46 protein-coding genes, 2 tRNA genes and 2 rRNA genes (2 of these 50 running past the window's edge) are annotated in these 57,671 nt (G+C 35.6%); 20 read left to right on the top strand and 30 right to left on the bottom strand.

The genetic code is table 11. The annotated features are described in order from the left end of the window. Positions 1-873 carry the 5' portion of a quinolinate synthase NadA gene (gene nadA / locus V6624_RS17350; protein ID WP_338839527.1) on the bottom strand. Its footprint begins 60 nt before the window's first position, so 873 of the gene's 933 nt are visible here — the first part of the coding sequence; the start codon lies at positions 871-873; the stop codon falls past the left edge of the window. Between the two features lie 348 nt (positions 874-1,221). On the opposite strand from nadA, the gene V6624_RS17345 reads away from it, so the two are divergent. Continuing rightward, positions 1,222-1,593 (top strand): group III truncated hemoglobin, encoded by a 372-nt coding sequence (locus tag V6624_RS17345; RefSeq protein ID WP_338839526.1) that lies wholly within the window; start codon positions 1,222-1,224, stop codon positions 1,591-1,593. A 139-nt stretch (positions 1,594-1,732) separates the two neighbouring features. Here V6624_RS17345 and V6624_RS17340 read toward each other — a convergent pair whose 3' ends face one another. From V6624_RS17340 to V6624_RS17330, 3 genes are all read right to left on the bottom strand, one after another. After that, positions 1,733-2,329, bottom strand: coding sequence for a Crp/Fnr family transcriptional regulator (locus V6624_RS17340; RefSeq protein WP_338839525.1), 597 nt, complete (start codon positions 2,327-2,329; stop codon positions 1,733-1,735). Between the two features lie 185 nt (positions 2,330-2,514). Further along, a complete protein-coding gene (locus V6624_RS17335) occupies positions 2,515-3,834 on the bottom strand; it encodes an OmpA family protein (RefSeq protein WP_338839524.1) in 1,320 nt (439 codons plus the stop codon). Positions 3,835-3,863: 29 nt separating this feature from the next. Beyond that, positions 3,864-11,309 carry a T9SS type A sorting domain-containing protein gene (locus V6624_RS17330; RefSeq protein WP_338839523.1) on the bottom strand — a complete coding sequence of 2,482 codons (7,446 nt, stop codon included), beginning with the start codon at positions 11,307-11,309 and terminating at the stop codon, positions 3,864-3,866. A 94-nt stretch (positions 11,310-11,403) separates the two neighbouring features. Here V6624_RS17330 and V6624_RS17325 point away from each other — a divergent pair, with 94 nt between their 5' ends. Further along, entirely contained in the window at positions 11,404-12,411 is a 1,008-nt protein-coding gene (locus V6624_RS17325) for a hypothetical protein (RefSeq protein WP_111283053.1), read from the top strand. Positions 12,412-12,429: 18 nt separating this feature from the next. On the opposite strand, the gene V6624_RS17320 is transcribed toward V6624_RS17325, so the two are convergent. Next, a complete protein-coding gene (locus V6624_RS17320; protein WP_111283051.1) occupies positions 12,430-12,990 on the bottom strand; it encodes a phage tail protein in 561 nt (186 codons plus the stop codon). A 310-nt stretch (positions 12,991-13,300) separates the two neighbouring features. Continuing rightward, positions 13,301-15,655: a mechanosensitive ion channel family protein gene (locus V6624_RS17315; RefSeq protein WP_111283049.1), complete on the bottom strand. Its 2,355-nt coding sequence runs from the start codon at positions 15,653-15,655 to the stop codon at positions 13,301-13,303. Positions 15,656-16,097: 442 nt separating this feature from the next. Here V6624_RS17315 and V6624_RS17310 point away from each other — a divergent pair, with 442 nt between their 5' ends. Next, entirely contained in the window at positions 16,098-16,391 is a 294-nt protein-coding gene (locus V6624_RS17310) for a winged helix-turn-helix transcriptional regulator (RefSeq protein WP_338839522.1), read from the top strand. 125 nt (positions 16,392-16,516) lie between these two features. Here V6624_RS17310 and V6624_RS17305 read toward each other — a convergent pair whose 3' ends face one another. The 3 genes from V6624_RS17305 to V6624_RS17295 form a co-directional block, all read right to left on the bottom strand. Continuing rightward, the gene (locus tag V6624_RS17305) at positions 16,517-16,846 is read right to left on the bottom strand and encodes a DUF4870 domain-containing protein (protein ID WP_095930035.1); all 330 of its coding nucleotides are present in this window, start codon (positions 16,844-16,846) and stop codon (positions 16,517-16,519) included. Between the two features lie 133 nt (positions 16,847-16,979). After that, positions 16,980-17,720, bottom strand: coding sequence for a LytR/AlgR family response regulator transcription factor (locus V6624_RS17300; RefSeq protein ID WP_095930034.1), 741 nt, complete (start codon positions 17,718-17,720; stop codon positions 16,980-16,982). A gap of 4 nt (positions 17,721-17,724) precedes the next feature. Continuing rightward, a complete protein-coding gene (locus tag V6624_RS17295; protein WP_338839520.1) occupies positions 17,725-19,743 on the bottom strand; it encodes a sensor histidine kinase in 2,019 nt (672 codons plus the stop codon). A 247-nt stretch (positions 19,744-19,990) separates the two neighbouring features. Here V6624_RS17295 and V6624_RS17290 point away from each other — a divergent pair, with 247 nt between their 5' ends. The 3 genes from V6624_RS17290 to V6624_RS17280 are packed head-to-tail and all read left to right on the top strand — an operon-like array spanning position 19,991 to position 21,402. Then, positions 19,991-20,437: a hypothetical protein gene (locus V6624_RS17290; RefSeq protein ID WP_338839519.1), complete on the top strand. Its 447-nt coding sequence runs from the start codon at positions 19,991-19,993 to the stop codon at positions 20,435-20,437. Positions 20,438-20,441: 4 nt separating this feature from the next. Continuing rightward, positions 20,442-20,903: a hypothetical protein gene (locus tag V6624_RS17285; protein ID WP_338839518.1), complete on the top strand. Its 462-nt coding sequence runs from the start codon at positions 20,442-20,444 to the stop codon at positions 20,901-20,903. After that, on the top strand, positions 20,881-21,402 hold the full coding sequence (locus tag V6624_RS17280) for a hypothetical protein (RefSeq protein ID WP_338839517.1): 522 nt from the start codon (positions 20,881-20,883) through the stop codon (positions 21,400-21,402). The genes V6624_RS17285 and V6624_RS17280 overlap by 23 nt, the downstream gene beginning before the upstream one ends. 170 nt (positions 21,403-21,572) lie before the next feature. Here the strand turns inward: V6624_RS17280 and pdeM are convergent, their stop codons facing one another. From pdeM to V6624_RS17250, 6 genes are all read right to left on the bottom strand, one after another. Continuing rightward, positions 21,573-22,211, bottom strand: a complete 639-nt coding sequence (gene pdeM, locus V6624_RS17275; RefSeq protein ID WP_338839516.1) for a ligase-associated DNA damage response endonuclease PdeM — start codon at positions 22,209-22,211, stop codon at positions 21,573-21,575. A gap of 6 nt (positions 22,212-22,217) precedes the next feature. After that, positions 22,218-24,677 (bottom strand): ligase-associated DNA damage response DEXH box helicase, encoded by a 2,460-nt coding sequence (locus tag V6624_RS17270; RefSeq protein ID WP_338839515.1) that lies wholly within the window; start codon positions 24,675-24,677, stop codon positions 22,218-22,220. After that, a complete protein-coding gene (locus V6624_RS17265; RefSeq protein ID WP_338839514.1) occupies positions 24,678-26,279 on the bottom strand; it encodes an ATP-dependent DNA ligase in 1,602 nt (533 codons plus the stop codon). Between the two features lie 84 nt (positions 26,280-26,363). Further along, positions 26,364-27,368 carry a ligase-associated DNA damage response exonuclease gene (locus V6624_RS17260; RefSeq protein WP_338839513.1) on the bottom strand — a complete coding sequence of 335 codons (1,005 nt, stop codon included), beginning with the start codon at positions 27,366-27,368 and terminating at the stop codon, positions 26,364-26,366. Positions 27,369-27,383: 15 nt separating this feature from the next. After that, entirely contained in the window at positions 27,384-27,770 is a 387-nt protein-coding gene (locus V6624_RS17255; RefSeq protein ID WP_338839512.1) for a YidH family protein, read from the bottom strand. A 17-nt stretch (positions 27,771-27,787) separates the two neighbouring features. After that, positions 27,788-28,105: a hypothetical protein gene (locus V6624_RS17250; RefSeq protein ID WP_338839511.1), complete on the bottom strand. Its 318-nt coding sequence runs from the start codon at positions 28,103-28,105 to the stop codon at positions 27,788-27,790. 224 nt (positions 28,106-28,329) lie between these two features. Between V6624_RS17250 and V6624_RS17245 the strand changes: the two genes are divergently transcribed. Next, positions 28,330-28,461: a hypothetical protein gene (locus V6624_RS17245; protein ID WP_262510489.1), complete on the top strand. Its 132-nt coding sequence runs from the start codon at positions 28,330-28,332 to the stop codon at positions 28,459-28,461. Positions 28,462-28,549: 88 nt separating this feature from the next. Here V6624_RS17245 and V6624_RS17240 read toward each other — a convergent pair whose 3' ends face one another. The 8 genes from V6624_RS17240 to V6624_RS17205 all read right to left on the bottom strand — a co-directional run bounded on the left by V6624_RS17240 (position 28,550) and on the right by V6624_RS17205 (position 35,564). Next, positions 28,550-29,179: a DsbA family oxidoreductase gene (locus tag V6624_RS17240; protein WP_338839510.1), complete on the bottom strand. Its 630-nt coding sequence runs from the start codon at positions 29,177-29,179 to the stop codon at positions 28,550-28,552. A 487-nt stretch (positions 29,180-29,666) separates the two neighbouring features. Beyond that, entirely contained in the window at positions 29,667-30,785 is a 1,119-nt protein-coding gene (gene dnaN / locus V6624_RS17235) for a DNA polymerase III subunit beta (RefSeq protein WP_111283020.1), read from the bottom strand. Positions 30,786-30,892: 107 nt separating this feature from the next. Further along, positions 30,893-32,578, bottom strand: coding sequence for a gliding motility-associated ABC transporter substrate-binding protein GldG (gene gldG, locus V6624_RS17230; RefSeq protein ID WP_338839509.1), 1,686 nt, complete (start codon positions 32,576-32,578; stop codon positions 30,893-30,895). Next, on the bottom strand, positions 32,578-33,303 hold the full coding sequence (gene gldF, locus V6624_RS17225) for a gliding motility-associated ABC transporter permease subunit GldF (RefSeq protein WP_338839508.1): 726 nt from the start codon (positions 33,301-33,303) through the stop codon (positions 32,578-32,580). The genes gldG and gldF overlap by 1 nt, the downstream gene beginning before the upstream one ends. Positions 33,304-33,373: 70 nt before the next feature. After that, positions 33,374-33,748 carry a YbbC/YhhH family protein gene (locus V6624_RS17220; protein WP_338839507.1) on the bottom strand — a complete coding sequence of 125 codons (375 nt, stop codon included), beginning with the start codon at positions 33,746-33,748 and terminating at the stop codon, positions 33,374-33,376. Between the two features lie 60 nt (positions 33,749-33,808). Next, a complete protein-coding gene (locus tag V6624_RS17215; RefSeq protein WP_095930016.1) occupies positions 33,809-34,105 on the bottom strand; it encodes a putative quinol monooxygenase in 297 nt (98 codons plus the stop codon). A gap of 134 nt (positions 34,106-34,239) precedes the next feature. Continuing rightward, positions 34,240-34,725, bottom strand: coding sequence for a hypothetical protein (locus V6624_RS17210; RefSeq protein ID WP_338839506.1), 486 nt, complete (start codon positions 34,723-34,725; stop codon positions 34,240-34,242). Between the two features lie 11 nt (positions 34,726-34,736). Continuing rightward, complete coding sequence (locus tag V6624_RS17205) at positions 34,737-35,564, bottom strand: SAM-dependent chlorinase/fluorinase (protein WP_338839505.1); 828 nt, start codon at positions 35,562-35,564, stop codon at positions 34,737-34,739. Positions 35,565-35,827: 263 nt separating this feature from the next. On the opposite strand from V6624_RS17205, the gene V6624_RS17200 reads away from it, so the two are divergent. From V6624_RS17200 to V6624_RS17175, 6 genes are all read left to right on the top strand, one after another. Further along, on the top strand, positions 35,828-36,778 hold the full coding sequence (locus V6624_RS17200; protein ID WP_111283008.1) for a PhoH family protein: 951 nt from the start codon (positions 35,828-35,830) through the stop codon (positions 36,776-36,778). Positions 36,779-36,896: 118 nt separating this feature from the next. Continuing rightward, positions 36,897-37,259, top strand: a complete 363-nt coding sequence (locus V6624_RS17195; RefSeq protein WP_338839504.1) for a DUF1801 domain-containing protein — start codon at positions 36,897-36,899, stop codon at positions 37,257-37,259. Positions 37,260-37,396: 137 nt separating this feature from the next. After that, a complete protein-coding gene (locus V6624_RS17190; RefSeq protein ID WP_338839503.1) occupies positions 37,397-38,227 on the top strand; it encodes a Cof-type HAD-IIB family hydrolase in 831 nt (276 codons plus the stop codon). Between the two features lie 132 nt (positions 38,228-38,359). Next, the gene (locus V6624_RS17185; RefSeq protein ID WP_338839502.1) at positions 38,360-39,313 is read left to right on the top strand and encodes a phosphoribosylaminoimidazolesuccinocarboxamide synthase; all 954 of its coding nucleotides are present in this window, start codon (positions 38,360-38,362) and stop codon (positions 39,311-39,313) included. 31 nt (positions 39,314-39,344) lie between these two features. Continuing rightward, on the top strand, positions 39,345-40,478 hold the full coding sequence (locus V6624_RS17180; protein ID WP_338839501.1) for a glycoside hydrolase family 26 protein: 1,134 nt from the start codon (positions 39,345-39,347) through the stop codon (positions 40,476-40,478). Positions 40,479-40,622: 144 nt separating this feature from the next. Then, on the top strand, positions 40,623-41,024 hold the full coding sequence (locus tag V6624_RS17175) for an ankyrin repeat domain-containing protein (RefSeq protein WP_111282998.1): 402 nt from the start codon (positions 40,623-40,625) through the stop codon (positions 41,022-41,024). A 60-nt stretch (positions 41,025-41,084) separates the two neighbouring features. Here the strand turns inward: V6624_RS17175 and V6624_RS17170 are convergent, their stop codons facing one another. Next, positions 41,085-41,621, bottom strand: a complete 537-nt coding sequence (locus tag V6624_RS17170) for an SRPBCC family protein (RefSeq protein ID WP_111282996.1) — start codon at positions 41,619-41,621, stop codon at positions 41,085-41,087. A gap of 391 nt (positions 41,622-42,012) precedes the next feature. Here V6624_RS17170 and V6624_RS17165 point away from each other — a divergent pair, with 391 nt between their 5' ends. Continuing rightward, a complete protein-coding gene (locus tag V6624_RS17165; protein ID WP_111282994.1) occupies positions 42,013-42,393 on the top strand; it encodes an ankyrin repeat domain-containing protein in 381 nt (126 codons plus the stop codon). A gap of 162 nt (positions 42,394-42,555) precedes the next feature. Here V6624_RS17165 and V6624_RS17160 read toward each other — a convergent pair whose 3' ends face one another. From V6624_RS17160 to V6624_RS17135, 6 genes are all read right to left on the bottom strand, one after another. Continuing rightward, a complete protein-coding gene (locus tag V6624_RS17160) occupies positions 42,556-45,654 on the bottom strand; it encodes an efflux RND transporter permease subunit (RefSeq protein ID WP_111282992.1) in 3,099 nt (1,032 codons plus the stop codon). 3 nt (positions 45,655-45,657) lie between these two features. Beyond that, on the bottom strand, positions 45,658-46,743 hold the full coding sequence (locus V6624_RS17155; protein WP_111282990.1) for an efflux RND transporter periplasmic adaptor subunit: 1,086 nt from the start codon (positions 46,741-46,743) through the stop codon (positions 45,658-45,660). 12 nt (positions 46,744-46,755) lie between these two features. Next, on the bottom strand, positions 46,756-48,003 hold the full coding sequence (locus V6624_RS17150) for a TolC family protein (RefSeq protein WP_111282988.1): 1,248 nt from the start codon (positions 48,001-48,003) through the stop codon (positions 46,756-46,758). Positions 48,004-48,087: 84 nt separating this feature from the next. After that, complete coding sequence (locus V6624_RS17145; RefSeq protein ID WP_338839499.1) at positions 48,088-49,449, bottom strand: sensor histidine kinase; 1,362 nt, start codon at positions 49,447-49,449, stop codon at positions 48,088-48,090. Further along, the gene (locus V6624_RS17140; protein ID WP_111282985.1) at positions 49,446-50,126 is read right to left on the bottom strand and encodes a response regulator transcription factor; all 681 of its coding nucleotides are present in this window, start codon (positions 50,124-50,126) and stop codon (positions 49,446-49,448) included. Before V6624_RS17140 ends, V6624_RS17145 begins: the two co-directional genes overlap by 4 nt. 58 nt (positions 50,127-50,184) lie before the next feature. After that, positions 50,185-51,273 carry a M42 family metallopeptidase gene (locus V6624_RS17135; protein ID WP_111282983.1) on the bottom strand — a complete coding sequence of 363 codons (1,089 nt, stop codon included), beginning with the start codon at positions 51,271-51,273 and terminating at the stop codon, positions 50,185-50,187. A gap of 81 nt (positions 51,274-51,354) precedes the next feature. Between V6624_RS17135 and V6624_RS17130 the strand changes: the two genes are divergently transcribed. The 6 genes from V6624_RS17130 to V6624_RS17105 all read left to right on the top strand — a co-directional run. Continuing rightward, positions 51,355-52,038 carry a DUF4294 domain-containing protein gene (locus tag V6624_RS17130; protein ID WP_111282981.1) on the top strand — a complete coding sequence of 228 codons (684 nt, stop codon included), beginning with the start codon at positions 51,355-51,357 and terminating at the stop codon, positions 52,036-52,038. A 390-nt stretch (positions 52,039-52,428) separates the two neighbouring features. Then, complete coding sequence (locus V6624_RS17125; RefSeq protein WP_338839497.1) at positions 52,429-52,596, top strand: hypothetical protein; 168 nt, start codon at positions 52,429-52,431, stop codon at positions 52,594-52,596. 309 nt (positions 52,597-52,905) lie between these two features. After that, a 16S ribosomal RNA gene (locus tag V6624_RS17120) occupies positions 52,906-54,419 on the top strand. Positions 54,420-54,542: 123 nt separating this feature from the next. Then, positions 54,543-54,616 (top strand) — tRNA-Ile (locus V6624_RS17115). 151 nt (positions 54,617-54,767) lie between these two features. Next, positions 54,768-54,841, top strand: a tRNA-Ala gene (locus tag V6624_RS17110). A gap of 201 nt (positions 54,842-55,042) precedes the next feature. Beyond that, positions 55,043-57,671, top strand: a 23S ribosomal RNA gene (locus tag V6624_RS17105) (it continues 253 nt past the right edge of the window). Together the 16S and 23S rRNA genes with 2 tRNA genes alongside form the textbook arrangement of a ribosomal RNA operon.

The raw sequence follows: 57,671 nt of genomic DNA, 5'->3' as shown, positions 1-57,671 counted from the left end.
AATTAGCATTTCTGGCCTTTCATTTTTGAGGCACAAATGCAATTTTTCGAGTGTATTCATTTTCATGAAAGCACATTCACTGCAGGCACAGCTGTTGTCTTCTGTGGTAGGAGCCGGAATCAGCGTTTTATCGGGTACAGCTTTTGAAAGCTCATGCAGGATACCGGCTTCTGTGGCCACAATGAAAACGGCAGCAGGATCCGTTTTAATGAAATTAATAATTCCCGAAGTCGAGCCAATGTAATGTGCTGCTTTTAAAATATGGTCTTCAGATTCAGGATGTGCTACAATTTTTGCAGTCGGATTTTTGTTGTATATTTCAATTAGTTTGTCTAATGAAAAGGCTTCATGCACAACACAAGAGCCTTTCCATAAGACCAGTTCGCGTTTGGTTTCTTTTTGAAGATATTTGCCTAAATTTTCATCTGGAGCAAATATGATTTTTTGTTCCGTTGGAATAGATTCGATTATCTTTTTGGCATTCGCCGATGTGCAGACTAAATCGCTCATAGCTTTTATTTGGGCAGAACAATTGATGTAAGTGACCACAATATGATCGGGATGCTGTTCTTTGAATAATTTAAAATCTTCAGGTGGACAGCCGTCAGCAAGCGAACAGCCAGCGTTCCAATCGGGTAATACTACTTTTTTGTTTGGGTTTAAAATTTTTGCTGTTTCTGCCATAAAGTGAACTCCTGCAAAAACAATAATATCTGCATTTGTATTTTGAGCTTTTTTTGCCAGTTCAAGACTATCTCCAATAAAATCTGCTATTTCCTGAATGTCCTCATCTTGATAATAATGAGCCAGGATAACGGCATTTTTTTCCTTTTTCAATCGGATTATTTCCTGTACTAAAAAATTCTTGTTCATTTTATAGTTCTTATTTTTTCGACTTAACTATAAAGGAAAAGCCGTTGATATTTTTTTAAAGCCAGTTTTTAAAATGCATTTAAGCACATAATTTTAATAGGGTAAATGTATTATCAACATTTCTTTCAAAATATGATTCTAATCATACTGTTTTATTTTTATTTGTTTATGTTAAGCGATACAAATTGATTTTTAATGAAAAAGGAATTAGAACAAAATAGAAAAACCTAAAATGCTTATTTTGGAAGTATGATCGTAATCATACTTTATATGTGGTAGGTTTCGGAAATTTGATATTAGTTTTGAAGATGAAAGCGCCGTGAGAAAAGTGCGCTAAAATAAAAAAGTATGAAGACAGATATTAGAGATAGAGATGATATTGTATTCTTGGTAGATGCTTTTTACCAGATAGTAAAAAAAGATCCAACCATTGGATATTTATTTACAGAGGTGGCGTTAGTGAATTGGGAAAAACATCTTCCTATTATGTATGATTTCTGGGACAACATTCTTTTTCATACAGGAAATTTTGAAGGTAATCCGATGGTAAAACACCGAATGCTGGATCAGAAAAGCACTTTGACCGAAACTCATTTTAGGCATTGGACCAAACTTTGGAAAACAACTGTAGATGATTTTTTTGAGGGAGAAAAAGCAAATGAAATAAAAGTAAGAGCCGAGAATATTTCAAAATTAATGATGAATAAAGTTGTTATTTAATACAAAACGGGAACCAAAAAAGTTCCCGTTTTTTACTTATGAAAGATATTAAAGACTGAATTAATAATTTTCCTTTAACCAAAACAAAGGAATAGAAATCTTGTTTAAAGAAATATGATTTCGATCATACTTTGGTAAATCAGTAAAACAGTTTATGATTTATAATTTCAATTTTTTTATTCTTATTCATCATTGATATAGTCCGAATAACAGTTTCAACACGTAAGCCTGTAAAGTCTGCAATTTCTTTTCTCGTATATGGAATTTTCATTTTTCTTGAAGCTTCAATATTATGCTGTTTTTTTAAATTATCTAAAAAATATTGAATTCGATACTCAGGTTTATGATTGATGATATTTTTTGAAAAAACAATTTTATTGTAAATCTTCCATGCAAATAATTTTAATAATTTGGTTTGTATTTCGGGATTTTCTTCAAGGAAAGAAAAGAAATTATTTTTTGATAATTTTAAGATGATACAATCGGTTTGTGCAACGGCTGAAGCAGGGTAGGGCTGATCTATAAAAAGAGGTGGCTCGCCAAAGCTATTTCCTTCATTAAAAATACCAATTGTCAAATCTTTACCGTCTTCGTTGGTGTAGCCTATTTTTACAGTTCCTTCTAAAATTTGGTAATACGAAACTGGCGAATCATTTTCATAAAAAATGATCGAGTTTTTAGGAACTTTTCTAGCTACAGCTCCCCAGGTATAAAGCAAATCGGTATCAATATGCATTCTTTTTCTAATAATACATTATTAAAGGTTTGATTTTTAGTAAGTGGTATTAATTATTTGAACAAAGAAAAGTATTAACGGAGAAAGAAAATATGATAATTGTTAGCTTTTGAAATTGTGTTTAAAAACGAAAGCATGAAAAGAAGTTTCTTTTCATGCTTTTTAAAATTATAGAATTTTAAGATTTATTTTGCGTCAATTAGTGTAAGTGAAACCCTTCTGTTAAGCGGTCTGTTTTCAGCCGGAGTATTAGGGACCAGCGGTTCGCTTTCCCCTTTAGAGAAGAGATGCATTCGGCTGGCTTCAATTCCCCTGTTCTGGAGATAGTCTGAAACTGCCTTGGCTCTCTTCATTCCGATTTCAAGATTTCGCTGCTGGGTTCCTATATCGCAGGTGTATCCGGTAATATTGAGCTCTGCATCTTTATCTGCTTTTAGTATCTCGGCGATTTTATCCAGTCTCGAAGCCAGTTCGGGAGTTACTTTTGCGCTTCCGATTTCCTGGAAGGCAAGGGGCTGCTTTTCGATGTAGCTCCTTTCCTCGGCAGTAAGCTCTTTTCTGGCTGGCGCAGCCTGGACAGCTTTCTGCTGTGCGGGAGCCGCCTGCTGAATTGGAGCCGTCTGCGTCTGTGCAGGCGGTTCCGCTTTCGCCTGCACAGGTTCCGGTCTGCCTTTAGCTAAAGAAAAGCCTAATTTCAGCTGGATCCCCGCAGAAAAGTAGCGGCTTTCCTGCACTATTTTTCTGTTTCCGGCCGTGCCGTCTGCCTGAATATTGTCAATTCCGTTCGGACTGTATGCCGCGATATTTGCATTGGGAGTCTCTTTTGCCAGATCAGTCAGGCCATAATCAATATATATGCCTGTGTAAAGCTGTGTCCTTTCTTTTAATCTGAAGGCAAGGCCTGTTTCGGCACTTAATAGAAAAGCAGGGTCTAGGCTTACGGCTGTCTTATCCTGCCAATCGGTTACTTTTCCGAATCCGTGGGAAGGCAGATCGTCAACCAGAAGATTCACGTCAGGATAATAGCCGCTCAGCTGCAGTTCGGATGCCGAAGCTTTTACGGTCTGCTTTCCGGGAAAGAGGATTTTTCCCCCGAATCCAAAATATAATCCTGTCTGTGAGGCAATTGATGTTCTGTACTGCATCATAAGGGGAATCGCAGCAGAAATAAAATGCTGGTCTTCCTTATAATTGGTCGGCGTAACCCGATACTCGAAAGCGGAGGTCTGGTCATCAACCTCATAGCTTGAGATTGTGGTTCCGTTATCCAGTCCAAAGCTGTTCTGGCTGTATGTGACATCAACGCCAGCTGTAATTCCCCAGTGGCCGCTGAAGAAATAGGTGTACCCGACACCTATTCCTCCGCCAAATTTCAGTTTTCCGTCTCCGATGCTGCTGTCATAAAGGATTCCAGAGGGGCCTGCGTTAATCTTAAAATTAAGTTCCTGCGCTTCTATCGAGATATTAAATAGTGCCAATACGGCTATAGTGATTTTAATCTTCATTTCCTGTAAATTTAAATTGGACCCCATTTTTATTTAACCAATAGGTTGATTGTTTTTATCTGCCCGTCGGCCAGCTTAAGGACCACAACATAAATGGCAGCCTGCGCAGGAGCGGTGATCTGGGTGCTTGCCTTTACATTTGAAATGGTCTGCACTAATTTTCCCGTAATGTCAAAAATAGCTATCTCGGCTCCATTTAGCTGGGATTCGCTGAAATCGCACTCTAAGGTAAATTCACCTGCAGGTTTAACCGGGTTTGGAAAAATCTTGATTTTCTTGGTGAAGACTGTTCCGGCTGTCTCAATCGGGCACGATTTGATCGAGTTTCCATTTCTGTCTTTTGCAATCACATGGTAAGTTCCATTCAAAGGCTGAAGTTCGCTATAGTATTGGCGGGTCGCACCGGAAACGGCCGCTCCGTTTCTGTACCATTGCCAGGCCACATAATTGTTTGATCTGTTGTCAAAGAACAGGACATTTGCCCACTGCTGCACAACAAGCCCGGACTGGCTTATTTCGATGGTTTTGACAACGGCCACAGCAGGGTTATGGTTCTGGTCGCCATTCTGCACAGCGGTAATGGTCGTGCTTCCAGCTCCAGCTATATTTAAGGCTGTTCCTGTAACTGCAGCCAATGCAGGGTCTGCACTGGTATAGGAAACCGGCAGTCCGCTGTCTGCTGTGGCAGTCAGGGCTAGAGAATTGGAATCGGAACAGCCAAATTCTAAGGTCTGGTCCCAAGTGATCGTCTGGTCTGCTTTAGTAATTTCAAATTCAGCACCTTCAAAAACAATGATATAATCTGCACCGGCGCTAACTGTTCCCAGTTTAATATTGTATTTTCCTGCATTTTCTCCGGCATCTCTGGACAGCAGTCCAGCAATTACTGACGGAGCGTCTCCGTTGGCAAGACCTAAATATTTATAGCCAAAGACAGGATCGGCAGTTCCATATACTTTTGTCTGTCCTGCGCTGGCAGTTATAGTAAGGGTATATTTTTCTGTAGTGAAGCTGACTTCGTTTCCGTAATTGACAAAACCACTGCTGTTTACCGCATAAGTTCTGACATAATAGGTTCTGTTTCCTCTAAGTCCAGCTAAAGAACCGGTAAATGTTCCTAACGCACTTGCAGCATTTATTTTAGCATCGGCTGTAGTAGGATCTGTATGCAGAGCATATACAAAACCGGCTTCTGTCAGACACTCTCCTGTATCTGCATTTATTCCGTCTGAAGATACAGTGCCGGATAAAGATGCGCCAGCTGCGGTTATTCCAGATACGGCTGAAGTGTTCAAACTGACAGGATTGGCAGGTTCAGCTATTACAACATCTATAGCAGCGGCACAAGAATTGGCATCTGTAACGATTACGCTGTAGGTTCCGGCAGAAAGCCCCGTTGCAATGGCGGATGTTCCTCCAGATGGAGACCATAAGAAGGTGTACGAGCCAGAACCGCCGCTAGGATATACTATAGCTGATCCGTTATTTCCTCCATGGCATGAAACCTGTGTAACGGCCGTAACAAGAGTTAAAGCATCTGGTTCTGCAATTGTAATGGTATTAGCAGTAGAGCATAAGTTTGAATCTGTTACGGTTACGGTGTAGATTCCGGCAGAAAGGCCAGACGCCGTTGCAGCAGTTCCTCCAGACGGTGCCCATAAATAAGTGTAAGTGCCAGTTCCTCCTGTAACGTTTACTGTCGCAGATCCATCATTACCGCCATGACAGGACACATTTGTCTGTGCATATGCTGCCGAAAGAGCCGCAGGTTCTGCTATCTGTACAGTCTGTGCTGTGAAGCATCCATTTGCATCGGTAACGGTGACAGTATAATTTCCAGGAGCAAGACCCGTTGCAGCTGCAGCAGTTCCTCCAGAAGGAGCCCATAAGTATGTATAGGCACCTGTTCCGCCAGTTACGGCAACAGAAGCAGATCCGTCAGATCCTCCATTGCATAAAACATCTGTAACAGCTGCAGTTAATGCTAAAGCATCAGGTTCTGTAATTGTGATAGTTTTATCAGTAGAACATGAGTTTGCATCGGTAACAGTAACAGTATACGTTCCAGCTGAAAGGCCAGCTGCTGTAGGAGCAGTGCCTCCAGAAGGCGACCATAAGTATGTATAAGACCCGGTTCCTCCAGAAACAGCTACTGAAGCTGTACCGTCATTACCGCCATTGCAGGATACATTAATTTGTGAATCTACCGCTAAAAGAACAGCAGGTTCAGTAATCTGAATAGTTTCTGTTATGAAGCATCCATTTGCATCGGTAACGGTGACAGTATAATTTCCAGGAGCAAGACCAGCTGCTGTTGCAGCAGTTCCTCCAGATGGTGACCATGAATAGGTGTAAGGGCCTGTTCCTCCAGAGGCAGTTACTGTAGCCGTGCCATTATCTGCCTGACTGCATAAAACGTCTGTTTTTGTTGTTGAAGCAGTAAGTGCAGCCGGTTCGTCTATGGTTACCGTTTCAGTTGTCTGGCATAAATTGGCATCTGTTACAGTAACAGTATATGTCCCGGCAATAAGGCCAGATGCAGTAGCAGCAGTTCCTCCAGAAGGAGCCCATAGGTAAGTATATGCGCCAGTTCCTCCTGTAACGCTTACTGCTGCAGATCCGTTAGTGCCTCCATTGCAGGAAACATTAGTTTTAGATATTGAAGCAGTAAGCGCAGTAGGTTCATTTATTATAACATTTGCATTAGCTGAACAGGAATTGGCATCTGTAACTGTTACAGTGTAATTTCCAGCAGATAGGCCTGTTGCAGTAGCAGCAGTTCCTCCAGATGGAGCCCAAGAATAGGTATAAGCTCCAGTTCCTCCAGTTACGGCTACAGAAGCAGATCCGTTAGCGCCTGTGCTGCATGAAACATCGGTTGAAGTTGCAGTTAATGCTAAAGCATCAGGTTCAGTAATTGTAATTGTATTAACAGCAGAGCAGGAGTTAGCATCTGTAATGGTTACTGTGTAAGTTCCAGCTGAAAGGCCAGCTGCTGTTGCAGCAGTTCCTCCAGATGGAGCCCATAAATAGGTATAAGCGCCAGTTCCTCCAGTTACGGCTACTGAAGCAGATCCGTCATTACCGCCATTGCAGGAAACATTTGTCTGTGAATCTACAGCAGAGAGAGCGGCAGGTTCAGTAATCTGAACGGTTTGTGCTATGAAGCATCCATTTGCGTCTGTAACTGTTACAGTATAAGTTCCAGGAGAAAGACCCGTTGCAGCTGCAGCAGTTCCTCCAGATGGTGACCATGAATAGGTGTAAGGGCCTGTTCCTCCAGAGGCAGTTACTGTAGCCGTGCCGTTATCTGCCTGACTGCATAAAACGTCTGTTTTTGCTATTGAAGCGGCAAGCAGAGCCGGTTCATCTATAGTTACCGTTTCTGCTGCAGAGCATCCATTTGCATCTGTTATGGTGACAGTGTATGTCCCGGCAGAAAGCCCGGAAGCGGCTGCGGCAGTCCCTCCGGAAGGAGCCCAAGCATATGTGTACGAACCGGTTCCGCCTGAAGCAGCTACAGCAGCAGATCCATTAGCTCCGCCATTGCAGGAAACATCGGTTTTAGATATTGCAGCCGTAATTGCATCAGGTTCTGTTATGGTAAAGCTTTCTGTCTTGGTGCATAAATTGGCATCTGTTATGGTAACGGTATAGGTTCCGGCAGATAGGCCAGTCGCTGTGGCTGCAGTCCCTCCCGATGGAGCCCATGAATAGGTGTAGGCGCCTGTTCCGCCAGTTACGGCTACAGAAGCAGATCCGTTATTTCCCCCATTGCAGGTGACATCTGTCTGCGCCGGAACTGCGCTGATTGCTGAGGGTTCAGTAATTGTAAAAGTCTTGGCAATGGAGCACCCGTTTGAAGAAGTGACCGTTACAGAATAGTTTCCTGCGCTAAGATTCACTGCCGTATCGCTGTTTCCTCCGAAAGGGGACCAGACATAGGTAAATGGCCCTGGAGCTCCGGATGGGATCACTGTTGCGCTTCCGGTTGATGAGCCGCTGCATAGTACGTTGGTTTGAGCGGTGCTGGCAACTAGAGTGTTGGCTGTACCGATTGTGAAGTTTTTGGTAATGGAACATCCGTTTGCATCTGTAATTATACAGATGTAATTACCTGCCGCTTTACCTGTAATGATAGGTGCTGTCTCGCCTCCTGGCGACCAAAGATAGCTATAGCCTGGTGTGCCGCCAAAGGGTGATACACCTGCCTGTCCGCCTGTTGAACAGGTAGCGTTAATTTGGGAAGTGGTAGCGGTTAATGGAGCAGCTGGCTGGGAAATGGTGAAGGATTCCGTCAATTGGCAGCTGTTTGCATCTGCAACAGTTACTGTGTAGGTTCCGGCAGTAAGGCCTGCTGCTGTTGCTGCAGTTCCTCCTGAAGGGGACCATGAATAGGTGTAGTTGCCTGAACCGCCAGAGACAGTGACAGATGCTGTGCCTGTCGCTCCGCCATTGCATAAAACGTCCGTCTGTGATTTTGACGCCGATAGAATAGCAGGCTCTGCAATGGTAAAGCTTTGTGCAGCCTGGCAATTATTGGCGTCAGTAACTGTTACCGTATATGTTCCCGCTTGAAGACCGCTGGCAGTCGCAGCGTTTCCTCCGGTAGGTGACCAGGAATAGGTATATGCTCCGGTTCCTCCGGAAACAGCTGCCGTAGCCGTGCCATTGGTGCCTCCATTGCAGGAAACATTGGTCTGGCTTGGCGCTATTGTAAGGGCTGATGGTTCAGATATGGTAAAGCTTCTAGTGGCTTGGCATCCGTTCGCATCAGTTACTGTTACCGTATAAGTGCCGGCAGAAAGTCCTGATGCGGTAGCAGTTGTTTGGACAGGAGATGTATTCCAAGAATAAGAATAATTAGGAGTTCCTCCAATTGGCGCAACTGTTGCAGTACCATTAGCTCCTCCGTTGCAGGACACATCTGTTTTGCCTCCTCCAATTGCTGCGTTTAACACTGGAGGCTGATTAATGGTAAAGCTTCTAGTGGTTTGACATGCATTAGCATCGGTTACCGTCACAGTATAAATACCAACAGTAAGTCCTGTTGCTGTAGCAGTTGTTTGGACAGGAGTTGTATCCCAAGAATAAGTATAACCTGGAGTTCCTCCAGTTGGCGCAACTGTTGCAGTTCCATTAGCGCCTCCATTGCAGGACACATCCGTTTTGCCTCCTCCTGATACAGCGCTTAAAGCTGCTGCAGGTTGGTCAATAGTAAAACTTCTAGTGGTTTGACATGCATTAGCATCGGTTACCGTCACAGTATAAGTGCCTGCAGTAAGTCCTGTTGCTGTGGCAGTTGTTTGTACCGGATTTGTATCCCAAGAATAAGTATAACCTGAAGTTCCTCCAGTTGGTGCAACCGTTGCAGTTCCATTAGCGCCTCCATTGCAGGATACATCTGTTTTGCCTCCTCCAGATGCAGCACTTAAAACTTCTGCAGGCTGGCCTACTGTAATATTGCTTACTGTTGCTGTGCAACCATTGTTATCAGTAATAGTAACGGCATATGTGCCTGCGATAAGTGCAGTTCTGTCTTCGGTAGATGCACCTCCCACCCAGTTATAAGTATATGGAGGTTGACCGCCTGTTGGTGTAAGGTTAATGGCTCCATTAGATCCCCCAAAACATGAAACATTGGTTGGTACCGCAGTTCCACCAAGCGCAGAAGCAGGTTGATTAACTGTAAAGCCAGATAATGTTCTTGAACATGAATTAGCATCAGTTACTGTAACTGTATATGTGCCTGCAGTAAGCCCTGTTCTGTCTTCTGTAGTTGGTCCATCACTCCAAGAGTATGTGTAAGGACCGACACCACCGCTAGGAGTAAAGTTTATAGCTCCAGTATTTCCTCCATTGCATGCAATATGTGTTATGGTTCCTAATCCGGTTATTACTGGAGGTTGGGTTACAGGAATATTGCTGACAACTATTTGGCATGAGTTAGCATCTGTAATGGTAACTGAATATATGCCTGCTGTAAGTCCTGTTCTGTCTTCAGTTGTAGTTATTCCATCATTCCATAAGAATGTATAAGGAGTAGTTCCTCCAGTTGGAGTAAGATTAATAGCTCCAGTATTTCCTCCGTTACAAAGCACATTAGTAGGAATTGCTGTTCCGCCAAGTACTGCAGCTGGCTGGCCAACTACTATATTGTTTATTGTCTGGCTACAATTGTTGGAGTCGGTAATGGTAACAGAATATGTACCTGCTGTAAGGTTTGTTCTGTCTTGGGTTGTTATTCCACCTCCCCAATTATAAGTATATGATCCGCCGCCTCCCGTAGGGGTAAGATCTATATAACCATTATTTCCTCCATTGCAGGATACATTACCAATAGTAGTTGATCCTGAGATAGCTGAGTTCTGAGCTATTGTAAAGTTTTTAGATATCGAAGTCCCCTCACTATCTGTTATTAAAACAGAATAATTAGTTGAAGCTAAACCTATTGCTGTTGCTGCTGTAGTACTATTGGACCATGCATATGTATAAGGTGATTTCCCTCCTGAGGGAGTTACTGTTGCTGTTCCATTATTAGTGCCGTTACAAGCAATTGTTTGCGATTGTGTAGCAGATAGGGCAGCATTGGTTGTAAACGAAACAGTATTTCCATATCCAGTTCCAGCTGAATTTGTTGCGTAGGCTCTATAATATATTGTAGTCCCTGAGGGAAGTGAACTTACAGGAATGGTAAAAGCACCAGTTCCCGCAGTTCCTGCTACTTGTGTTACACCTGGACCATTTATTACTGGATTTGTTGTTAATGACCAGACAATACCTCTATTAAGTACTGTATCACCACCATCAGTATTTGAACCACCTAATGTAGCTGTAACTGCACCATAATTTGTTACAGGAGTATTTGTTGTTACTGTTGGAGTAGTAACTCCATTAGCAAATGTAAAATTATCAATAGCAAAATAGTCGTAATTACTGCTTAATTGAATTTCTAATTGATCAATAACTTGGTTAGTATTATTCGAACCGCCTTCAGTGGCAAAATTAACTAATGTAAAACCGTTTCCAGGTAAAGCAAATCCTGTATCTGCACCAGTGGTGTTTCTAACTACAGTAAATACGGTGTTTCCTGCAAGTTTTCCTCTAAAGGTTATACTACCAGCACCTCCGCCATTAGTTACACCAGGATCAACTTCAGCATTTCCTGATACATAGAACCAAAAACTACTCACTTTAAAGGAGCCAGATGCGGCAGTAATAACACCAGTTTGCCCCATTGCGCCAGGAAGTAGCGGATCGGAGACCTGAATAAAATTTGGAGTAGCATTATAACCAAGGCCTGGAAATGAAGCTACTTTAAAATCAAAAGGAGAAGTTAGATTAAAAGTTTTGCCATTGGATGTAAAGTTTGCAACATCGGCAGTGGCGCTTTCAAAAGTTTCGGTAAAAGTTTGCGCGTTTATATGCTGAATAGCAAAAAAAAGCAGCGTTATTAGTAGGTAGAGTTTTTTCATAATTTTCTGATATTTAATTATCTATTTGGTATTGTAACATTATCTTTTTGACTTATATTTCAGACTTAAAAAAGCATTAATAAAGTTTTTTAATATGTATAAACAAGAACTCACGATCATTGTTAAATCTATCATAGACTCAAATACTGTTAGCGAGCAGTTAGAATCTGCTCAACAACTTTCATGTTTTTATAAAAATATTATTAGCTGTACTCATTCAGATGACAATGAAACACTTGTAAATGGAGGTGTAGCTTTATCGAGCTCAGGTGCAGCAGACTGTGTTGATGATTACCTTCGAACAGTTTCTTTTATAAAAGGCATTCATAAGGCCTTAACAAGACTTTTTATTAATTCACCAGAAAAGAGTATTAATATACTTTATGCAGGCTGTGGACCATATGCAACATTAATTCTTCCTTTATTGCCATTATTCGATAAAGGAAGAATTAGCGTTGTTTTAATTGATATTAATCGTTCATCATTAGAATCAGTTCAAAATCTTGTATCTACAATTGGACTTGAAGATTATAATCTTCAAATGATAGAAACCAATGCAATTACTTATAAAATACCAGATGATTTTAAAGTAGATCTTGCTATTTCTGAGACCATGCATTATGCTCTTACAAGAGAACCTCAAATTGCCATAAGCGGGAATATAATTAAACAACTTCCTTGTGAAGCAATATTTATTCCGCAAGAAATTAGAATTGATTTAGCTTATACTTTTTTTGATTATGAGCAAAGCCTTAGAGTAAACGTAAACGAAGTAAAGGGCTACAAAGAAATGCAGCCCTATCCTCATAAGGTATTTGTAGATAGATTATTTACAATAAACAAAGAACATTTTGAGAGAGAAAACAGTAATTCTAGAATAGAAAGTACTTTTTATACCCTGCCAGATATTTTTGAAAATTACCCTGATGTTTGTCTTTTTACCGAAATCAAAATTTTTGAAGATATAGAATTACAGACAGCTGAATCTTATATTACAAATCCTTATTGTCTAGTGTCTATGTACGGTATTAAAGATTATTCAGAGATTAAATTAGTATATGATTTTAGTGAAATACCTAAATGGTCCTATCAATTAAAATAGTGCTACTACATTTTTTCATTAATTTCTTGGAGGGAAAACTCCTTCAACACAAATAATGTAATTGATTGCTAAATAGGGTTGCATGTTATTTACAGGAACATTATTGCCAGTTGGAGCAGTAATAACGTTACTATTTAAATTCACACTTGGTGTTGATGTTGCAAAGCCTAGTGTTGGTGAAAAAGTTCTTGAAACAAGCTGTCCTGGAGTAGCAATTGAAGCACCATCTACTGGTGTAGAATCTGTAGCTTGTGCGCTACTTACAGAAATTTTACTAGCTCCAGTATGTATGTGCGCAGGCAAATTATTTACTAAAAGTGTTGTAGTTGTAGCACCTGCTGTTTCGCCAATAGTATATACTTCACCACTTCTACTGGTTCCTTGCCCAATTGGTACAGTACCTTGCAAATTAGGTAAGGCAAAGTTAGTAGTACCATTTCCACCATAAGTAGTGCCTAGAATTGCAAATAAAGCTTGGTTTTGTGAAATAGCAATTAATTGTCCTGCACAAAACATGTAACCTCTAGGAGCAAAATTTCCCGCAAAAATTTTAATTACTCCAATGTATTCATCTTGCATAGTTTTTAAGATTTAATAGTTAATGTTAGCTTTTTAGTTTTAAATAATTTGACAGATTTTTTTTCATGCATGATTGATCTGACCGTATTTTACTACAAAGCTAAATTACTGTATATAAATTGTTTAAGAATAGGGGTTTTTACGTGTTTTCGTAAAAAGTTCTTTTTTGTAACATTTTTAATACAATATCTTAAAAAACATTCAATTTATGTCAGAGAATATTTTTAGAATTATCCTTTACGTGAAGTCATGTTCTCTTCAAAGTTTAAGCAATAAAAAAGGCGGTAATCACTTACCGCCTTTTTAAATTTTAACTTGAAAAATTCAAACCTTTATTTTTGAAACTAACATAAAGTTCCTGTCGTGCTGAACTTATCGTTTCTTCTGTTCGATATATACTGCACCAGAATTTAATAAGAAGTTTATACTTTCCATCAGAAATTGAACTGTAATAAATTTGAGATGGTTTTTCGTTGTTCACTAGCGGAAGATTTGCCAGTGTTTCATTTACAATTGTATTGATTTCTTCAGGAATTGTTTCTCCGTTAATTTCAAAAGTAACTTCAACTAACTTGAAATTATCTGTATACGTCCAGTTGGTAATATTTTGAGACAATAAATTTCCATTCGGAATAATGATTTCGGCTCCATTTGGAGCATTAATTTTAGTAGTTCGAAGTCCCATCGATTTAATACGGCCAGATTCTGAACTAATTTCTACAACATCGCCAACTTGAATTGGTTTATCAAAAATTAAGATAATACCCGAAACGAAGTTGTTTACAATGTTCTGAAGTCCAAGTCCAACACCGACACCTAATGCCCCTAAAAGAATACTCAATTTATCTAATGGCATTCCAGAAGCTGCAACTGCAAGCAGATAACCACTTATTAAAACAACTAAACGGGTAATAAGTAATTTAGAATGTTGTCTTTTATTGATATTTTCTTCGTTTTCATCATCAATTTCTCCAAAGAAATAAGCAACATATTTCTGTAATAAATGTGCAGCCCATATAATAATAAAGAATAAAACAATATTTCCAAGTGTAAACGTAATGCTTCCAATAGTATTTGGATGACTTAACAACTTAGTTAAAGAACCTCGAAGCGACTCCCAAATATTCAAATTTGATGCAATTACAATTAGCCACATATAACTAATTACAATGATAAAAGGCTTTTTAAGATTGTCTGATAAACTTTCGTAATCAAACATTTTTTCGATTCCTCTTTTTACTCTAGTAGTATAAATTTGAAGTAAAATAATCTCTAGAATAATCTTCAAAAGAACACTTAAAGCAACAATTTGAGTAAGCGAAATAAAAGCTGTAAGACTAAGCATATTAGAAAGCGAAACTCTACCAAATAAATTGTAAAGAATAGACAAACCATTCAATCCGATAAAAAGGATACTTGCCCATTTAAAAAAGCCTTTTATATAAAGTTCTTCTTTAAGTGTTTTAATCTGAACCAAACCATAGCGAATTCCTAAAACATTAATTGCAACGAAAGCAACACGCTGTAATAATCCGATTGTGATAAATAGATCCAAAAAGCAAAGTGCAAAGAACAATCCTAAAAGGTAAAGCCAGTTTCTCATGGCAACTCCAGACCATTGGTTTTTGAAAAGGAAAATTAAAACTCCAAGCAAGAAAAGCTGAATCAATTCTAAAAATAGAGCAGGAGCATATAAATTAGTAACTACAGCAATATTTAAAGCAATGACCAAAACTGGCAATAAAATGCCTCGGTTTAAATATTTAAAGTTTAAAAGCAAAAGGTTTTCAGCATAACCGTTTACCTTAATGTATTTCATATTTCGGGAAATGTACCAAAATAAAAGTCCCATGAAGAAACACAGTGTAATAAGTCCGCCAGCTTTGTAACCAAGATAATATGCAGCAACATTTTCTTCAATGATAATTTTTGCTCCAATGTTATGCGTTACTCTTTTCTTAGCAGCAGAATCATTTATTTGCCATAAAGAAGGATATTCTTTTTTGAAAATACTGATTCCAGATTTCTCCAATTTACTTTCAACAGCAACTAAAGCATTCGAAACCGAAATTTTTCGTTGTACAGTAAGTCTCTTTTTATTGTTTAAAGTAGTCTGATTTTTAGTCATCAAACTATCTGTTGCAACGTATCTTTTTCTAAGATTTCCAAACTCTTTCTTAAACTGCTTACGACGAATAGTATCTTTTATTAAAGTAATTAAAGTTTTGTCTTTACGGAGATCAATAACACGTTTTTTGATGTTTTCAAGATTTAGATTTCGAGCATTAATTGCTTTATTCTGTTCTTCTAATTCTTGTTGGATTTCTTGAAGTACAATGCGGTACATCTGTTGATTTCGCACATTCGGATTAGCGCCTTTTAAACTAGCTAAAATTAAATCTAGTTTGCTTTCTGTACGTTTCATTTCGCCAAAAAGATGATGAGTATCACCTGCAAAATCAATGTCGTTGTAAGCGGATTCTAATACTTCTCCGGCTTTTTCAATTGCCATTAAGTAATCACTGTCTGTGGCTGTAGTGTCGTTGAATAGTCTTCCGCGACTTTCTTTTTTTACTGTTTTTTGCCCTTGAGCATAATTAAACTGAGAGAAAAAAAGAAATAAAACTAAGGGGATAAAATAAAAAGTTCTTTTTTGAAAAATCATAATGTAAATGGCTTATTTAGGGAGTCCAAATTTAATTTTTTTTAAAGAACTTTCGGTTAAGAAAAATTAAATTTAAAAACCTTATAACCTTTCATTTTGTGATTTTATCTGAGCTCTCTAAAAGTAATTTCTTTTTTTATTTCTTTTAATGAATTAGAATTGATAATAATAATTGGAGTTAAGGAAAAGGGAAGGACTATTAAAGGGCCGAAATCCTTCTTGAGGAATAAAATGCTAATAATTAATAGTAGTATAATAGTTAAGACGATTAAAAAAGTGATCAAAACTTTAATAGCTTTCTCGATTTTAATTAATTCTTCATTGGTCATTTCGCTTGGTTTCTTTACTTTCATTTTATATTTTTACTTAAGAATTCTCACAAATTTTAATCAAAAAACAGTTTAAAACAATAAGTCAGATTTTTTTGACTACCTAAAAAAATATGGAAGAAGCAGAAACTTGTCCAGCGCAAAGACTTTTAAAAATGCTTTCAGGAAAATGGAAAGCTGAAATTTTCCGTTTAGCTGTAGAAGCGCCATTGCGATTTAATAGTTTACTAAGACAAATTCAGGGATCAAACAAACAATCTTTAGCAACAGCTTTGAAAGAATTGGAAGAAGAAGGTCTTTTAGAAAAAGTAACGATCAAGTTGAAGCCTCTTCATATCGAATATAATTTGACAGAAAAGGGAAAAGCCTTGATTCCAGTTTTTCAGCATTTGGAAGGGTTGGCATAGATTTTTATTTTTAAAATAGAAAGATCCTCAAATACTATTCAGTGCTACCATAGCCACTGATGTTCTCTGAGAATCATCTCCTACATCCAAAAAATAAAAACGTCAGCTAAAAAAAGCAAGACTGATTAGTCAATAAAGCTGAATTTATCTTCAAAAACTTGTCCCACTAACGGAATTGGTTTCTTTTGTTCGTTAGCGGCATTTATGATTCCGAAAATCCATAAAATAAAAATAACGTATCCGATATAGCTTAAAAAGTAAAGCGCTGGAACGATAGTTACAATAATAGACAAAGCAACATTTACGACTAAAGAAACAAGAAAAATTCCGAATCCTTGTTTTAAATGGTATCTCACCAAATCACTTTTAGGTGTTAAATCTTTACTTTTAACAAAAGCTATAATCCAACCAATAATAGTGACATAGCTAAGAATAGAAAGGGTTTTATTATTCATAGTTTAAGTTATTTATTGGGTCAAAAATAGAAACTAGGAATAGGGCCTGAAATAGTTACTTTGTCTACTGTGCTTTTTGGTTGGTATTGGTTGTATTTAAATCGGTAAGAGGTAAAATGTGTTTTTTAAAAGATTAAATTTCCTCTTTCATTAATTTGAAAAATTGCTCCTTTTTTCCTCGCGAAATGGGCACAACCGATTTGTCATTCATATGAACCATTCCTTCGCGAGAATAACTTATAATGGAATTTACATTGATCAAATGCGACTGATGAATGCGAAAAAACATTGGAGGTTCCAGCAAATCTTCATAATTTTTTAAAGGTTTAGAAACCATAATTTTTCGGCCATCGGTCAAAAAGAAAGTGGTATAAGAACCCGAAGTTTCGCATCTTGTAATTTGTTCTAATTTAACTACATACATAGCCTCTTGAGTGGGCAATATAATGCGGTCGGGAGTTTTGGTAAGGTTATTTTGCAATTCGCTTAATTGCTGTTTTTCTAAAACTCTTTCTTGTAAAAGCGAAATCCTTTCAATTGCAGTTCTAAGTTCGTCTGGATCAATTGGTTTTAGCAGATAATCTATTGCGCTGTATTTGAAAGCATTAATGGCGTGCTGTTCGTAAGCGGTTGTAAAAATAAGATGAAAAGAGTTGAAGGAAATTTGTTTTAGAACATCAAATCCAGTTCCGTTTTGAAGCATAATATCCATAAAAACCAAATCCGGCTGCATGCGGTCAATTAATTTTACAGCTTCTTCGACACTTTCCGCGTAAGCGATAATCTGAATTTCTTCTGGAGCAACCATTTCCAACATAATTGATAAAGCTTCGCGAATGCGCTGTTCGTCTTCTATAATGATAGTTTTGTACATTTTTTTACAATATTGGAATATTAATAATAACAATGCAACCCGTTTCTCCGTTGTCTGCATCGCGTTCTAAAACCTGAAAACCAGCATACGGATGGTCTTTTTGCATTTTTGCTAATCTTTCGTCAGTAATTGTGGTAGAAAGAGATTTATGATTTTCGTTTGTTTTCAATTTTCTCGAAGCTGTAAGTCCGATTCCGTTGTCTTTTATGGTGCAGATCAGATTTTTTTGTTGCGTCTGCTGTGAGAAATTAATTTGCAATAGACCTTTTTCTTCTTTTGGTTTTGGTTTTAATCCGTGTTCAACAGCATTTTCAATAAAAGGCTGAATCAAAAGTGGCGGAATAAGAATGTCATCTTCAACAGATTCGTCACAAACAATAACATATTCGAAACTATTATTAAGACGCAACTGCTGCAATTCGATGTAATTTTTTAAAGTACCAATTTCTTCCTCTAACGAAATGGTTTCCTTTCTTGATTGTTCTAGAATTTGGCGTGTGAGTTTGGCAAATTTATTCAAATAAGAAACCGCAGGAATCGTATCTTTTTGTAAAATCATACTCTGAATATTTCCCAAAGCATTAAAAATAAAATGCGGATCCATTTGAGAACGCAATAATCTTCTTTCCAACGAAAGTCTTGTAGCAAGGTTTTCAATGGTTTCTTTTTCCATTAATTGCAGCTTCAATTCACTGTTGGTTTGTTCTTGCTTTAAAATTTCCTCACGCTTTAAATAATAACGCTGCCTGAAATAGTAGGAACGAAACATAAAAACAAGTCCAAGCAATAGAACTCCAGCAATTCCATAGCCTAAAAGTTTATTTTGCTGTTCCAGTTCATTTTCCAATTCAAGCTGTTTTATACGCTCCATTTTTTTGGAAGACTCAAATCTGGCATCTGCATTTTGCAAAAGCTTCTGAGTGGTTTCATTATATTTTAACTGATTGTATTTCGTAAACAAGGTATCGTAAGCATAATACGCTTCAAAATCATGACGTTTTGCCGAAACTTCTTTTAAGCAATTGTAAAAAGTAGCTAATAAATAATTATCGGTGTAAGGTAGGCTAAGCTGGTATTTTATGCCTTCAATAAAAAGCATTTCCGCTTTTACATAATTTCCTTTTTCGGTATAGTAAAAACCTTGAAGACCTATGGCGCTTCTGTAGATGATTTTAATATTGTATTTTTTGGCAATTGCAGTAGCTTTTTCGAGGTTATCAAACAAGGCAGTTTCATTAATTGGTTTCGGACCTTTAGAATAAAGATCTGCCAGATTGATGTAAGCGATTCCGATATTGCTTTTGCTAATGATATCAAAAGATTCTTTTTCGGCAAGTGCCACTGTAGTTTTTAAAAAATCTAAAGTCTTTTGCCAATCTTTCTCTGTTCCAGATTCGAGTTTATCGGTCAAATAACCTCCGTAAGCCAATCTTGCATACAATTTACTTTCTGGATCTTTTGCTTTATAAGCATGTTCAAGAGCCTCTTGCGCATATTTATGAACCTTTTCTGGCGATGCTGGAGAAAATAGATACGATATATCGGACGCAATTTTAGCACATTGATCATGAGCATCTATTTTTGAGAAAAGCGTATAAGAATGCAATAAATGATCGATGGCCTGAGGTTTGTCATCTATATATGACTTTAAATTTCCCATTGCTAGAGAAGCAAAAGCTTTAACTCTTATTTTGTTGCTTTTTTGAGCTAAAATATAAGCAGTGTCTGCATAGCGAGTAAATTCTTTTAAATGCAATAAACGCCTTTGTGTAAGAGCGAGATACGAATAACAAATAACTTCATCGTCGATATTCTTTTTTTTCTTGGCTAAAGCAAGAGCTTGCTGCTGAATTTTTTTACTGGCAGATGAATCAGAAAAACGTTTAGAATATCCATAGGATGCAATCTTTTCGACTGCCGAAATTTGTGCATTTAAAGTGGTGATGAAAAACAAAATTAGAAACGAGAATAGCCATTTCGTTTCCTTATTTTTTATCTGATTTAAAGTGTTTTTTTCGTGCATATATTGTGGTAATTAAAGCCAAAATACAAATTGAAAATAGACTGACCAAAAAATTCACCCAGCAAATTTTACAAGAAATTCCCTTGTAAAGTCTCTGTGTAGAAGTGGTTAAAGAGCGCTTTTTCTTGATACTGGCATAGAATTACCAAATAAAAATCTAAAGCATCCATTTGCCAATTTCGAATTGTGGCAAGTTGATCTTCGTAGTAATCTTGCTGTTATAAATTATTTTTAAAACTATAAAATCATGAATAAGAATTTTTTTACATTATTAGTGGTAGCTTGCCTTTTTATATCATCATTAAGTTATGGGCAAGAAGACAGACGCATTAAAATAGAAATCGCTTTGAAAGATGGTAACAAAACGACAAAAGCGCTATTGCGATCTGCTACATTTTCTTTTACGAAATCTACTGTTAGCGGAACAGAGTCGGAGGTAAAAAACAATTATTATTTTTCTCTTGATTTTGAAAAACAAGATATTGCCTTACTGGCAGTTTTAATGAAAAATAAAGCAGGAGTTGATGGTCAGATTACTATGACCGATATATTTGGAAAGCTTCCTACGAGAAAATTTGATTTTACAAAAGGAAGAGTAGATTCTTTAAGCGATCAATTAACGGCCGACTATACGAGCGCTTACATCTCACTTCTTTGCGATTCTCTGATTATTGATGGCGTTAAAATTGAGTAGAGAAATGAATGAACTGAAGAAATTCACAAAAGAAGGAAATCTTTATGTCATGAAAAGGCAATACGGCTTTGGACTTATTGTGGTACTCGGAATGATTGCTTTTACTATTGGAGGCATTTATTATAAAAATAATGCAGTAATTGGCATTTTTGGAGTCTTGGCTGTGATATGCTTTATTTCGATTTGGCAGGAAGGATTTAGTATTGATCTCGACAGAAAGGAGTTTAGAATAAAAAACGGATTGGTTAATAAACCCCTTCTGATTCCGATTGCTGATTTTCTCCATTTTGAAGTGGTCAAAGTCAGACATAATTTTATCACAACAAACGTTTGCTTAAATCTTTATTACAGAAAAGATAACAAGGAGAAATGCACTGGAATTGCACAAGGTTTTACAGCTAGATCCATGCAGAATTTGATTAATGAAATTAATGAAATTTTAGATGAACATTCGAGAAAGATATAACATCGAAGAAACGCTTCATTCATTTTCATTAAATCCGCAAAAAACATCAGTAAATCAATCATGGTGGTTTTTGGCTGGAATAACGGCAGGAGTAATAGCTTTACTATTGTTTTTTAATGATCTTGGAGAAGAAATGTGCTGTGTGATTGGCATATTCTTAGTATATTTTTTGATTCATTTTTTATATGATATTCAAATAGCTTCTAAAATTCAGTTTACGTTTGATGCTCGCAATAATGCGGTATATAAAACAAGTCTGTTAATTTCAAAAAAGAAAATAATGAATCTTGATGAAGCTATAATTTTTGTTCAATCAGAAATGGGAAGCTGGTATTATGCTTTAGGAGCAAAGAAAAGCCAGTTTATTAAGAATTATAAAATTAGTGAAGGATTTACTTCAGGGAGAAAAAGCGACGAAAGGCAAGAAGCCTATGAGAACTTTATTTTAGTAAAAATTGGTAAGCTTCAAGAAAATTCAAATTCCAATCGTAGTAATTAATGCAACAAGACGCGACTTTGCTTTCAAGTAGACAAACGGTTATGGTCTTATGCAAATGCTTCAGACACCAAAAATATCAATTCTAAATCTCCAGTTTTAGCTGGAGATAATTTAATAGATACTTTAAATATAGTGTCTTATAACATTGTAAATAAATTAAATAGATTGTCTCAATTGTTTTTATTTATCATAATAACTTCATTTCCAGCAATAGCAAAAATATGATGATCTGATTTTGGTTTTAAAATAAATTTTCCTGTAAACTCTCCAAAAGCTGGCAGAATCATTTGATTCGGTTTTTGAAAAAAACAACGTAATTTTAAACTTTGCAATCCTAATCCACGGAGAATTATTCCAGGATGGATATGTCCAGAAAAATTAAACAAATTGTCTTTTTCTGTTGGATGATGCGTGAAGAAAAAATCTTCTATTTCTAGCATTTCAATAACTATAACGCTAATAGATTTATAGTGTTTTTCATCAATAATATCGTGATTTCCTGTTATCAAATAGGTTTCTTGATTATGATTAGAAAGCCACTTTTCAAACAAATCCCATTCTGCATTTTTTGAACTGTGAAATAAATCACCTAAAAAGATTATTTTTTCAGGTTCAAAATAGTCTAAAACATCTGTGATTTTTCTAAAATTTTCTGAAATTGCATTTTGTGGAATTGCAATTCCGTATTTTCTAAAATGCGTCACTTTTCCTAAATGAACATCAGAAATAATAATGATTTTTTTAGATTCCCAAAAAACAGCTCCACTTGGATGAAGTATAAAGGTTTCGTCTTTTATTTGAATTTTCATAAGCTGTTACTTCATATAAGAAGCGGTCATTTTTTGGATTCTTTCAGCCAAAGTTTCACTCGACAATTTCTCTCGTAATCGATCTGTAATAATTGGAAAACTGAAAGGAGTTGGTTTTAAGCATTGTTTCCAAATAATTTTTTGATTCGCAATTCTTTCTAAAGCTAAAATTAGACGCCCTTCTTCCAATTGATGCTCAAATGTTTCTCGATATGCTTGATGCAATAATAAATTATCAGGTTCAAAATCTCTGAAAACTTCAAATAACAGCTGAGAACCACTTTGCAAATGTTTAGTTTTAACCATTTTTCCTGGAAAACCTGTAAAAACTAATCCCGAAATTACAGCAATATCTCTGAATTTTCTTCTTGCCATTTCGGTCGAATTTAAACTTTTTTGCAAATCATGATGCACATATTCAGTTGAAAATAGATTATTATCTAAAACCGCTTCGATATTAATTTCCTGATCCGATAGCAATTCAAAACCATAATCGTTATAAGCTAAAGAAAAAGTTATGGATTGCAATAAACTAATTCTAAAAGCCAATAAACTTGCCAAAGCTTCGTGTACAAAACGACCTTCAAAAGGATAAAAAATCGCATGAAATCCTTCTCGAGTTTTGAAGGTTTCAATTAAAAATTCATCTGAACTTGGTACAATAGATTCTTTTCGCTGTCTTTTAAATAAAGGCTGTAAAGCTTTTAATTCTGACGAAAGATTATCGGTATTGGCGCGATATAATTCTTTTCGAAGCAATTCGCTCATCTGTGAAGATAGAGCTAATCGGCCACCCATCCAGCTCGCAATTTTAGATTCTTTCTTCGGACTCGCTTTTTTTACCAAAACCTGCATATTTCTGATTTTGAATAATTCCAGTTTTTTTCCTGCAAAAATAAAAGTGTCGCCAGGTTTTAATTTCGAAATAAACCATTCTTCAATAGTTCCGATATAACCGCCGCTTACATATTTCACATTCATTACGGCATCTCCCACAATAGTTCCAATCTGCATTCTATGATGCATGGCAATCATTCTGCTATTGATTTTATAACAGCCGTTTTCGTCAATTTCTACTTTTTTGAATTCGTTATAAGCATGAAGACTTTGACTTCCTTGAGTTATGAAGTTTAAAATCCAATTCCAGTTTTCTGTTGTGATAGTTTGATAACTAAAGGTTCCTTGAATTTCTTTGAAAATCTCATTAGGATAAAATCCGTCAGAAACGGCTAAAGTATTAAGATATTGAACCAAAACATCCCAGCTGTTTAAATAAGGGACACGATCTTCGATTACACTATTTTCAACCGCTTTTTTTAATGCCGAAGCTTCTATCAATTCAATTGCATGTGTGGCTAGAAAATAAATTACGCTTTCTTTCCCTGGCTGATGTCCACTTCGTCCAGCTCGTTGCATAAAACGAGCGACACCTTTTGGACCGCCAACCTGAATAATTGATTCGACAGGAGCAAAGTCAACCCCTAAATCTAGACTAGAAGTGCAGACTACGACTTTTAATTCTTCATTTCGAATGGCATTTTCTACCCAAAGTCTGGTTTCTCTGTCTATACTTCCATGATGCATCGCCATTTCGCCAGCAAATTCAGGATATTTTTCTAATAATCGCTGATACCAGATTTCGCAGGCTGAACGCACATTTGTAAAAATTAAAGTAGTTTTACTGGCTTTGATAATTTTAGCAACTTCATCAATTAAATGCAATCCCATGTGTCCGCGCCACGGATAGGTATCCATTTTCTCTGGAATAATGGAAACTACTTTTATTTTCTTATGAATTACTGCTTTAATTAAAACCGAGTTCTGATAAGCTTCAGACTCAACTCCAAGTAAAACTTCTTGAGCTTGCTGAAGATTTCCAATTGTGGCTGAAATTCCCCAAATACGTAAATTTTTGGCAATCTTTTTTAATCGAGATAAAGCCAATTCTATTTGAACGCCACGTTTTGTTCCAAGTAATTCGTGCCATTCATCAATGACAATCGAACTGCAGTTTTTAAATGTATTGGTGTAGCCTTTTGTAGCCAAAAGCAATTGCAGACTTTCTGGAGTTGTAATCAATAAATCGGGCATTTTATCTTTTTGTTTGGCTCTTTCTGTTGCAGAAGTATCTCCTGAGCGTATTCCAACAGTCATCGGAATATCTAAATCGGTTAAAACTCGTTCTGCTGCTTGTTTGATTTCGACTGATAAAGACCTTAAAGGCGTAATCCAAATCGCTTTTAATCCTGAGTTATGTTTAGTTTTGTAATTCGGATTTTCTTTGATGTAATTTAAAATGATGGGAAGCCAAAGCGCATAGGTTTTTCCACTTCCTGTTGGCGCATTTAATAATCCATTTTTACCTTGCAAAAAAGCAGTCCAAGTCTGGGTTTGAAATGGAAAAGGTTTCCACCCCTGACTTTTAAACCAATTATTGGCGATTGTAAACAACTGCTCTCTGTTCATTTATAAAATCATATTCTTTAAATCTTCAATAGAATTGGCTTCATCTATTTTTTTATCGTGACGCCATCTTAAAATTCGAGGAAAGCGGGTTGCAACTCCACTTTTATGTCTTTTAGAAAGCGCAATGCCTTCAAAACCAATTTCAAAAACTAATTTTGGTGTAACGCTTCTAACAGGACCAAATCGTTCTAAAGTATTTTTCTTAATCCAATCGTCAACCATTCTGAATTCAGCATCAGTTAAGCCCGAATACGCTTTCGCGAAAGTGACGAGTTCGCGTTCCTGATTTTCGTTTTCTTGCCAAAGCGCGAAAGTATAATCAGTAAATAAATTTGATCTTCGTCCGTGACCGCGCATGGCGTAGGTGAGAACCGCATCAATTACTAAAGGTTCAATTTTCCATTTCCACCAATCTCCCTTTTTCCTTCCAACGAGATAAGGAGAATCTTTTCGTTTTAACATCAAACCTTCGCTTTTCATTTCGCGAGATTTTAATCTTTCATTTGTGATTTCTTCCCAAGTAGAAAAATTGATTCTTTCGGAAAGCTGTAACGGAATATTTTTTCCAATTAATGAAGTAAACAATTCTTCTAATAAAATACGACGTTCTTCGAAAGGGAGATTTCGAATATCATTTCCCTGCCATTCGAGCAAATCGTAAGCCTTTATAATAACAGGCGTATTTTTTAAAACAGAAGCCGATACATTTTTTCGTCCAATTCGAGTTTGTAAATCATTAAATGTCCCAATTTGATTGTCTATGAAGGGAAGAATCTCACCATCAATCACAGTTCCATTTGGAATCATTCCGATGAAAGAATTAAATTCGGGATATTTATCGGTCACCAATTCTTCACCACGACTCCAAACGTAAATTTCGTTATCACGAATAATCGTTTGAGAACGAATCCCATCCCATTTATGTTCTGCGCTCCAATCTTCAGGATTTCCTAAACTTTCGAGTTCACCTTCAATCGGATAAGCAAGATAAAAAGGATAAGGTTTAGATAAATAATCACTACTTCTTTCATCCAAAATCAATTCCTGAAATGTAATTGTATTTGGGTTCCAATCGCCCATTAATTTATACGCCAATGTATCTTCATCAATATTTTCTGCTTTAGAAAGTGCTCGCGTCATCAACTTCTGACTTAAACCAATTCTGAAACTACCCGTTATTAACTTCGTGAAAACAAAACGTTCATAATAATTCAAATTAAGCCAGTTAGTTTGCAAATATTCTTTTTTCTCTAAATCATCTTTCTTTTTTAAAGCAATGATTTCTTGAAGAAATTCAGTTAGACTTTTGTCAGAGTGTTCTTTTGTCGTGGGAATAACAAGTGCAATTGTTTCGGCTAAATCTCCCACAATATGATAACTTTCTTCAAATAACCATTGCGGAATTCCAGCCAGTTCATTTGCCCATAAACGCAATAAAGTAGTGTTAACTGGTCGAGGAGGACGGCGATGAGAAAGTATGGCAATCGTCCAGACTTTGTCTTCATCACTTGACTTTAGGAAATAATTTGCCAACGCATCAACTTTTACCGATGTTTTATTAGAACTATCTAAGGTTTTTATAAGCTCGGCAAAGTTTTTCATTTTTTTTGTTGTAAAATGTTAGATGTAAAATGTGAGAAGAGGTTAAATGTGGTCTTTTTACATTTAACTTTTTACATTTTACAATTATTCTTCATCTGTATTATTGGTTTCTCCTTCAAATTGAGTGTTTGCTGTTCTGGCGTCGTAACCTAATTCTCGAAGATATTTTGAAAATATATCAGAATATCCATGTGTGCAGATTACTTTTTCTGCTCCAGTTGCTTTTATGCTTTCTAGTAAACCAGTCCAATCGCAATGATCACTAATTACAAATCCGCGGTCCACTGCACGTCTTCTTCTTGCGCCTCGAAAAGCCATCCAGCCGCTTGCAGTTCCCGTTACAAAAGGTGTCATTTTTCTAATCCAAGTACTTCCGTGTGCGCTTGGCGGTGCGAGAACAATATTCCCTAATAAATCTTCTTTTTTAGTTTCTTGAGTTACTCGAACAGTTGTGGGCAAATCGATTAACTGACGAACAACATTAGTCATATTTTCTATAGCGCCGTGTGTATAAATCGTCCCAATACTTGGGTCAAGATATTTTAGTAATCGCTGTGCTTTTCCTAAAGAATATCCAAAGAGTACAGATGTTTTCCCTTCTGCACGATTTTCTGCCCACCAATTATTAATTTCAGCCATTACATTTTTTTGTGATTCCCAATTAAATGCAGGAAGTCCAAAAGTGCATTCTGTTATAAAAGAATGACATTTTACAACTTCATAAGGAACTGAAATTCCGTCATTTTCTGTTTTATAATCGCCTGTAAAAACCCAGATTTCACCTTTATATTCCACTCTAATTTGTGCTGAACCAATAATATGCCCCGCAGGATGAAAGGAAAACTTTACGCCGTTTATGGTAAAAGTTTCATTCCAGTTTTTGCCAGAAACGTTTATTTCGCCCAAACGATATTTTATAATCGGAATGTTAGAATAATGTGTGATGTAATTTTGATGCCCCCATCGCGCATGATCAGAATGCCCATGAGTAATAATCGCATTTTTTACAGGCCTCCACGGATCAAGATAAACATCCGCCTGTTGGCAGTAAATTCCTTTATCGTTAAATTGTAATAATGGTGGATTCATTTTCAATTAGATAATTTATGTGCTTGCTGCGATAATTAAGTAGGCAATAAGTGATATGCTTAGTACAAACAGCATCATTGTAATAAAGGTAAGCATTGCGGTTGAATATTGATACTTTCCTTTTTTTAATAGTTTGATTGTGTGAATGTAACGTAGATAAGACAGCAGAATTGTCAACGCGCCAGCAATCAATAATCCGATTCCCAGATAAATAGTAAAATTACTTTTTGGCGCAACTGTTTCTGCTAAATATTTAGCGGGAATTTGTTTTAAAAACAATGAAAATTTTACCGCGACAAATCCGAAAACCATTATTCCAATTCCCGTACGAAGCCATGCTAATAAAGTTCTTTCATTAGACAAGTATTCGTTCATAACTTCCTGATCATTTTTTGGCGACATAAATTTTTTAAAGCTTTTTAGTATTCAAAATTTCTATAAGGAGGACAATCGTATCTGTTGTCTTCATTATCTAAGTTATAACTGTCATAAGGATTTGAGTCGTCATAACTTGAAAAAGGAGTATTATCTTCAGCTAAATTTAGTCCACTTTCTATAATTTCATAACAATCATCAGAAGAATGATCACAGTGGTTTTTATAGTTAACATCTTCATTTTGTCCCGAAGTAAATTCTTGATCCATCGCTTCATTTTCATGAGCTGTATCAATATGATCGGGTTTACTGCATTTAAAATCATTCAAATTTGCAGTTTGGCTGTTGACATCTTTTTTCATGGCTGCTATTTTAAATTAGTAAAGTTTTCTAAATTTTGATATATACAAATTTGAAAATAAGCTGCTTAAAAAAATTATAGGATTTACTTTTAATCTTACAAGATTTAATTCTAGATTATTCTTGTCTAATTCTCATTTTGTAAAACTGAAATATAATTCTGTAAAATAAGCACTTACGTATTTTGCAACTTTGTACTATTAATAATTTAAAAAATTATAACATTATGGAAACTTCAAGAAAAGATTCGAAATCTGGAATGAAAGATTCTGGAAAAACTCAAAAATCAACATCTGGTTCTAGAGGAAAAAGCACTACAACAAAATCGAATGATTCAAAAGGTAGAGCTGGTCATTAATTTTTTAGTTTATTAAAAAGACTAAATGATAAAAGCGTGCTGTTTAAATGTAAACAGCACGCTTTTAGGTTTTCATAAGGTTAAAGTTTTATTTCAAAACTTCTTGAATTGTTTTTACAAAGGTTTCAATTGGCTGCGCGCCAGAAACAGCATATTTACGATCAAAGACAAAGAAAGGAACTCCTTGAACACCAATTTCGGCAGCTTCTTTAATATCTGATTCTACTTCTTTAATAAATAAGTTTTCGCTTTCTAGAACTTCTCTAATTTCATTTTCTTCTAATCCAGCTTGGATTCCTAATTTAATTAAGGTTTGTCCGTTGTTTAAATCTTGTCCGTCAGTAAAATAAGCTTTAAAGAAGATTTCTTCCATTCGATCGCCTATATTTTTAGTTTTAGCCAATTGAATGATTCTATGTGCATTTAAAGAATTTGATATAACAGCTTTATCAAAATTATAATCTAAACCAACGCTTTTAGCGCGTTCTGCGACACCTTTGTGCATTTCTTTAGATTGTTCAATTGACATTCCTTTTCTTTCTGCTAAGAACGTGTAAACGTCCATATCAGGCTGAGCGGTAATAGTTGGGTCAAGCTGAAAGCTTTTCCATTCGATTTCAAATTCATCATTTGGAAATACCGCAAGTGCAGTTTCCAGTTGTCTTTTTCCGATATAACAAAACGGACACATGATGTCCGACCAAATTTCTATTTTCATAATTCAAAGATAAGAAAATTGTTGTTTCAAGTTTCGGGTTTTAGGTTTCAAGTTGATATGCTTTGTGTTTTTTAAACCGCAAAGTACGCTAAGGTTTACGCAAAGTTTTTTGTTTAGGATTGTTTTGGAACGCAAAGGGCACAAAGGTTTACGCAAAGTTCGCAAAGTTTTCTTTTCTCTAAGTCTTTATCAAGAAAAAGGACGCAAAGCTTTGTGTTCTTAGCATTCTAAAAAAAAAAATTAAACATAAAACTTAGCGAACTTTGCGTAAACCTTTGTGTTCTTTGCGGTAAAAATTATACGCATAGCATATCAACTTGAAACTTGAAACTCAAAATAACCTAAATAAAAAACCGCAACTCTTTATAGGAATTGCGGTTTCTAGGTATAAAAAATGGTTGGTTAATAGCGATATCTTTTTTTTTACAATGATATATCTTTTATTTAAAACTAAAAAATATCCCTGTAACAGAAAGAAACTTTAATGTTAACTATTTAACATTACAGGCATTACAAGCATAGTAACTGTTTCGCCTTCTTCTAAACCATCAACAGGCGTTAAAATACCAGCTCTGTTTGGTAAAGACATTTCAAGCATGATCATGTCAGACTGCAAGTTTGTTAGCATTTCAGTTAAGAAACGAGAGTTGAAACCAATTTGTAAATCGTCACCTTGATAATCACAAGTCAATCTTTCTTCTGCTTTGTTTGAGTAATCGATGTCTTCTGCAGAAACATTTAATTCTGCTCCAGCAATTTTCAAACGAATTTGGTGTGTAGTTTTATTAGAGAAAATCGCAACACGACGAACAGAACTTAAAAATAAAGAACGGTCAATCATTAATTTATTTGGATTTTCTTTTGGAATTACCGCTTCGTAGTTTGGGTATTTTCCGTCGATTAAACGACACATTAAGATATAATTGTCAAATGAGAAAGTCGCATTTGAATCGTTGTATTCAATTTTTACTTCAGCATCAGAGCTTCCTAAAATACTTTTTAAAATGTTTAAAGGTTTTTTAGGCATAATAAAATCTGCAACTTGAGATGCTTTAACATCTGTACGAGCATATTTTACTAATTTATGAGCATCTGTAGCTACGAAAATTAATCCTTCTGGTGAAAACTGGAAGAATACTCCAGACATTACTGGACGTAAATCATCGTTTCCAGCTGCAAAAATAGTTTTACTTACTGCAGTTGCTAAAACTTCTGCAGGAACAAGTGTTACAGATGGATCTTCAAGACTTACCGCTTTAGGGAATTCTTCTCCTGCAGCATAAGCCAATGCATATTTACCAGAATTAGAGCTAATTTCTACTGTGTTATTATCTTCAACAGTGAAAGTTAACGGCTGCTCTGGGAAAGTTTTTAAAATTTCAAGCAAAAGTTTAGCAGGAACTGCTACGCTTCCTTTACTTGTAGAATCGATCGATAATGTAGCCGACATAGTCGTTTCAAGATCTGAAGCCGAAACGGTCAACTCATTATTGTTTAGTTCAAACAAAAAGTTGTCTAAAATTGGCAACGTATTGTTGCTATTGATTACACTACCTAAAACTTGTAATTGTTTTAATAAGTACGAACTCGATACTATAAATTTCATCTGCTTTATTTTATTTTTTGATAAGCTTTTTATCTAATTTGGGGCTAAATATACGGATTACAAATATATCTTAAACTATCCAAAGTATTACATTTTTTTATTAACATCTATTTGCTGTATTTTCTTTTTCTGATGAAAGTAAATACAAGTCCGAATATCAATAAAATTAGAATTGGAACTCCGATAGTTATGAATTGAGTTAAAGTATAGCTTTCATAAACTTTCTCTTTGTCTAATAGTGGTAACTCAATATCTTTGCTTCTAATGTTAATAAGTCCTGTGTCATCGAGAAGATAATTGATACAATTCATAATGAAGTCTTTGTTGTCGTATAATTGGCCAGTTCTTTGGTCGTAACCTAATTCAACTGGAATTCCATTTTTGTCCAGTTGATTTTTAGCTAAATCTCCATCGGCAACAACAATCATTTTATTTGGTTTTCCTTGTGTGGCAAAAGAATTGTCTTTGAATGGTAAAACTCTATTTTCAAAAGCAGAATGGAATGAGCCTTCTAATAAAACAGCGAGCGGTTTATTTCCTTTGTTAAGGTAATCCTGCGGACTTGTTTTTTCAGTTACCATATTCAAGTTAACTTCTACAGGCGAACCAATTGTTTTAGAATATTGAGAAGATTGCAATAAAACCGTTTTCTTGATTCCGTTTTTCAAAGTATCAATCGGATTTGCGAAATCGAATTTAATTCCACCCAAATTTTTAACGATTGGATGCTGACTTGTTGGATAAACCTGTGGCGCAAATTTCCAGATAAAATCTTGGTATTGCGTTGCACTTCCTTGTTCGCCAGTAGCCAGTTTTATTGGGCTTCCTTGTTCGTCTTTAATCAAATCAGGATTAATTCTAAATCCATATTTGAAAAACATATCGTTTAGGTTTAAGTCTCTTGGATAAGCCAAAGTCGCGCCCATATCATTGTACAAGCTGTCCATGTCCGCAGCAACTTGGTCAATTAGCCAAAGTGTTTTACCGCCATTCATAATAAACTGATCCAGAACTTCTTTTTCTTCGTCAGAGAATTTTTCAGTTGGTTTTGCAATAATGGCTAAATCGTATTTCTTCAATTCATTTAAAGTAGCATTCGGATTTTTGGCAACAGAGTCTAATGTAAAAGGCCCAATTAAATAGCTTTCATGAATTTGCTTCAGCATGCCAGCAATATATCTTTCTTTCAATTCGCCATTTCCTTTAATAATCGCAACTTTTTTCTGTTTAGTTTTTGTTACTTTATTAATAGCATCTGCAATAGAATATTCTAAATGCTGAATTGATCCAATAACTTTTTGCGTAGTCGAAGCGCCCATTATATTTTTCAATAAAGGAATATTGACTTCTTTATTATTGTAAACAGCAACCGCCCAAGGAAAAACCATTGCTTGAGATTGTTTTCCTTTATCGTCAACAGTAATATTTATAGGAGTTAATCCTTTTTGGAAAAGTGATTTTGTTAATTCATCGCTTTCATCTTCATTTGCCAACGGATCAACAAATTCGAAAACAATATTTTTATTATAAGCTTGAAATTCTTCTAATAATTGTTTGGTTTCTTGCTGTAAACGTCTAAAATCTGCTGGAAGATCTCCTTCCATATAAATCTTAATAGAAAGTGGATTTTCAACTTGTTTTAGAATCCCTAATGAAGTCGGAGAAAGGGTATAGCGTTTATCTTTTGTTAAATCAAAACGATGAAAAAAGATTGTTCCAAGTACATTTAAAACAACTAAAATAAAAATAGTGATGCCTAATGTCTTTAAATTATGTTTTGTAGATAGTTTCATTAGGCTTTAAAAGATTTTAATTGGTAAACAGTAAAAGACAAGAAAGCGATTGCAATGCTCAAAAAGTAAATAATGTCGCGAGTATCAATTACGCCACGGCTCATGCTTTTAAAGTGATTTTGCATTCCTAAAGCTGAAATTAATCCGTTTGAACCTGGAATTAGCGAGCTTAAACCATCAAAACCAAAATAAAAGAAAAAGCATAAAAAAACGGCAATAATAAAAGCCACAATCTGATTTTCTGAAAGGGTAGAAGTAAAGATTCCAATTGCTGAATAAGAAGCAATTAAAAACAATAATCCGAAATAAGAACCAATTGTGCTTCCCATATCAAGGTTTCCTTCTGGCGAACCTAAATCTGAAATCACTTTTACATAAATCAAGGTTGGAATTATTGCTAGAATAATTAGCAAAAACGAACCGAAAAACTTACCATTTACGATTTCCCAAATTGATAAAGGTTTAGTCAATAATAACTCTAAAGTTCCTTGTTTTTTTTCGTCAGAGAAACTTCTCATTGTTACGGCTGGAATTAAGAAAATCAAAATCCATGGCGCCAATGTGAAAAACGGAGTTAAATCGGCGTAACCTGTATTTAATATATTATAATCTCCTTCAAAAACCCATAAAAATAGTCCGTTGCTAATTAAGAAAATCGCAATGACTAAATAGCCAATTGGAGAGCCAAAAAAGGATTTTATTTCTCTTAAAATGATTGATTTCATTTGTTATTATTTTGTTTCAAGTTTTTTTGTTTCAGGTTTCAAGTTTTAAGTTCTTGAAATAACTTATAAATTATTTTCCGTGCGTAATTTTTATAATTCGTGAATTTCTAGCATCAATAATTATTAGAAATGTTCCGCCTAAATAATTTTCAGGCAAAGTTCCAGAAATAACCCAGTAATTTTCTAAAAGGTAAATTTCATATGGCCTTTGTTTTTCTATCTTTTCTTTTCCATAGATATCAAATAAAATTGGCTCTGCGATTTCAATTGCAGTAATGCTGTCTTTTATAATTATCTTTTTATTATCGACAACATTATGCTGTGTTTTTTTAGATAAAGCAATTTTTAATTCTTCATTTGCATTTTTTTCCCCTAAAACTAAACGACTATTTTGTGCACAACTGCTAATTGTAATTAGTAAAAGTGATAAGAGAAAATATTTCATAATTTGATTTTTTGTTTTACGTTTCAAGTTGCACGTTAACGTGAAACCTTAAACTTGAAACTAATTTAAACTAACCAATTTATCAACGCTCCAAGCTTCAGGTTTTGCGTTGAATAATTTTTTTGTAAAATCCCAAACAGTATTAAAAAGCTCAGAATTTCTATAATTTTCTAAATCTTCTTCAGTTTCCCAATAACTGTAAGTGAAAAAGATACATTTATCATTTTTGTCCTGATACAATTCTAAAAAACGATTTCCTTCTGCATTTCGTATTTTTTCTTTCACCGATTCAAAATTCTCTAGAAAATCAGGAATTTTTTCTTCATGAAAACTCATTTTTACTATTCGAACAAACATGTATTCAATTTTAGATTTCTGATTTTAGATTTTAGATTGTAAATCTGCTTACAGGTGCGCAAAAGTACCAAAATTGATTGTAATAAAATAAAATTCCAATTTTGAAATTCTAAATTCTAATAAAAATTTAAATTTTAATTATTTAAGACACTCTTTACTTGATTATAATTGAGTTTGTCTTTAAAAAAAGTAAAAGGAGGTCTGCCATTTGGCTGAGTGTTAACGAGTATTTTTTCTTTTATAATTCTTATTATAGTCACGGTTTGACTTTCATAGCTGTAAGAATTATTAGTTCTAAGTTGAATAACTCCATCGCTCCAATTTGTTAATACCCAGCCATTTTTCTCTAATAGTTTTCCTATTTCGAGAGTTGATAAGTCCTTTTTAAAAAGTAATTCTCTAAATTTTCTTTCGCTTTCTATTCTGTAGACTATATATATAAATGAAATAATCCCAACTCCAATTAGATTTAATTCAACATTATTATCAGTAGATTTACCCAATCCAGCATAAATCATTATAAAAGGAAAAAACATGATAAAGTATTTGCCAAGGTAATCTAAGCTTGTAATTGGCCATTTTAAATTTTCGATTATGTATTTTTTAGTTTTCGAAGTCATTTTTAGTTTAACTAAGAAAACTTAATCGTAATTACATCACGGTAATTCAATCCCAATAAACTATTTGCAGAACCCACTTTAGAAGGATTACTTCTAAAAATAGCAATCTCAAGGAATCCAGCTTCATTAAAAATAGCCAGTTTTTCTCCCTCATAAGTTTTAATCGGATATTTATCGGAAGTTGCAATTGCCGAATAATTCGGCAGAATTGTTTTGATGCTTTTTGGTTTCATCACGATTTCATAAGGGCGTCCGCGTGAAATTTCTAAGAATTGTTTTTTAGAAATATTAGTTACCACATTTCCAAAATGATCAATATAAATGATATTACCTTTTATAGAATTTCCGTCATCGGCCACAAGAGCTTGTAATTCGGTAGCTTCTTTAATAGATGAAATCTCTTTTCCAATTACATTCAATAAACCGCCTTTTGATAAATGTGAAGCAACTTGAATGAAAATATCCAAATCTGTAGCTTCAATCGGGAAACGATCGTGAATATTAATAGCAACAATTTTCTGCGGAACAATTTTCTGCGTAAGCATACTCAGGATTCCGTTGTCGGCGCAAATAAAATAGTGATCGTTCCATTGCATAGCAATATGCTGGTTCTCTTTATTACGCTCAATATCGACACCAATAAGATGTACAGTTCCTTTTGGAAAACTCAAATAAGAAGCTCCAATAATGTAACTTGCTTCAGCAGTGTTAAAGGGATCAATGTCGTGAGAAATGTCAATGATTTGAACCTCTGGATTTTCAGAAAGTATTTTACCCTTCAGCGACCCCACAAAGTGATCTTTTAAGCCGTAGTCTGTAGTAAGGGTAATTATTGACATATTTTTGTTTATAACTATTGATAGTATTTAAATCTAATTTTCATTAAATTTGAGAAATGCAAAGCTAATAATAGTAAACACAAATTGAAAGAAAGAAAAGACAAATTGTGTTTTTAAAAGTATTTGCCTGTTACAATATTCAGAAACACTGATTTAAGTTTATTTTGTTAAACTGAGACTGCGACTGAATACTGAAACTAATAAAAAAGACCCGACAACCACTAAATATTAAAAGGAATTATTTTAATTTAAAACTACTTCATTTGAACGAAAGAATAATCGAGCTAGTAGATATTGCTCCAAAAGAGTTTTGGGGCGCACAGGATAGCCATTTAGAAATTATTAAAAAGTATTACCCGAAGCTTAAAATCGTAGCGCGAGGGACAACTTTAAAAGCATTTGGCGAAAAAGAAGTTTTAGACGAATTCGAAAAGAGATTTCAAAGATTAATGCTTCATTTTACGCGTTATAATAATATTGATGACAATGTAATTGAACGTGTAATAATGAGTGATGGTCAAGAAGAAAAAAGATCTTATGATCATGATAAAATCTTAGTTCATGGTGTTGGCGGTAAGATAATCAAAGCAATGACGCCAAATCAGCAATTGCTGGTTGATACTATTAAGAAAAACGATATGGTCTTTGCTATTGGTCCTGCTGGAACCGGAAAAACGTATACCGGTGTTGCTATGGCGGTTAAAATGCTAAAAGATAAAGAAGTAAAAAGGATCATTCTAACACGTCCAGCGGTTGAAGCCGGAGAAAATCTTGGATTTCTTCCTGGGGATATGAAAGAAAAACTTGATCCGTACATGCAGCCGCTCTACGATGCGTTGCGTGATATGCTTCCGAATGAAAAATTAGAAGATTATATTTTGAAAGGAATTATTCAGATTGCGCCACTTGCCTTTATGCGCGGACGTACGCTTGATAATGCCTTTGTAATCCTTGATGAAGCACAGAATACCACGCACTCGCAAATGAAAATGTTTTTGACCCGTATGGGAAAAAACGCCAAATTTATGATTACGGGTGATCCTGGACAGGTCGATTTACCAAGAAGAACTATTTCTGGTCTTAAAGAAGCTATTTTGGTTCTGAAAGATATTGAAGGTATCGGAATTATTTATCTGGATGATAAAGATATCGTACGCCACAGATTGGTTAAAAAGGTAATTGATGCTTACAAACAAATCGAGAATCACGATTAATAATAATTTTAGTCAAATGTTAAATGTAAATCGTGAATTGTGTTTTAACATTTATTAATATTCGTTTTGTACGTTTCTAGTAAAGGTGCAAAACGAATATTTTTTTTATTAAAAAAAAATGAAACAACTAGATGATTTCTACCTAAACCAAGAAGAGCCTATAAAAGGAATATTTTTGGCATTAAAAGAAATCATTTTAAAACAAAATCAAGACATTTCAAACACTTTGAAATATGGAATGCCTTTTTTCTCTTATAAAGGAAAAATGTTCTGTTATTTATGGATTCATAAAAAACTCAAAAAGCCTTATATTGGAATCGTAGAAGGAAAACATTTTGATGAAGATTTTCTCATTCAGGAAAATCGCTCACGGATGAAGATTATGATGTTTGATAGTAATGAAGATTTGCCTTTGCAGCAAATAGAAGCGATAATCCAAAAAGCGATAAATTTATATAAAACGGGAATTGTTAAAGTTTAATTGTTTAAAAAGCAATATTTAACCGAATAGTTAAATAAATAATAAACTTACCTCAATTTTAGCCTTCAGAGCTTGTAATCTTTGTCTAGCCGAGCTTAAAACCGTAAATTTGCACATCATCGAATTTGATAATTAATATGACAAAACTTAAAAATATAAAAGTTGTAGTAAGTGACCTTGACGGAACTTTACTCAACCCACAACACAGAATATCAGAGTATACTAAATCAATTTTTCAAGAACTTCATAATCAAGGTTATTTGATTGTTGTAGCTACAGGACGTCATCACCTTGATGCAATGGCTATTATAGAGACACTTGCAGTGCCAGTTTATCTTGTAAGTTCTAACGGAGGAAGAATTCATTCACCAAATAAAGAAGAACTTTTTGCTTTTAATTTGGACAGCGATGTGGTTAAAGCGGCATTAAATATAGAAATTGATCCAGACGTTACAGTTGTGTTATTTAAAGAAAACGTTTGGCAGACTAATAAATGGAATGAAAGATTAAACTCTTTTCAAGCCGAATTAAAATACCGTCCAGAATTAGTTGATTACAAAACCATAGAAGATTTCAAAGCTATCAAAATTTTCTTTTCATGCGATAATCATGAGAAATTGGTAAAAGTAAGAGATGCTGTTTTAGCCAATTCTTCAGAGCATTTACATCACGCTTTTAGTTTACCAACTTGTTTAGAATTTATGGACAAATCGGTAGATAAAGCGGTCGCCATTGCAAAAGTGCTTGAAAAAGAAGGTTTTACTTTGGATGAAGCTATTTCGTTTGGAGATGGTTTTAATGATTTGCAAATGTTGTCTGCAACCGGTAAAGGATTAATTATGGGAAATGCGCCTTCAATTTTAAAAGATGCTTTACCTGATTTAGAAGTAATTAAAACAAATGCAGAAGACGGAGTAGCAAAATATATCGCATCTAAAATTTTAGATAAAGAATTTGCAACAAGCTAATTTTGAAACATATTAAAATTAAAATCCTTGAATAAATCATTCAGGGATTTTTTTATTTCTGAATCTTAAAATTTCATTGTGTAACTCAGTGAAATAATTTTAAATTTGCATTCATAAAAACAACACAACAAAATGAGTAATACAATCACAACTACAAATTTTAATTTCCCGAATCAGAAATCAGTTTACCGCGGAAAAGTTAGAGAAGTTTATAATATCAATGATGAACTTTTAGTAATGGTGGCAACAGATAGACTTTCGGCTTTTGATGTAGTTTTGCCAAAAGGAATTCCGTACAAAGGGCAAATCCTGAATCAGATTGCAACAAAATTTATGGAATTGACGCAAGATATCGTTCCAAACTGGCTGATTGCAACTCCAGATCCAAACGTTGCTGTTGGACATTTATGTGATCCTTTTAAAGTAGAAATGGTAATTCGTGGTTATTTATCTGGTCACGCTGCCCGCGAATATGCTACTGGTAGAAAACAAATCTGCGGTGTTACCATGGCAGAAGGTTTAAAGGAAAATGATAAATTCCCAGAACCAATTATTACCCCAACGACAAAAGCAGATAATGGTTCTCATGACGAGGATATTTCTCGTGAAGATATTTTGGCAAAAGGAATTGTTTCTGAAGAAGATTATTTAGTTTTAGAAAAATATACTCGCGCTTTATTTCAAAGAGGAACTGAAATCGCAGCAAAACGTGGATTAATTTTAGTAGATACAAAATACGAGTTCGGAAAAACAAAAGATGGTGTAATAGTTTTAATTGATGAAATACATACTCCAGATTCTTCTCGTTATTTCTACGCCGACGGTTATGCTGAAAGACAAGAAAAAGGAGAGGAACAAAAACAATTATCTAAAGAATTTGTTCGCCGTTGGTTGATCGAAAATGGTTTTCAAGGTAAAGATGGACAGCAAATTCCAAATATGACAGATGAATATATTGAATCAGTTTCTGAAAGATATATCGAATTGTACGAGAATATTTTAGGAGATAAATTTGTAAAAGCTGATATTGACAATATTGATCAACGTATTGAAAAAAACGTATTAGATTACCTTTCTTCAAAATAATAATTTTGGGTTTAAACTAACTATTTAAACCATGAAATTTATAACGAAAAAAAATGCCCTGCTATTTGTATGTTTTACAGCAGGGCATTTTCTTTTTGCGCAGATTGATAAAAATGCGACAAAAGAAACCAAAAACTTATATCAGAATCTTAAAACTATTTCCAAAAAGCATATTCTTTTCGGACATCAGCATGCGCTTGAATATGGGCACGGATGGAGTAGTGAGCCTAATCGTTCGGATGTAAAATCGGTTACGGGTTCACATCCAGCAGTTGTTGGAATTGATTTTAGTGATTTTTCAGGACGTTCCAAAGACCAAATTGAAAAAACAAAAGAAGTTCTAAGAAAGAATGTGATTGATACTTATGAAAGAGGTGGAATTACAACTGTTTCATGGCATTTTAATAATCCAGCTTCTGATGGAGGATTTTATTGGAAAGACGGAATTTCAGCCGCTTCAATATCTTTGATAAAGCCTGGCGGATCTCATCATGAAGAATACAAAGAAATTTTAAAAAGCATTGCAGATTTTGCTCATTCTGTAAAAGCAAAAGACGGAAAACTTTCTCCAATGATTTTCAGGCCTTTTCATGAATTTGATGGTGATTGGTTTTGGTGGGGAAAAGCACATACATCTAGAGAAGATTTCATTGCAGTTTGGCAGTTTACGGTTTCTTATTTAAAAGATACTCTAGGCGTTCATAATTTTATTTATGCATTTTCTCCAGATAACCGATTCAATTCAGAAGAAGAATATTTAGAACGTTATCCAGGAGATGAATTTGTTGATTTGTTGGGTATGGATGATTATGGAGATTTTGGAAGAGATGGCAAATACGATCTAGATGCTGGACTAAAAAAGCTTAAAATATTTTCTGATTTGGCTATTAAAAAGAAAAAACTAGCAGCATTTACAGAAACGGGATTAGAATCAATTCCAAATGAAAACTGGTGGACAGAAGTTCTCCTTAAAACGCTGAAGTCTGAAAATTTAGAATTGGCTTATGTTTTAGTATGGCGAAATGACACTACAAGTCCAACGCATTATTATGCTCCTTTTCCAGGACAAGCAAGTGAAAAAGACTTTATAAAATTCTATGATGATCCTTTTACTTTGTTTGAAAAAGATTTAAAAAATATTTACAGCAAAAAGTTTAAGATTTAGTTATCATCAAAACAAGTCAAAAAGCGCAATTCGGATAAATCTGAATTGCGCTTTTTATTTTTTTAGAAATCATGCAACCAAAATGATTTTTATGTCGTCTAAATAGTAAATCATCATCATCAATCATTTAACAAACAATCAATCATGAAAAAAACAGTAATTATTTTAGGAACAATTTTTCTTTTTGGAAATGTTACAATTGCATCAAATTCTGGATTAAGAATTAAAAATCAAATTGAGTTTACATTGTACGGAAAATCTCCATTGCATCTCGCAATTAGTAAAGGTGACATTGAAGCGGTCAAAAAATTTGTAATCTACGGAACGGATATCAATAAAAAGGTTAATAATATGACACCTTTAATGGTTGCGGCGCGATTTAATCAATTTGAAATTATAAATTTTTTACTTCTTCATAATGCAAATCCATCAATAGAAAACTCTCAGGGTTTTACAGCTTTAGATTATGCAGAGTATGCAAAATCAACTGAGTCAATTGCTATCTTGAAGAAAATAAAAGAAGGAAGTCGAAGAAATAGTAAATAAAAAAAGAAAGTGCAATTCAAAAATATGAATTGCACTTTCTTTTTTTATCATTTTAAGATGTTATTCCATTTTATCTTTTAAATTCTCTAAACCTTTCTGTAAGTCATTCCCAATCATTTGGTCCATTTTAAGCATTGGAAGCATGATATTTGTTGGATAAGGAATTACACCGCTGATTCCCCATTTTACTTTGGTCTGGTTTTCAGAAAGTGGTTCGGTAGACATAAATCCGACAGCAGTATCTTCCATCGGTTTTTTAAAACGAAGAGCAAAGTCTAGGCGTCGTCCTTCTGAAATCTTTGTAATTTCTTGTTCACCAACACCAACTTCTTTGACATTGCTTTCCCATGAAGAAATAGAACCAACATTTCCGTCAATGCCTTTGTAATTTATTTTTATTTTAGGATCCATATTGGCCCAAACGCTAAACTCATTTTGGTTTTTGAGTGATCTAACATATTTAAAAATACTATCCGCAGGTTTATTGATTGTAATTTCTCTTTCGACAGCATATTCCTTTGGCATAAAATAAGCAACAATTAAAACAATCGAAATAAGTAAAATTAGAATGATTAGAATTCTTTTAATAAATATCATAGTTTCAGTTTTAAGGTTATTATTCTTAGATATTGCATACGAAAACAAGAGTATTTCTCAGTAAAACAACTACTTCTGTACTTTTTGAATATGTAATCGTATAGTAAATTTAAAAAAAAATGATTCTGTTTTAAAGCTGATATTAAACATTTTGAATAAAAGGTGAAAAAAAAGATCAGATTTATTGTAACATATTTTCTTTTTGGTAGTCTATTATAGTATAATCAATAATTTGATAACGTTTAGGTCTTTCAATTATCGTTTTATTAAGTAACTGTTAAGAATTGGTTAAAACATGGTACTTTGTAATGCATAATACAATAAAATAAATTACTTTTACATCATCAAATTAAAATTATCATCATCAATCATTTAACAAACATCAATCATTATGAAAAAATCAGTTATTTATTTAGGACTAGCCTTGGTAACATTTGGAAATGTAGCAATGGCTTCAAATGGAGTTTCAATTGTAAAAAATCAAGTTGAGCTTAAAAGTTATGTAGGAACTCCTTTAAATGTTGCTATTAGTAAAGGAGATCTTGAAACCGTTAAAAAATTTATTGAATACGGTTCAGATGTAAACCAAATGTCTGAAGACTTTACTCCTTTAATGATCGCCGCACTTTACAATAAACATGAAATCATTAAAGTTTTATTGGCTAATGGAGCAAATCCTAATGTGAAAAATGAAAAAGGTTATACTGCATTAAAATATGCACAAGCATCAAATGCTTCAGAAGCAATTGCGCTTTTGAAAGATTTGAAATAACAGTTTAAAAGTTTTGAGTTAGTAAAAATGACCTTTCTGAGCAAAAGGTCATTTTTTTTGTTTATTAGAGAACTTCATCAAACAAAAAAGCACCATTACGAGAATGATGCTTTTCCTTTTTAAATCCCAACAAATTGATTTAAAACTAAATATTATAAATTATTATTCAATTGGCTCATGTTTTTTTCTGTTGAAAACCCAGAATAATATCGGAAACACAAGTAATGTTAAAACAGTTGCAGTCATTAAACCTCCAATAATTACAATTGCAAGTGGTTTCTGTGACTCTGAACCAATTCCTGTAGAAATAGCTGCAGGCATTAATCCAATTGAAGCCATTAAAGCTGTCATAACTACCGCTCTGGTTCTGGCTTTTACTCCCATAAAAATTGATTCTTCGAGTGAGAACTTAGCCTTCAGATTATGATGAAACTCGGATATTAGAATTACTCCATTTTGAATACAAATTCCGAGAAGCGCTATAAATCCAACTCCAGCAGAGATTCCGAAATTCATTCCAGTAATATGCAAAGCGATAATTCCACCAATAATAGCAAAAGGAACATTTGCCAACACAAGAAGCGAATCTTTAAAGTTTCCGAACAGAATAAATAAAAGAACAAAAATTCCAATTAAACTGATTGGTACTACTTGTGCCAGACGCGCACTCGCACGAACCTGATTTTCAAATTCTCCTGTCCATCCTGTGGTGTAACCAGCAGGAAGTTTAAGCTGATTTACTTTTTGCTGTGCTTCAGCAATTGTACTTCCCAAATCGCGATCACGAACAGAGAATTTAACTCCGATAAAACGTTTGGTGTTATCTCTATAAATAAATGCAGGACCAGTAATAGTTTTAATGTCGCAGATTTCTTTTAAAGGAATTTTGATTCCGCTGATGGTTGGAACTTTAATTTCCTCCAAATCTTTTTCATCTTTTCGGTATTCTTTAGAAAAACGAACACGAACATCAAATTTCTTTTCATCTTCATACTTTTCAGTTGCTGTTTTTCCTCCAAAAGCCAATTCTAAAACTGCTTGAGCATCACTTAAAGTCACTCCGTAAGCCGCCATTTTTTCACGATCTAGAATTACGCTGATTTCAGGCTGGCCGACATTTCTTAAAATACCAACATCTTTTATACCCGGAATATTTTTAATTTGTGCTAAAACTTCATTGGCAAGCTGATCTAATTTGTTCAAATCATCTCCATAAATTTTCACAGCATTTGAAGCTTTAAATCCAGCTACCGATTCTGCAACGTTATCAATTACGGGTTGAGAATAATTGTATGTAATTCCCTGATGAACTTTCAATTTATTATCCATTTCATTAATCAGATCATCCATAGAAATTTTACGTTTCCATTCGGCTTTTGGAAGTAAGTCAACTTGAAGCTGAATAAATCCGAAACCATTAGGATCTGTTCCATCGTTGCTTCGTCCAGTCTGAGACAAAACTTTTTTAACTTCAGGAAAACTTTCTAAGTCTTTTCTAATCATTGCCGCAGTTTTAACACTTTCAGGAAGCGAAGTGCTCATTGGTAATTCCGCAGTAACCCATAGCGCACCTTCATTTAATTGTGGCAAAAATTCTGTTCCTAAGAAACCAGCAGAAAAGAAAACAGCGGCTAATAATCCTATGGATGCAATTAAGGTTTGCACTTTATGTTTAAATGTCCAAGCAAATCCTTTGGAAACAATTCGATCCCAAAAATTCACAAACGGATTGTGTTTTTCTTTTACATTTTTATTTAATAAGATATGTGAAAGAACAGGAACTAAAGTCAAAGTAAAAATTAATGCTCCAAGTAATGCAAAACCTAAAGTAAAGGCTAGGGGAGAGAACATTTTTCCTTCTACTTTCTGGAATGAGAAAATAGGAAGTAAGGCTGTAATAATGATCAATTTTGAGAAGAAAATGGCTTTACCCATTTCAGTTCCTGTTTTTTTGATCAAACTTCCTTTTGCAATTTTATTGAATTTTTCCATTCCTAACTGATGCGCTCGATGATCTAAGACGACAAATAGACCTTCGACCATTACAACAGCACCATCAATGATAATTCCAAAATCGACAGCACCTAAACTTAATAAGTTGGCACTCATTCCCATCATTTTAAGACATAAAAATGCAAATAATAAAGAAAGCGGAATGACAATTGAAACGGTAAAAGTAGTTCTCCAGTCGGCCATAAAAAGAAATACAACAACAGTAACCAGAATAATACCTTCAAATAAGTTATGCATTACGGTTTCGGTCGTGAAATTCATCAAATTATCACGATCATAAAATGTTTCAATTTTAATGTCTTTTGGAAGAACATTATCATTAAGATCTTTGATTTTTGCTTTAATTAATGCCAAAGTTTCCTGCGGGTTTTCGCCTTTTCGCATTACCACAATTCCTTCAACCGCATCATCATTATTTCCAATACCAGTTTGTCCAACTCTTGGCATCGAGCTTTCGTAAACGTCAGCTAAGTTTTTAACCAAAATTGGATTTCCTCCAGCATCATCAACAATAATATTTCCAATATCTTCTTTTGACTTTAACAAACCAACACCGCGTACAACAAAAGCTTGTCCGTTTTTCTCAATAACATCACCACCAACATTTAAGTTTCCAGCATTTACTGCATTGTAAACTTGTAAAGGCGTAATATTGTATTTTGCCAATTTGATTGGATCAACCCCAACTTCATAAGTTTTAGTTTGTCCTCCAAAAACATTTAAATCTGCAACACCAGGAAGAGAACGAAGCTGTTTATCGATAACCCAGTTTTGGTAAGTCAATAATTCTCTGCTGTCTCTACTATTACTTTTTACAATATATCTGAAAATTTCACCTGTAGGACCATAAGGAGGCTGAACGTCTGGTTCTACATCATCTGGAAGCGAAACATTTTTTAATAAATTATTTACCTGAAAACGGGCAAAAGTATCATCAACACCATCGTCAAAAATGATTTTAATGACCGATAACCCAAACATTGTAATACTTCTAACGCTAGTTTTTTTCTGAACAGAATTCATTGAGATTTCGATTGGAGACGTTACAAAACGTTCCACTTCCTCAGCACTTTTTCCGTTCCATTGCGTAATGATAATAATTTGAGTGTTGGTAACATCCGGAAAGGCATCAATAGGCATATTTTTGAATGAAATAAATCCAGCAACAGCCAATAATCCAACCCAAAAGAAGGTGAATGCTTTATTCTTTAAAGAAAAAGCAATGATATTTTTTATGAATTTGTTCATGTCTTAGTTATTTAAAGCACCATAAATAAATAGCTGATTGTTTGTGATCACTTTTTCATTCTCTTTTAATCCGCTTGAGATATATGTTGTATCGCCAACAACTCTATAAACTTCTACTTGTCTAGTTTCGATATTATTACGGTCTTTAAAAACCACAACAAAGTTTTTGCTTTTATCAAAAACAATAGCTTTACTTGGTACGGCTATCATAGACTGATTTTCATTAAAAGATAATTTAATATTAGCATTCATATCAGGTTTAAGCATATAATCAGGATTGTTTAATTTGATTCTTGCTTGCATTGCTTTTGTTTCTGGATCAATTACGTTGTAGATTTTATCAACTTTCCCATTAAAAGTTTTATCTGGATAACTTAAAGTTGTAACTGCAGCGCTGGTTCCTAATTTTACTTTATTAATATCAATTTCATTAATATTGGCCATTGCCCAAACCTCACTAATTTCTGCTATATCAAATATATTTTCTGAACGGTCATTTCTTAAAAGCATATCTTGATTAATGCTTTTTTGAATGATAAAACCACTTATAGGAGCTGTAACTTCATAAATAGATCCAGCTTTGATATTATAGATTTTATACGTTTCCTGAATTTTACTCAATTGAGACTGTGCTTTATTTACTTCTGATTTCGCTTGTAAAACATCGCTTTCAGAATTCAGTTTTCCATCAAATAATTCTTGTGCCACTTTCAAATTGTTTTTAGCAACAAGCAAATCGCTTTTTGCATCGATAGACTGTTTTTCAAAATCGGCAACATCGGTACTTTTTATGGTCGCTAAAACTTGTCCTTTCTTAACATAATCGCCAAGTTCAACATTAACTTTCATTACGTTTCCGCCAACTAAAGGATAAACATCAATCATTTTATTATTGTCAGCAGTGATTTTTCCGTAAAAGCTAAGCTCGTTTTTTAATGGCTGAGTTTCTGCAGTAGCAGTTGTTGTAGTTTTTAACATCGCATCACTTAAAACAAATGAGGTATTTGTTTCTGGATTTTCAACTTCTTTTTTGCAGCTTGTAAGGGATAAACCTGCTAATGCTATTCCGATGAATAATATATGTTTCATTTCTGTAATTTTTTAAAATAAATCTTTGTTAATGGTGCTATTTAATTCTTCGCCTGCTATTACTACTTTTTTCTTTAATTCATTTAACTGAATTATTGCTTGATTGTAGCTTTCCATAAAATCTGTAAATTCTAAAAGACTTACATTTCGTTTTTGGAAATTGGTTAGCATCCCGTTATATACCGCTTCAAAATCTGAATTTACGGTTGGTTTAATCACGCTGTAGTTTTGTCTGGATTCATCCCATTTTGTCCAAGCCGATGTAATTTCCGTTTGCAATTGCAGTTCAAAATTTTGTTTTTCAACTTTAGATTGCTCTAAAATGGTTTGGGCATATTTAATATTTCCTTTGTTTTTATTCCATAAAGGAAGCGGAATCCCTATACTCACATTAGCTTCTTTATTAAAAGCACCACTTCGCTGATCATAATTAGCGCCTAGAGTAATATCTGGAACCGATAATGATTTCTGCCATTTTACATTCAATTCATTCGCATCAATTTCTTTTTGTTTGGCTAAATAATCAGGACGGTTTGCAATAGCTTGTTCTTCGAAGCTTTTAAGATCAAAATCGATTATTTTTAAGTATTTATTCGAATCATCTTTACTAACAACAGGAATTACATTTTCAGTTTCATTTAAAAGAAGTTTTAAATTAGCCTGTTCCTCTATATTGTTGTTAATTACTTCTAATCTTTCGTTTTTGAAATTAAGATATAGTGATTGCAAGCGTACAACATCTTTCAAAGGGATATTCCCTTTTTGCGCTTGAACCGAATATGAATTAATTAAATCCTCGATATGAGCTAACTGCTTATCTGTATTTTCGAGATTTTTGGAGTTATAGTATACAGTGTAGAAACTCTTGCGCAATTGGAATTTTAAAGTACGCAGTAGATCATTAAACTGTAATTCTGCCAATTGCGTATTGGTTTGAGCCAGTTTAACTTCATTACGTTTTTTTCCGCCAAGATAAATAAGCTGTTCGATGCTAAATGCCTTTTGACCTTCTTTACCAATATCAAAAAACTTATCTCTTTCAGGGTTATACGCATTCAATTCAGCAGTTATCGTGGGATTGTCCCAAATACGCGCTTGAATGGTTAAAGCTTTTGAGGCATCAATATTGTATTGGGATGCCAGTAAATATAGATTCTTTTTTAAGAATTGGCTTTCGCAGTCTTGAAGAGTGACTGTTTTCTGAGCCATAACTACCTGATTTAGGAATGCAAGTAGCAAGAATGCATATAGTTTTTTCATTGTATTAAATTTATTTTATACAAATATGCTATCGGTAAACTTTAAGATGCCTTAAAATCTACCTTAAAAATAGCTTAAAATAAATTATCTACGAAAAATAATACAAAATAAATTTATGTTATCACTTGGAATACTGTATGTTATGTGTGAATTGTGAAGATTTAATATTCGATTTACAATTCGAAGGCCTAATCCGAAACCGGTTATTCCTTTTGCATTTTCTCCACGCATAAAAGGCTGAAAAAGATTTTTTTGTTCAGCGTCATTTAATGTTCGGCCAGAATTTGAAATCGATAAAAGCAGTAAATCATTTTCTGTACTGATTTTTACTTTTGCCTGTTTGTTGTCAGAATAAATATATGCGTTCTTTAAAACGTTTGTAATGGCGATTTGCAGAAGATTTTTATTACCATTAATTTCTAAAGCAGTATCCAGATCGTCACTTTCTTCCATTTCAAAAAGTATGACAAAATCTGGGAATGTTTTGTTGATCTTTTCAATCGAAGAAAATAATATTTCATCGATACGCTGTATTTCATGATAATCTGCTTTTCGATTATCAATTTTTGAAAGAATTAAAAGCGAATTAATTAATTCACTTAGATGATTAACATCTCCTAAAATGTTGTTTAGAAAAGATTTCTTTTTCTCTTTTATATCTGGATCGGCAATAGCATTTTCGATCTGAGAAGTCATCCTAGAAAGCGGTGTTCTTAATTCGTGAGATGCGTGAGCAGTAAATTCCTTTTGCTTTTGATATGAAACTTCGATACGATCCATCATAAAATTGAATTCGTCAGCAATTAAATCAATTTCATTTTTAGTGCTTTTAGATTCGATTCTTGTGTCAAGATTGTTCTCGTTGATATTTTTTATTTTCTGATGAAAAGCATTTAGCGGATTCATGGCTTTTCGAACCATAAAAGAAGTTAGCAACCAGCAGATTGTGGTAAAAAATATATAAGAGATAATTAATGTGTATCTTAGGAAAAGCAGTTTTCGATTTCCATAATCGTCTGTTGCAGAAATTAAAGCATAGAAATCTTTGTCATTTGTATCATAAAATACGCCATAGACTTCATAATTTCCTTGTTGTTTAAAAAAGGTTTTATTCTTTTTTAAATACTTTAAATCATTTACAGACCAATTGATTTTTGCATCGTCAATACTGCTATAAATCAGTTTATAATTAGAATCAAAGACTAAAGTTTTTTCGTCGTATAACTTATTAATAGAATTCTGGTCGATTATTTTCAAAAGCTGATTATCAACCTGTTTTACATTAACTAATAATTTGATATTAGATAAAGCTTTCACTTCCAATCGATCACGAAATTCTTCTTTTCTGTAATTAGAATACAAAATGAATATCACTGTAGATGCCAATCCGAAGAGGATGGTAAACAGTAAACTTACTAAAAGTGATATCCGATTTTTTAATGTCATTCCTGATCGCTTAAATAATAGCCGTAACCAACCTTGGTACGAATAAGTTTAGTCTCATGATCTTTATCAATTTTTTTCCTCAAAAAGTTGATATAAACTTCTATTGTGTTCTGATTAGTTTCAATATGATAATCCCAAAGTTTTTCAGCAATAAATTGTTTCGAAAGGACTTTTCCTTTGGCATGAGCCAAAATTAAAATCAGTTTGAATTCTTTTGGTGTGAGTTTAATTTCTTCTCCAGATCGAAAAACTTTCATCTCATCTTCAAGAATTTCCAAATCTTTAACTATAATTTTATTTTCTATCTGCTGCGGAACTTCTTTTCGTCTTAAAAGAGACTGAACTCTTGCATATAGTTCTTCAAAATGAAAAGGTTTTACCAAATAATCATCTGCACCATTATCAAAAGAAGATAATTTATCTTCAATTTCGCTAAAAGCGGTGAGCATGATAATTGGTGTTTTTTTGTCAATTTCTCGAATAGCTTTGCAAACTTCGATTCCATTTGTACCTGGAACATTAATATCAAGAACGATTAAGTCATAATCGTAAGGAAAATATTTTTTCAGCAAAAAAGTTCCATCATAAAAAGGAACGCACTCGAACTCCTTTGAGGTAAAGAATGCTGAGATTTCTTTTGATAAAGTAAAATCGTCTTCGAGTAAAAGTATTTTCATTCTTATAAGAATTTATAAATTCGGCTATTAAGAAACAGCCGAATTTAATATATAGTTTTTAATTGAAATAAGAGAAACTCTCGTTGCTCTCAATTTTCAGCAATGTTTCATAAATCAATTGAATAACATTCTCAACATCATCTCTATGAACCATCTCTACAGTCGTATGCATATAACGCAACGGAAGTGAAATTAATGCAGATGGCACACCGCCATTACTATAAGCAAAAGCATCTGTATCTGTGCCAGTAGCACGAGAAGTTGCATGTCTTTGAAACGGAATTTTATTTTCTTCCGCAGTATCTACAATTAACTCACGTAATTTATTTTGTATCGCAGGAGAATAGCCAATAACAGGACCTTTACCCATTTTAAGATCACCTTCCACCTTTTTGTCAATCATTGGAGTAGTAGTATCGTGGCAAACATCTGTTACAATAGCAACATTTGGTTTTATTCTATGCGCAATCATTTCGGCTCCGCGAAGACCAATTTCCTCTTGGACAGAATTCACAATATATAAACCAAAAGGAAGTGTTTTATTATTTTCTTTTAATAAGCGAGCAACTTCAGCAATCATAAAACCGCCCATTCTATTATCAATCGCACGACAAACAAATTTATTCTCATTCAAAATCATAAATTCATCAGGATAAGTAATTACACATCCAACGTGAACACCTAAAGCCTCAACTTGTTCTTTGTTTTCACATCCTAAATCAATAAATATGTTACTCAGTTTCGGAATCTCTTCCTTATCACGTAAACGAGTATGAATTGCAGGCCATCCAAAAACACCTTTTACGATTCCTTTCTTAGTATGAATATTAACTCTTTTTGAAGGAGCAATTTGATGATCAGAACCACCATTTCTAATTACATATATTAAACCATCTTCAGTAATATAGTTTACATACCATGAAATTTCATCAGCATGCCCTTCAATAACAACTTTATAAGGAGCATCAGGATTGATTACACCAACGGCTGTTCCGTAAGTGTCAGTAATAAAAGTATCAACATAAGGTTTTAAATAATCCATCCAAAGTTTTTGGCCTTCACTTTCGTAACCAGTAGGAGAAGCGTTATTTAGGTAGCTTTCTAAGAATGCTATAGAGGTATCTTTTAAGATAGAATTTGTGCTCATAAAAATATTTTTCTGCTAAAATATAAATTTGGTATTAGAGTTGTGTATAAATATATAATTTTACATTTAAATTATGATTCGATGAGATTAACCACCTTTGTTTTATTTGTACTGTTTGTTTCCTTTTCTTCTAAAGCCCAAGTCACTCCAAAAGAGAATGAACAAATGGGCTATATATTAACTGAAAAAGATTCTATTTTAGGTGACACCATTCAGTTGCCAGAAATAATTATTTCAAAAGGGCAGAAGATGAGCCCAGAAGAAATGAAACAATTTCAAATTCTTCAGAATAGAGTTTATAAAGTATATCCGTATGCAAAACTGGCTTCAGAGAGATTAACAGCTCTGAATAATGGAATGGCACGTTTAAAAACAAATCGCGAAAAAAAGAAATACTTTAAAATCGTTGAAGATTATTTAAATAATGAATTCGAAGAAAGACTTAAAAAACTATCCAGAAAACAAGGGCAGATTTTAGTTAAGTTAATTCATCGCCAAACAGGAATCACAACTTATGAACTAATAAAAACATTAAAAAGTGGATTTAAGGCTTTTGTTTCCAATACAACCGCCAATTTGTTTGATATTAGTTTGAAAGAAGAATACAAACCGTACGAAGTAAATGAAGACTATTTAATAGAAACAATTTTAGTACGAGCATTTGAATCTGGCCGACTCATAAATCAAAAACCAGCAAGTCCTGTAGATTATGACGATCTATCAGAGAAATGGCAACAAAGAGCAAAAGATCTAAGCAAGAAATAATTCTACATATATATTATAGTATAACCCGACAGGTTTTAAAAACCTGTCGGGTTTCTTTTTTATACAATATATATAAGGTATGATTTGAATATTATGGTTTTTAAGGAGCTGTTTCCCGCTATCCGCTTCAATCTTTTTATGGCGAACCCCGCCACAAAAAGGATTTCCGCTCCTATCGGGGCTAGGGCACCGGTTTCCAGAAAGAAAGAAAAGGCTAAACTTTGCGACTTGGCGTCTTTCCGGGATTAAAAAGAGCAGAAAAGAAGGCTTTGCGCCTTAGTGCCTTCGCGGCAAAACAGCAAAAACAATAGCCAAACGCAGAAAAACCCCACAAGAGGATAAAAAACTTTGCGCTGTAAAGAATCCGCTATCAGCGAGTTAAGAAAAAGTTTGGGAAAAGATCAAAAAAAGGCGGACAAAAAGCTTGCGCAAGCGGAAAAAGGTTCTACTTTTGCACCCGCAACAGCGAAAGGCGCTCATCGAAATACTGGCAGGAAAGAAGAATCGGATGAAAAGAAATTTTCTGAAAAAAGATTCGGAAAAGCTTGCGGGATTTGAAAATGCTTTTTATATTTGCACCCCGCAAAACAGGGAAAATTCATTGACAGACTGGGAGGAAAAACGAAAAAATGGGACGAAAAAAAAGTTTCAAATTTTTTTAGGTTTTTCTTGCAGGAGACAAAAAGAATTTTTAGTTTTGCACCCGCTTTGAAACACAGGCGAAGACAAAAAGAAAGATACGTTCGTAGATATATTGAATTGACAGCCGTTTTAAGAGAGGTCTTAAAACAAAAAGAATAAGAGCAGTAGAATCGGAAGATTCGAAAAAGAACCGATAGATTTCGTCGAGATATAATATAAAAATATACGATGAAGAGTTTGATCCTGGCTCAGGATGAACGCTAGCGGCAGGCTTAACACATGCAAGTCGAGGGGTAGAGGCTTTCGGGCCTTGAGACCGGCGCACGGGTGCGTAACGCGTATGCAATCTGCCTTTCACAGAGGGATAGCCCAGAGAAATTTGGATTAATACCTCATAGCATTATGACCCGGCATCGGGATATAATTAAAGTCACAACGGTGAAAGATGAGCATGCGTCCCATTAGCTAGTTGGTAAGGTAACGGCTTACCAAGGCTACGATGGGTAGGGGTCCTGAGAGGGAGATCCCCCACACTGGTACTGAGACACGGACCAGACTCCTACGGGAGGCAGCAGTGAGGAATATTGGTCAATGGGCGCAAGCCTGAACCAGCCATGCCGCGTGCAGGATGACGGTCCTATGGATTGTAAACTGCTTTTGTACGGGAAGAAACACTCCGACGTGTCGGAGCTTGACGGTACCGTAAGAATAAGGATCGGCTAACTCCGTGCCAGCAGCCGCGGTAATACGGAGGATCCAAGCGTTATCCGGAATCATTGGGTTTAAAGGGTCCGTAGGCGGTCTTGTAAGTCAGTGGTGAAAGCCCATCGCTCAACGGTGGAACGGCCATTGATACTGCTGGACTTGAATTACTGGGAAGCAACTAGAATATGTAGTGTAGCGGTGAAATGCTTAGAGATTACATGGAATACCAATTGCGAAGGCAGGTTGCTACCGGTGGATTGACGCTGATGGACGAAAGCGTGGGTAGCGAACAGGATTAGATACCCTGGTAGTCCACGCCGTAAACGATGGATACTAGCTGTTGGGAGCAATCTCAGTGGCTAAGCGAAAGTGATAAGTATCCCACCTGGGGAGTACGTTCGCAAGAATGAAACTCAAAGGAATTGACGGGGGCCCGCACAAGCGGTGGAGCATGTGGTTTAATTCGATGATACGCGAGGAACCTTACCAAGGCTTAAATGCAGACTGACCGATTTGGAAACAGATCTTTCGCAAGACAGTCTACAAGGTGCTGCATGGTTGTCGTCAGCTCGTGCCGTGAGGTGTCAGGTTAAGTCCTATAACGAGCGCAACCCCTGTTGTTAGTTGCCAGCGAGTCATGTCGGGAACTCTAACAAGACTGCCAGTGCAAACTGTGAGGAAGGTGGGGATGACGTCAAATCATCACGGCCCTTACGCCTTGGGCTACACACGTGCTACAATGGCCGGTACAGAGAGCAGCCACTGGGTGACCAGGAGCGAATCTATAAAGCCGGTCACAGTTCGGATCGGAGTCTGCAACTCGACTCCGTGAAGCTGGAATCGCTAGTAATCGGATATCAGCCATGATCCGGTGAATACGTTCCCGGGCCTTGTACACACCGCCCGTCAAGCCATGGAAGCTGGGGGTGCCTGAAGTCGGTGACCGCAAGGAGCTGCCTAGGGTAAAACTGGTAACTAGGGCTAAGTCGTAACAAGGTAGCCGTACCGGAAGGTGCGGCTGGAACACCTCCTTTCTAGAGCCTGAGTGTTAGCCTTATGGCACGCTTGGGAAAATGATGGAATCTGAAGTTCTCGATCCCAGATTGTATTGCTCTTGCTGTTAATTTAAAAAAATGATAAGAAATTAAGTAAAACAGAGTCTCGTAGCTCAGCTGGTTAGAGTACTACACTGATAATGTAGGGGTCGGCAGTTCGAGTCTGCCCGGGACTACTTTTTTAGAGTTATGGATTTATAATTATGAATTATGGGTTCAAAAACAATAAAAAGGACTGAAAAGCTTAAAAAGAAGGAAATTCTAGAGTTGAAAGATTACGGATTACAAAAAATTCATAATTCATAATTCACAATTCATAATTAGATTGGGGGATTAGCTCAGCTGGCTAGAGCGCCTGCCTTGCACGCAGGAGGTCAACGGTTCGACTCCGTTATTCTCCACAAGAAAGTACAAAGATTATAGTGCAAAGTATCAAGACAGCAGTCTTAATGCCTAATGCGAAAATCTTGATACTTATTAAAGTTCATTGACATATTGAGATAAGAAAATAATAAGAAAGTAGAAAGCGTTTTTTATTGAGCATCAGTGCAAAATATAAAAAAACAAACAAAAACGGTCTTGTTTTAAGGAACAAGATTGGTGCAATAAGCAAAATAAGGGCGCATGGGGGATGCCTAGGCTCTCAGAGGCGATGAAGGACGTGATAAGCTGCGAAAAGCTGCGGGGACGGGCACACACCGATCGATCCGCAGGTATCCGAATGGGGCAACCCGCTATATTGAAGATATAGCACACCGATAGGTGGGCAAACCCGCTGAACTGAAACATCTAAGTAGGCGGAGGAGAAGAAAACAAAAGTGATTCCGTAAGTAGTGGCGAGCGAACGCGGATTAGCCCAAACCAGGATTGTTACGGCATTGCTGGGGTTGTAGGACCGCGATATTTCATGCACAAGGAACCGGAAGCTTCTGGAAAGGAGCGCCACAGAGGGTGAGAGCCCCGTATGGGCAACAAGTGTAATGGATAGCGGTATCCTGAGTAGGGCGGGGCACGTGAAACCCTGTCTGAATTTGGCGGGACCATCCGCTAAGGCTAAATACTCCTGAGAGACCGATAGTGAACCAGTACCGTGAGGGAAAGGTGAAAAGAACCGTGAATAACGGAGTGAAATAGATCCTGAAACCATGCGCCTACAAGCGGTCGGAGCCCTTTCGTGGGGTGACGGCGTGCCTTTTGCATAATGAGCCTACGAGTTAACGCTGCTGGCAAGGATAAGTGGTTAAGCCATGGATCCGCAGCGAAAGCGAGTCTGAATAGGGCGCTTTAGTCAGTAGTGTTAGACGCGAAACCGTGTGATCTACCCATGGGCAGGTTGAAGCTGTGGTAACACACAGTGGAGGACCGAACCGGTTGACGTTGAAAAGTCTTCGGATGACCTGTGGGTAGGGGTGAAAGGCCAATCAAACTCGGAAATAGCTCGTACTCCCCGAAATGCATTTAGGTGCAGCGTTATTTTAGTTATATAGAGGTAGAGCTACTGATTGGATGCGGGGGCTTCACCGCCTACCAATTCCTGACAAACTCCGAATGCTATATAATGATTGATAACAGTGAGGGCTTGGGTGCTAAGGTCCAAGTCCGAGAGGGAAAGAACCCAGACCATCAGCTAAGGTCCCCAAATATATGCTAAGTTGAAAGAACGAGGTTTGTCTGCCCAGACAGCTAGGATGTTGGCTTGGAAGCAGCCATTCATTTAAAGAGTGCGTAACAGCTCACTAGTCGAGCGGACGAGCATGGATAATAATCGGGCATAAGCATATTACCGAAGCTATGGATTTGCATGTATTTGCAAGTGGTAGGGGAGCATTCTGACAGGGCTGAAGGTGTATCGTAAGGTATGCTGGACCGGTCAGAAAAGAAAATGTAGGCATAAGTAACGATAATGCGGGCGAGAAACCCGCACACCGAAAAACTAAGGTTTCCACAGCTATGCTAATCAGCTGTGGGTTAGTCTGGACCTAAGGCGAACCCGAAAGGGACAGTCGATGGCCAACGGGTTAATATTCCCGTACTTCTTATTGCTGTGATGGGGTGACGGAGTGATGAAAGCGCCGCGAACTGACGGAATAGTTCGTTAAAGCACCTAGCTATAGGGTCTCTAGGCAAATCCGGAGATCTTGGTGAAATGCGATAGTACTCGGAGTCTTCGGACAAAGAGATAGTGCGCCTAAGGGCTTCCAAGAAAAACCTCTAAACTTCAGGCAGTAAGAACCAGTACCGTAAACCGACACAGGTAGTTGAGGAGAGAATCCTAAGGTGCTCGAGAGATTCATGGCTAAGGAATTAGGCAAAATAGACCTGTAACTTCGGGAGAAAGGTCGCCCCGAGCAATCGGGGCCGCAGTGAAGAGGTCCAGGCGACTGTTTATCAAAAACACAGGGCTCTGCAAAATCGTAAGATGAAGTATAGGGCCTGACACCTGCCCGGTGCTGGAAGGTTAAGAGGAGATGTTATCTTCGGAGAAGCATTGAATTGAAGCCCCAGTAAACGGCGGCCGTAACTATAACGGTCCTAAGGTAGCGAAATTCCTTGTCGGGTAAGTTCCGACCTGCACGAATGGTGTAACGATCTGGACACTGTCTCAGCCATGAGCTCGGTGAAATTGTAGTAACGGTGAAGATGCCGTTTACCCGCAGTGGGACGAAAAGACCCTGTGCACCTTTACTATAGCTTAGTATTGACCTTGGATAAATGATGTGTAGGATAGGTTGGAGACTATGAAGCGGCGTCGCCAGGCGTTGTGGAGTCATTGTTGAAATACAACCCTTTGTTTATCTGAGGCCTAACCCCGTATTGCGGGGGACAGTGCTTGGTGGGTAGTTTGACTGGGGTGGTCGCCTCCAAAAGAGTAACGGAGGCTTCTAAAGGTTCCCTCAGTACGCTTGGTAACCGTGCGTAGAGTGCAATGGCATAAGGGAGCTTGACTGAGAGACATACAGGTCGATCAGGTACGAAAGTAGAGCATAGTGATCCGGTGGTTCCGCATGGAAGGGCCATCGCTCAAAGGATAAAAGGTACGCCGGGGATAACAGGCTGATCTCCCCCAAGAGCTCATATCGACGGGGGGGTTTGGCACCTCGATGTCGGCTCGTCACATCCTGGGGCTGGAGAAGGTCCCAAGGGTTGGGCTGTTCGCCCATTAAAGTGGCACGCGAGCTGGGTTCAGAACGTCGTGAGACAGTTCGGTCTCTATCTACTGCGGGCGTTAGA

Source organism: Flavobacterium ginsenosidimutans, from assembly GCF_037478105.1.
Taxonomy (GTDB): Bacteria; Bacteroidota; Bacteroidia; order Flavobacteriales; family Flavobacteriaceae; genus Flavobacterium; species Flavobacterium ginsenosidimutans.
The sequence above is the reverse complement of the archived record's forward strand: the minus strand, read 5'-3'. Positions and strand labels throughout refer to the sequence as shown.

What these genes read in the sequence shown, in the direction of transcription:
- V6624_RS17345 (WP_338839526.1), top strand. Translation starts at nt 1,222, where the DNA reads ATGAAGACAGATATTAGAGATAGAGATGATATTGTATTCTTGGTAGAT.
- V6624_RS17340 (WP_338839525.1), bottom strand. Translation starts at nt 2,329, where the DNA reads ATGCATATTGATACCGATTTGCTTTATACCTGGGGAGCTGTAGCTAGA.
- V6624_RS17335 (WP_338839524.1), bottom strand. Translation starts at nt 3,834, where the DNA reads ATGAAGATTAAAATCACTATAGCCGTATTGGCACTATTTAATATCTCG.
- V6624_RS17330 (WP_338839523.1), bottom strand. Translation starts at nt 11,309, where the DNA reads ATGAAAAAACTCTACCTACTAATAACGCTGCTTTTTTTTGCTATTCAG.
- V6624_RS17325 (WP_111283053.1), top strand. Translation starts at nt 11,404, where the DNA reads ATGTATAAACAAGAACTCACGATCATTGTTAAATCTATCATAGACTCA.
- V6624_RS17320 (WP_111283051.1), bottom strand. Translation starts at nt 12,990, where the DNA reads ATGCAAGATGAATACATTGGAGTAATTAAAATTTTTGCGGGAAATTTT.
- V6624_RS17315 (WP_111283049.1), bottom strand. Translation starts at nt 15,655, where the DNA reads ATGATTTTTCAAAAAAGAACTTTTTATTTTATCCCCTTAGTTTTATTT.
- V6624_RS17310 (WP_338839522.1), top strand. Translation starts at nt 16,098, where the DNA reads ATGGAAGAAGCAGAAACTTGTCCAGCGCAAAGACTTTTAAAAATGCTT.
- V6624_RS17305 (WP_095930035.1), bottom strand. Translation starts at nt 16,846, where the DNA reads ATGAATAATAAAACCCTTTCTATTCTTAGCTATGTCACTATTATTGGT.
- V6624_RS17300 (WP_095930034.1), bottom strand. Translation starts at nt 17,720, where the DNA reads ATGTACAAAACTATCATTATAGAAGACGAACAGCGCATTCGCGAAGCT.
- V6624_RS17295 (WP_338839520.1), bottom strand. Translation starts at nt 19,743, where the DNA reads ATGCACGAAAAAAACACTTTAAATCAGATAAAAAATAAGGAAACGAAA.
- V6624_RS17290 (WP_338839519.1), top strand. Translation starts at nt 19,991, where the DNA reads ATGAATAAGAATTTTTTTACATTATTAGTGGTAGCTTGCCTTTTTATA.
- V6624_RS17285 (WP_338839518.1), top strand. Translation starts at nt 20,442, where the DNA reads ATGAATGAACTGAAGAAATTCACAAAAGAAGGAAATCTTTATGTCATG.
- V6624_RS17280 (WP_338839517.1), top strand. Translation starts at nt 20,881, where the DNA reads ATGAACATTCGAGAAAGATATAACATCGAAGAAACGCTTCATTCATTT.
- pdeM (WP_338839516.1), bottom strand. Translation starts at nt 22,211, where the DNA reads ATGAAAATTCAAATAAAAGACGAAACCTTTATACTTCATCCAAGTGGA.
- V6624_RS17270 (WP_338839515.1), bottom strand. Translation starts at nt 24,677, where the DNA reads ATGAACAGAGAGCAGTTGTTTACAATCGCCAATAATTGGTTTAAAAGT.
- V6624_RS17265 (WP_338839514.1), bottom strand. Translation starts at nt 26,279, where the DNA reads ATGAAAAACTTTGCCGAGCTTATAAAAACCTTAGATAGTTCTAATAAA.
- V6624_RS17260 (WP_338839513.1), bottom strand. Translation starts at nt 27,368, where the DNA reads ATGAATCCACCATTATTACAATTTAACGATAAAGGAATTTACTGCCAA.
- V6624_RS17255 (WP_338839512.1), bottom strand. Translation starts at nt 27,770, where the DNA reads ATGTCGCCAAAAAATGATCAGGAAGTTATGAACGAATACTTGTCTAAT.
- V6624_RS17250 (WP_338839511.1), bottom strand. Translation starts at nt 28,105, where the DNA reads ATGAAAAAAGATGTCAACAGCCAAACTGCAAATTTGAATGATTTTAAA.
- V6624_RS17245 (WP_262510489.1), top strand. Translation starts at nt 28,330, where the DNA reads ATGGAAACTTCAAGAAAAGATTCGAAATCTGGAATGAAAGATTCTGGA.
- V6624_RS17240 (WP_338839510.1), bottom strand. Translation starts at nt 29,179, where the DNA reads ATGAAAATAGAAATTTGGTCGGACATCATGTGTCCGTTTTGTTATATC.
- dnaN (WP_111283020.1), bottom strand. Translation starts at nt 30,785, where the DNA reads ATGAAATTTATAGTATCGAGTTCGTACTTATTAAAACAATTACAAGTT.
- gldG (WP_338839509.1), bottom strand. Translation starts at nt 32,578, where the DNA reads ATGAAACTATCTACAAAACATAATTTAAAGACATTAGGCATCACTATT.
- gldF (WP_338839508.1), bottom strand. Translation starts at nt 33,303, where the DNA reads ATGAAATCAATCATTTTAAGAGAAATAAAATCCTTTTTTGGCTCTCCA.
- V6624_RS17220 (WP_338839507.1), bottom strand. Translation starts at nt 33,748, where the DNA reads ATGAAATATTTTCTCTTATCACTTTTACTAATTACAATTAGCAGTTGT.
- V6624_RS17215 (WP_095930016.1), bottom strand. Translation starts at nt 34,105, where the DNA reads ATGTTTGTTCGAATAGTAAAAATGAGTTTTCATGAAGAAAAAATTCCT.
- V6624_RS17210 (WP_338839506.1), bottom strand. Translation starts at nt 34,725, where the DNA reads ATGACTTCGAAAACTAAAAAATACATAATCGAAAATTTAAAATGGCCA.
- V6624_RS17205 (WP_338839505.1), bottom strand. Translation starts at nt 35,564, where the DNA reads ATGTCAATAATTACCCTTACTACAGACTACGGCTTAAAAGATCACTTT.
- V6624_RS17195 (WP_338839504.1), top strand. Translation starts at nt 36,897, where the DNA reads ATGAAACAACTAGATGATTTCTACCTAAACCAAGAAGAGCCTATAAAA.
- V6624_RS17190 (WP_338839503.1), top strand. Translation starts at nt 37,397, where the DNA reads ATGACAAAACTTAAAAATATAAAAGTTGTAGTAAGTGACCTTGACGGA.
- V6624_RS17185 (WP_338839502.1), top strand. Translation starts at nt 38,360, where the DNA reads ATGAGTAATACAATCACAACTACAAATTTTAATTTCCCGAATCAGAAA.
- V6624_RS17180 (WP_338839501.1), top strand. Translation starts at nt 39,345, where the DNA reads ATGAAATTTATAACGAAAAAAAATGCCCTGCTATTTGTATGTTTTACA.
- V6624_RS17175 (WP_111282998.1), top strand. Translation starts at nt 40,623, where the DNA reads ATGAAAAAAACAGTAATTATTTTAGGAACAATTTTTCTTTTTGGAAAT.
- V6624_RS17170 (WP_111282996.1), bottom strand. Translation starts at nt 41,621, where the DNA reads ATGATATTTATTAAAAGAATTCTAATCATTCTAATTTTACTTATTTCG.
- V6624_RS17165 (WP_111282994.1), top strand. Translation starts at nt 42,013, where the DNA reads ATGAAAAAATCAGTTATTTATTTAGGACTAGCCTTGGTAACATTTGGA.
- V6624_RS17160 (WP_111282992.1), bottom strand. Translation starts at nt 45,654, where the DNA reads ATGAACAAATTCATAAAAAATATCATTGCTTTTTCTTTAAAGAATAAA.
- V6624_RS17155 (WP_111282990.1), bottom strand. Translation starts at nt 46,743, where the DNA reads ATGAAACATATATTATTCATCGGAATAGCATTAGCAGGTTTATCCCTT.
- V6624_RS17150 (WP_111282988.1), bottom strand. Translation starts at nt 48,003, where the DNA reads ATGAAAAAACTATATGCATTCTTGCTACTTGCATTCCTAAATCAGGTA.
- V6624_RS17145 (WP_338839499.1), bottom strand. Translation starts at nt 49,449, where the DNA reads ATGACATTAAAAAATCGGATATCACTTTTAGTAAGTTTACTGTTTACC.
- V6624_RS17140 (WP_111282985.1), bottom strand. Translation starts at nt 50,126, where the DNA reads ATGAAAATACTTTTACTCGAAGACGATTTTACTTTATCAAAAGAAATC.
- V6624_RS17135 (WP_111282983.1), bottom strand. Translation starts at nt 51,273, where the DNA reads ATGAGCACAAATTCTATCTTAAAAGATACCTCTATAGCATTCTTAGAA.
- V6624_RS17130 (WP_111282981.1), top strand. Translation starts at nt 51,355, where the DNA reads ATGAGATTAACCACCTTTGTTTTATTTGTACTGTTTGTTTCCTTTTCT.